52 protein-coding genes and 1 tRNA gene are annotated in these 51391 nt (G+C 37.5%); 8 read left to right on the plus strand and 45 right to left on the minus strand.

The window, feature by feature from the left end:
* Positions 1-401: 401 nt before the first annotated feature.
* The 9 genes from HMPREF2767_RS06870 to glp all read right to left on the minus strand — a co-directional run bounded on the left by HMPREF2767_RS06870 (position 402) and on the right by glp (position 8945).
* The gene (locus HMPREF2767_RS06870) at positions 402-1739 is read right to left on the minus strand and encodes a hemolysin family protein (protein ID WP_070623378.1); all 1338 of its coding nucleotides are present in this window, start codon (positions 1737-1739) and stop codon (positions 402-404) included.
* Between the two features lie 130 nt (positions 1740-1869).
* A complete protein-coding gene (locus tag HMPREF2767_RS06875) occupies positions 1870-3402 on the minus strand; it encodes an ATP-binding cassette domain-containing protein (RefSeq protein ID WP_070623381.1) in 1533 nt (510 codons plus the stop codon).
* Positions 3399-4934: an ATP-binding cassette domain-containing protein gene (locus HMPREF2767_RS06880; protein WP_068129757.1), complete on the minus strand. Its 1536-nt coding sequence runs from the start codon at positions 4932-4934 to the stop codon at positions 3399-3401. Before HMPREF2767_RS06880 ends, HMPREF2767_RS06875 begins: the two co-directional genes overlap by 4 nt.
* A gap of 48 nt (positions 4935-4982) precedes the next feature.
* Entirely contained in the window at positions 4983-6002 is a 1020-nt protein-coding gene (gene moaA, locus HMPREF2767_RS06885; protein WP_070623384.1) for a GTP 3',8-cyclase MoaA, read from the minus strand.
* 10 nt (positions 6003-6012) lie between these two features.
* Positions 6013-6579, minus strand: a complete 567-nt coding sequence (locus HMPREF2767_RS06890) for a molybdenum cofactor guanylyltransferase (protein ID WP_070623387.1) — start codon at positions 6577-6579, stop codon at positions 6013-6015.
* The gene (locus tag HMPREF2767_RS06895) at positions 6580-6813 is read right to left on the minus strand and encodes a MoaD/ThiS family protein (protein WP_070458122.1); all 234 of its coding nucleotides are present in this window, start codon (positions 6811-6813) and stop codon (positions 6580-6582) included.
* A complete protein-coding gene (locus HMPREF2767_RS06900; protein ID WP_068129743.1) occupies positions 6803-7258 on the minus strand; it encodes a molybdenum cofactor biosynthesis protein MoaE in 456 nt (151 codons plus the stop codon). Before HMPREF2767_RS06900 ends, HMPREF2767_RS06895 begins: the two co-directional genes overlap by 11 nt.
* Complete coding sequence (mobB, locus tag HMPREF2767_RS06905; protein ID WP_068129741.1) at positions 7255-7701, minus strand: molybdopterin-guanine dinucleotide biosynthesis protein B; 447 nt, start codon at positions 7699-7701, stop codon at positions 7255-7257. Before mobB ends, HMPREF2767_RS06900 begins: the two co-directional genes overlap by 4 nt.
* Positions 7698-8945 carry a molybdopterin molybdotransferase MoeA gene (gene glp, locus HMPREF2767_RS06910; protein ID WP_070623391.1) on the minus strand — a complete coding sequence of 416 codons (1248 nt, stop codon included), beginning with the start codon at positions 8943-8945 and terminating at the stop codon, positions 7698-7700. Before glp ends, mobB begins: the two co-directional genes overlap by 4 nt.
* A gap of 68 nt (positions 8946-9013) precedes the next feature.
* Here glp and moaC point away from each other — a divergent pair, with 68 nt between their 5' ends.
* A complete protein-coding gene (gene moaC / locus HMPREF2767_RS06915; protein ID WP_070623396.1) occupies positions 9014-9490 on the plus strand; it encodes a cyclic pyranopterin monophosphate synthase MoaC in 477 nt (158 codons plus the stop codon).
* A 472-nt stretch (positions 9491-9962) separates the two neighbouring features.
* Here the strand turns inward: moaC and HMPREF2767_RS06920 are convergent, their stop codons facing one another.
* A complete protein-coding gene (locus HMPREF2767_RS06920) occupies positions 9963-10469 on the minus strand; it encodes a MogA/MoaB family molybdenum cofactor biosynthesis protein (RefSeq protein WP_070623399.1) in 507 nt (168 codons plus the stop codon).
* A gap of 10 nt (positions 10470-10479) precedes the next feature.
* Positions 10480-11481 carry a ThiF family adenylyltransferase gene (locus HMPREF2767_RS06925; protein ID WP_070623402.1) on the minus strand — a complete coding sequence of 334 codons (1002 nt, stop codon included), beginning with the start codon at positions 11479-11481 and terminating at the stop codon, positions 10480-10482.
* Between the two features lie 157 nt (positions 11482-11638).
* On the opposite strand from HMPREF2767_RS06925, the gene HMPREF2767_RS06930 reads away from it, so the two are divergent.
* Both HMPREF2767_RS06930 and pnpS read left to right on the plus strand, forming a co-directional pair.
* On the plus strand, positions 11639-12340 hold the full coding sequence (locus HMPREF2767_RS06930) for a response regulator transcription factor (protein ID WP_068129724.1): 702 nt from the start codon (positions 11639-11641) through the stop codon (positions 12338-12340).
* Positions 12333-14090 carry a two-component system histidine kinase PnpS gene (gene pnpS, locus HMPREF2767_RS06935; RefSeq protein WP_070623405.1) on the plus strand — a complete coding sequence of 586 codons (1758 nt, stop codon included), beginning with the start codon at positions 12333-12335 and terminating at the stop codon, positions 14088-14090. Before HMPREF2767_RS06930 ends, pnpS begins: the two co-directional genes overlap by 8 nt.
* A gap of 31 nt (positions 14091-14121) precedes the next feature.
* On the opposite strand, the gene HMPREF2767_RS06940 is transcribed toward pnpS, so the two are convergent.
* Entirely contained in the window at positions 14122-14748 is a 627-nt protein-coding gene (locus HMPREF2767_RS06940; RefSeq protein WP_070458106.1) for a hypothetical protein, read from the minus strand.
* A 125-nt stretch (positions 14749-14873) separates the two neighbouring features.
* On the opposite strand from HMPREF2767_RS06940, the gene HMPREF2767_RS06945 reads away from it, so the two are divergent.
* A complete protein-coding gene (locus HMPREF2767_RS06945) occupies positions 14874-15626 on the plus strand; it encodes a hypothetical protein (protein ID WP_070623408.1) in 753 nt (250 codons plus the stop codon).
* A complete protein-coding gene (locus tag HMPREF2767_RS06950; protein ID WP_068129714.1) occupies positions 15602-16222 on the plus strand; it encodes an LOG family protein in 621 nt (206 codons plus the stop codon). The genes HMPREF2767_RS06945 and HMPREF2767_RS06950 overlap by 25 nt, the downstream gene beginning before the upstream one ends.
* A gap of 17 nt (positions 16223-16239) precedes the next feature.
* Here HMPREF2767_RS06950 and HMPREF2767_RS06955 read toward each other — a convergent pair whose 3' ends face one another.
* From HMPREF2767_RS06955 to HMPREF2767_RS06965, 3 genes are read right to left on the minus strand one after another with little or no spacing between them, the layout of a single operon-like run.
* On the minus strand, positions 16240-16791 hold the full coding sequence (locus HMPREF2767_RS06955) for a GNAT family N-acetyltransferase (RefSeq protein ID WP_070623412.1): 552 nt from the start codon (positions 16789-16791) through the stop codon (positions 16240-16242).
* Positions 16788-17099 (minus strand): hypothetical protein, encoded by a 312-nt coding sequence (locus HMPREF2767_RS06960; protein WP_068129709.1) that lies wholly within the window; start codon positions 17097-17099, stop codon positions 16788-16790. Before HMPREF2767_RS06960 ends, HMPREF2767_RS06955 begins: the two co-directional genes overlap by 4 nt.
* 5 nt (positions 17100-17104) lie before the next feature.
* Positions 17105-17314: a hypothetical protein gene (locus HMPREF2767_RS06965; RefSeq protein WP_148128611.1), complete on the minus strand. Its 210-nt coding sequence runs from the start codon at positions 17312-17314 to the stop codon at positions 17105-17107.
* 140 nt (positions 17315-17454) lie between these two features.
* Between HMPREF2767_RS06965 and HMPREF2767_RS06970 the strand changes: the two genes are divergently transcribed.
* Positions 17455-17706: a hypothetical protein gene (locus HMPREF2767_RS06970; protein WP_070623415.1), complete on the plus strand. Its 252-nt coding sequence runs from the start codon at positions 17455-17457 to the stop codon at positions 17704-17706.
* 28 nt (positions 17707-17734) lie between these two features.
* Here HMPREF2767_RS06970 and HMPREF2767_RS06975 read toward each other — a convergent pair whose 3' ends face one another.
* From HMPREF2767_RS06975 to HMPREF2767_RS07035, 13 genes are all read right to left on the minus strand, one after another.
* Positions 17735-18217 carry a DUF456 domain-containing protein gene (locus HMPREF2767_RS06975; protein ID WP_068129706.1) on the minus strand — a complete coding sequence of 161 codons (483 nt, stop codon included), beginning with the start codon at positions 18215-18217 and terminating at the stop codon, positions 17735-17737.
* A complete protein-coding gene (locus HMPREF2767_RS06980) occupies positions 18218-19423 on the minus strand; it encodes a sugar efflux transporter (RefSeq protein WP_070623418.1) in 1206 nt (401 codons plus the stop codon).
* A gap of 8 nt (positions 19424-19431) precedes the next feature.
* Complete coding sequence (locus HMPREF2767_RS06985) at positions 19432-20280, minus strand: LysR family transcriptional regulator (RefSeq protein WP_070458096.1); 849 nt, start codon at positions 20278-20280, stop codon at positions 19432-19434.
* The gene (locus tag HMPREF2767_RS06990; RefSeq protein WP_070623422.1) at positions 20270-20812 is read right to left on the minus strand and encodes a ribonuclease FAU-1 family protein; all 543 of its coding nucleotides are present in this window, start codon (positions 20810-20812) and stop codon (positions 20270-20272) included. The genes HMPREF2767_RS06985 and HMPREF2767_RS06990 overlap by 11 nt, the downstream gene beginning before the upstream one ends.
* A 233-nt stretch (positions 20813-21045) precedes the next feature.
* Positions 21046-23031, minus strand: coding sequence for a hypothetical protein (locus HMPREF2767_RS06995; RefSeq protein ID WP_070623425.1), 1986 nt, complete (start codon positions 23029-23031; stop codon positions 21046-21048).
* Positions 23003-23908 carry an ABC transporter ATP-binding protein gene (locus HMPREF2767_RS07000; RefSeq protein WP_040929524.1) on the minus strand — a complete coding sequence of 302 codons (906 nt, stop codon included), beginning with the start codon at positions 23906-23908 and terminating at the stop codon, positions 23003-23005. Before HMPREF2767_RS07000 ends, HMPREF2767_RS06995 begins: the two co-directional genes overlap by 29 nt.
* An 18-nt stretch (positions 23909-23926) precedes the next feature.
* A complete protein-coding gene (locus tag HMPREF2767_RS07005) occupies positions 23927-24292 on the minus strand; it encodes a GntR family transcriptional regulator (protein WP_040929525.1) in 366 nt (121 codons plus the stop codon).
* Between the two features lie 124 nt (positions 24293-24416).
* Positions 24417-25316, minus strand: coding sequence for a hypothetical protein (locus tag HMPREF2767_RS07010; RefSeq protein ID WP_070623428.1), 900 nt, complete (start codon positions 25314-25316; stop codon positions 24417-24419).
* Between the two features lie 3 nt (positions 25317-25319).
* Positions 25320-26465, minus strand: coding sequence for an MFS transporter (locus tag HMPREF2767_RS07015; protein WP_070623431.1), 1146 nt, complete (start codon positions 26463-26465; stop codon positions 25320-25322).
* 88 nt (positions 26466-26553) lie between these two features.
* A complete protein-coding gene (locus tag HMPREF2767_RS07020) occupies positions 26554-27390 on the minus strand; it encodes a nucleotidyl transferase AbiEii/AbiGii toxin family protein (RefSeq protein ID WP_070623434.1) in 837 nt (278 codons plus the stop codon).
* On the minus strand, positions 27387-27986 hold the full coding sequence (locus HMPREF2767_RS07025) for a type IV toxin-antitoxin system AbiEi family antitoxin domain-containing protein (RefSeq protein WP_070623437.1): 600 nt from the start codon (positions 27984-27986) through the stop codon (positions 27387-27389). The genes HMPREF2767_RS07020 and HMPREF2767_RS07025 overlap by 4 nt, the downstream gene beginning before the upstream one ends.
* A gap of 110 nt (positions 27987-28096) precedes the next feature.
* Entirely contained in the window at positions 28097-29284 is a 1188-nt protein-coding gene (locus tag HMPREF2767_RS07030; RefSeq protein ID WP_070623440.1) for a dicarboxylate/amino acid:cation symporter, read from the minus strand.
* A 28-nt stretch (positions 29285-29312) separates the two neighbouring features.
* On the minus strand, positions 29313-29816 hold the full coding sequence (locus tag HMPREF2767_RS07035) for a GNAT family N-acetyltransferase (protein ID WP_070623444.1): 504 nt from the start codon (positions 29814-29816) through the stop codon (positions 29313-29315).
* Positions 29817-29923: 107 nt separating this feature from the next.
* Here HMPREF2767_RS07035 and HMPREF2767_RS07040 point away from each other — a divergent pair, with 107 nt between their 5' ends.
* Positions 29924-30202, plus strand: coding sequence for a hypothetical protein (locus tag HMPREF2767_RS07040; protein ID WP_070623447.1), 279 nt, complete (start codon positions 29924-29926; stop codon positions 30200-30202).
* A 56-nt stretch (positions 30203-30258) separates the two neighbouring features.
* On the opposite strand, the gene purD is transcribed toward HMPREF2767_RS07040, so the two are convergent.
* From purD to HMPREF2767_RS07085, 9 genes are all read right to left on the minus strand, one after another.
* Positions 30259-31500 carry a phosphoribosylamine--glycine ligase gene (gene purD, locus HMPREF2767_RS07045; RefSeq protein WP_070623450.1) on the minus strand — a complete coding sequence of 414 codons (1242 nt, stop codon included), beginning with the start codon at positions 31498-31500 and terminating at the stop codon, positions 30259-30261.
* A 13-nt stretch (positions 31501-31513) separates the two neighbouring features.
* A complete protein-coding gene (gene purH, locus HMPREF2767_RS07050) occupies positions 31514-32992 on the minus strand; it encodes a bifunctional phosphoribosylaminoimidazolecarboxamide formyltransferase/IMP cyclohydrolase (protein ID WP_070623453.1) in 1479 nt (492 codons plus the stop codon).
* Positions 32989-33567 carry a phosphoribosylglycinamide formyltransferase gene (gene purN / locus HMPREF2767_RS07055; protein ID WP_246828776.1) on the minus strand — a complete coding sequence of 193 codons (579 nt, stop codon included), beginning with the start codon at positions 33565-33567 and terminating at the stop codon, positions 32989-32991. Before purN ends, purH begins: the two co-directional genes overlap by 4 nt.
* Positions 33539-34558: a phosphoribosylformylglycinamidine cyclo-ligase gene (gene purM, locus HMPREF2767_RS07060; protein WP_070623459.1), complete on the minus strand. Its 1020-nt coding sequence runs from the start codon at positions 34556-34558 to the stop codon at positions 33539-33541. Before purM ends, purN begins: the two co-directional genes overlap by 29 nt.
* 2 nt (positions 34559-34560) lie before the next feature.
* Entirely contained in the window at positions 34561-35943 is a 1383-nt protein-coding gene (purF, locus tag HMPREF2767_RS07065) for an amidophosphoribosyltransferase (RefSeq protein WP_371440541.1), read from the minus strand.
* 24 nt (positions 35944-35967) lie between these two features.
* A complete protein-coding gene (purL, locus tag HMPREF2767_RS07070; RefSeq protein ID WP_068129646.1) occupies positions 35968-38130 on the minus strand; it encodes a phosphoribosylformylglycinamidine synthase subunit PurL in 2163 nt (720 codons plus the stop codon).
* A 30-nt stretch (positions 38131-38160) separates the two neighbouring features.
* A complete protein-coding gene (purK, locus tag HMPREF2767_RS07075; protein ID WP_070623463.1) occupies positions 38161-39267 on the minus strand; it encodes a 5-(carboxyamino)imidazole ribonucleotide synthase in 1107 nt (368 codons plus the stop codon).
* Positions 39254-39736, minus strand: a complete 483-nt coding sequence (gene purE / locus HMPREF2767_RS07080; RefSeq protein ID WP_070623466.1) for a 5-(carboxyamino)imidazole ribonucleotide mutase — start codon at positions 39734-39736, stop codon at positions 39254-39256. The genes purK and purE overlap by 14 nt, the downstream gene beginning before the upstream one ends.
* A gap of 144 nt (positions 39737-39880) precedes the next feature.
* The gene (locus HMPREF2767_RS07085) at positions 39881-40531 is read right to left on the minus strand and encodes a DsbA family oxidoreductase (RefSeq protein ID WP_070623469.1); all 651 of its coding nucleotides are present in this window, start codon (positions 40529-40531) and stop codon (positions 39881-39883) included.
* 161 nt (positions 40532-40692) lie between these two features.
* Here HMPREF2767_RS07085 and HMPREF2767_RS07090 point away from each other — a divergent pair, with 161 nt between their 5' ends.
* A complete protein-coding gene (locus tag HMPREF2767_RS07090; RefSeq protein WP_068129634.1) occupies positions 40693-41676 on the plus strand; it encodes an oxygen-dependent tRNA uridine(34) hydroxylase TrhO in 984 nt (327 codons plus the stop codon).
* Positions 41677-41706: 30 nt separating this feature from the next.
* Here the strand turns inward: HMPREF2767_RS07090 and HMPREF2767_RS07095 are convergent, their stop codons facing one another.
* The 8 genes from HMPREF2767_RS07095 to HMPREF2767_RS07130 form a co-directional block, all read right to left on the minus strand.
* The gene (locus HMPREF2767_RS07095) at positions 41707-42222 is read right to left on the minus strand and encodes a C40 family peptidase (protein WP_070458049.1); all 516 of its coding nucleotides are present in this window, start codon (positions 42220-42222) and stop codon (positions 41707-41709) included.
* A 50-nt stretch (positions 42223-42272) separates the two neighbouring features.
* Positions 42273-45953, minus strand: coding sequence for a S8 family serine peptidase (locus HMPREF2767_RS07100; RefSeq protein ID WP_070623472.1), 3681 nt, complete (start codon positions 45951-45953; stop codon positions 42273-42275).
* A 165-nt stretch (positions 45954-46118) separates the two neighbouring features.
* Entirely contained in the window at positions 46119-47465 is a 1347-nt protein-coding gene (glmM, locus tag HMPREF2767_RS07105; RefSeq protein ID WP_070623475.1) for a phosphoglucosamine mutase, read from the minus strand.
* Positions 47466-47474: 9 nt separating this feature from the next.
* Positions 47475-48413 carry a CdaR family protein gene (locus HMPREF2767_RS07110; protein ID WP_070623477.1) on the minus strand — a complete coding sequence of 313 codons (939 nt, stop codon included), beginning with the start codon at positions 48411-48413 and terminating at the stop codon, positions 47475-47477.
* Positions 48400-49221 (minus strand): diadenylate cyclase CdaA, encoded by an 822-nt coding sequence (gene cdaA, locus HMPREF2767_RS07115; RefSeq protein WP_070623480.1) that lies wholly within the window; start codon positions 49219-49221, stop codon positions 48400-48402. The genes HMPREF2767_RS07110 and cdaA overlap by 14 nt, the downstream gene beginning before the upstream one ends.
* Before the next feature lie 17 nt (positions 49222-49238).
* On the minus strand, positions 49239-50177 hold the full coding sequence (locus HMPREF2767_RS07120; RefSeq protein ID WP_068129601.1) for a helix-turn-helix transcriptional regulator: 939 nt from the start codon (positions 50175-50177) through the stop codon (positions 49239-49241).
* 101 nt (positions 50178-50278) lie between these two features.
* Positions 50279-51187, minus strand: a complete 909-nt coding sequence (rocF, locus tag HMPREF2767_RS07125; RefSeq protein WP_070623483.1) for an arginase — start codon at positions 51185-51187, stop codon at positions 50279-50281.
* 131 nt (positions 51188-51318) lie between these two features.
* Positions 51319-51391 (minus strand) — tRNA-Lys (locus HMPREF2767_RS07130).

Genomic DNA, 51391 nt, shown 5'->3' on the forward strand with positions numbered 1-51391 from the left:
TTTGTTAATTATATCTTTTTATCTAACAAAAAAGAGGCCGGAGCCCGAGTTTTTGTTAATTATCCTGATATATCTAACAGATTCAGGTATTTTTTGTAAATAACCGATGAGAGTTAGTTGCTTTTTATCTTAAAAGATGAAAAACACTCTTCCGCCGAGTTTTATTTAACAAAAATTTTGCGATTTTGTTAGATATCCGGATTTATTTAACATATTTCGGGTCGGCGCCACTGTTTTTGTTAAATATATTTTTTTATCTAACAAAAAAGAGGCCGGATCCTGAGTTTTTGTTAAATATCCTGATATATCTAACAAATTTCAATCTCCAAGCCTCATTTTTGTAAATTAGCAATGAGTGATAGTTCACTTTTTATCCTACAAGATAAAAAACCGCCCAGCTGTTAATCTTTTACTTCTTCGTCTTCGTAGTTATATAAACTTCGATAAAAAGCGATTGTCTTGATTGTGTGGTTGTCTGTTTCTAAGACGACCCACTTGTCTTCTTTCGTATCGACAACATCACCTTCTGAGATGTCAGGGGTAATGTTTTGCAGCCAGCCTCCGATCGTATCAATGTCTTCGCTGTCTTCAAATTCGATACCGAACATTTCTTCTAAGTCTGAAAGTAGCATTCTTCCGTTAATATGATACAGGTTGTCTTCTTGTTCGACTTTAACGATTTCTGGTTCTTCATCTTCGTCGAATTCGTCACGGATCTCACCGACGATTTCTTCGAGAATGTCTTCCATCGTCATCATACCTGCTGTTCCACCATACTCATCGATGACGAGTGCGATGTGGACACGTTCTTTTTGCATTTTAATTAGCGCATCAGAAATGTGAGATACTTCAGTGATAACAGGGAGTTCGTGTATAAAGTCTTCGATGTTATCTGTTTTACCCGATAGATACTCTGTGAAATATTCTCTGACGTTTATAAATCCGATAATTTGGTCTTTATCTCCAGTTTCGTCTGTCACTGGATAACGTGTAAAGCTATATTCGTTTACAGTTTCTAAGACACTTTCTAGCGTAATCGGTTGTTGCAGTGTGATCATTTGAGTTCGTGGAACCATAATATCTTTTGCGGCTCTTTCATCAAATGAGAATATATTTTTCATATAAGCGAGCTCTGTTAAGTTGATTTCTCCGCTTTTATAACTTTGTGTCATAATAATTTTTAACTCTTCTTCAGAGTGTGCATGTTCTGTCGCGACATCTTTTATACCAATGAGTCTCACTAAAAATCGCGCAGTTCCGTTCATTGACCATATTAATGGCTTCATGATAACTCCAAATATATAGAGTGGTCTCGCAAATACCATACTCACTTTTTCAGCATACTGAATTGCAACTGTTTTTGGTGCAAGTTCACCGACAACGACGTGTATGAACGTCACGATTGTAAACGCGACAATAAAGCTAACGATCGTCATATACTCGTTTGGTATATTAATTAAGTCAAATAAGGGATTTAATAAAATTGCGAATGTCGATTCTCCAATCCAACCTAATCCTAGCGCTGTGATTGTAATCCCTAACTGACAGGCAGATAAATAATAGTCGAGATGAAGAATCATATGCTTCACTAATTCGGCTTTTTTATTGCCCTCTTCAATCAGTTGATCGATTTTTGATAATCTCGCTTTAACAAATGCAAACTCAGACCCGACGAACATCATCGTCAGTAAAATGAGTAGAATAAATATAAATAAATTTAAGATTGTGGTCGTATCCAATACGTTCCCGAACTCGGGGTCACCTCCATTGATTAGCTATATATAGATAAGAATGCTTACGATACGTTTCTTTTTCCAATATAGTATTGATATTTTACCACATTCGCTTAATTTTGAATATATTTCTACATCATTCAAATGTAAAACGTTCAGTGATTTTTTTAATTTCTGAACTCTCTTCTTTTAACGCGTGACTCGTAATCGTTTCAACGATTTCTCCATCTTTTAAATAATGAATAAAATCAAACTCGCCCAAATGACTTAAATCATGTGTCACGACGATTAATGTCTCTTGCTTTAATATAAGGTCCCACATTTTTTCTCGTAAAATATTGTTTAGTCGGGCTGTCGGCTCGTCCATAATCCACGTATTTTTACGTTCTAAAATCATACGAATCGCATGCAGTCTTTTCATTTCACCCGCTGACATGTGACGAGTGGCGTACATATAATCATCCAGTTCCAGTTCTTTTAAATTAAAATCATCCAAATACTCTTTTAACTCGTCCGCTTCAACTTCATTTTTACCGAACATCGTTAAATTATCTCTTAATGTCCCGTTGTAAAAATCTAAAAACTGAGGCATCACACTCGCATCTTCCGTAATTAAATGATGAAGTAACGTCGACTTCCCAGATCCACTCGGCCCAATAATGACATGCTTTTCACCTCGTTTAACTTTTAACGTCACGTGTTTTAACACGTCGCGCTTTGAATTTTCATACCGAAACGTTAAGTCTTTAACTGACAACTCTTCGTTAAACGGACGCTCGTTCTCAGAATGACCTTCGATTCTTTTGATTGTCTCTTTCACACGACTGAACTCGCTCACCGGCTGCATAACTGGGACAAGCAATTCCACAACGTTTATAAATATCAAGAGAATCATCGGTAACAGTAGTACATCATCCACCGCGTAAATAATGAGTGACAATCCGATAATTTGTAGTACCTGTGCAGTCATTCGCATGATATGTGTTATGTTTGCGCGCATAAATTTCTTGTCGTTATATCGCTCAATTAACATCTCGATGTCATGCTGCTTTTCATCGATTTCTTTGTTGATGAAAAAATCCGTATACCCGTATATGAGACTATATACTTTTAAATAGAGCGTGGACTCTACGTCACTTTCTTCGTCATAAATACGTTCAAATACACGCTTAAAAATTAGTGGTACGACGAGTAAAACGAACAATGAAAACACACTAAATATAATGACAAGTTTCGTACTAACGAGCGCCGATAAAATAATGACAATAAGCACAGTCGAAACAGCTGTAACAATCGGGTAAACAATTCGTATATAATACCCTTCAATATCATCAAAATGTTTATTTAAACGTTCGATTAACCGGACGTCACGTGTCTTAATATGATTTGCCAATGTCTGATTTAAAAAATCAATACGCAAACGGTTGATCAGTTGAAACGTTGCTTCATGAGAAAATATGCGTTCAAAATATTTAAACGCACCTTTTGATAAGCCGAACAGTTTAATAATTACGATAATAAAAATTATTGTAATAAGTGGCGGATTAAAATAACTCAAGCTAATCATATACCCACTTAACCCGAATATCGAGACACCAACAAGGCCACTTAAAAAGCCGAGGATGATGCTTAAGTATACTTTTATTTGTTCATTTTTTAAAAAGTTCATACACTCACCTCTAGCGTTTCATTTTGCATAACGATATGTGTGTCCGCGATATCTAATAATGCACGTCGATGAACGACCGCGATAATTAACGTATGTTCTTTTAGATCTTTTAAATGCTCTAATACGATCTCTTCAGTTGCGTCATCTAAAAACTCTGTCGGTTCGTCCATCAATACGATATGTGGACGTAAAAGTAATACACGTGCGAGTTTCAGTCGAACAATTTCTCCGCCACTTAACGGTACATTATTGTTGATAATTAACGTGTCGAGCCCCGCTTCAAGATTCATAATACTGTCGTAAAGTTGAAGTTCTTGTAAGACGTTGAGTATTTTATCTTCTTCGAGATCGTTAAAATACTGTCTAAACGTCGTGTCAGATAAGTAAATATCGTCAGATATATATAACACGTCGTCGCTCTGAATCGTTACTTGTCCAGTTGTCGGCGGGTGTAGTCCGGCGATCGTATTTAATAACGTCGTTTTCCCGACACCAGATTTTCCGGTAATCGCTATGAGACCAGATTTATTAAACTGAATAGACGTATTTTTAAGTAAGTCGCGGTCTGTCGTAATCGTAACGTCGTGGAGCTGTAACGACTCACCTTTTTCACGGTACTCTTTACGTGGTGCTACTAGTGACTCGTTCACTTTTTGTAAGTGACCGTCTGCGATTTTTCCGTTATGGAATTCTGTCCCCATCACTTTTAATGATGAATAAAATTCCGGTGCCATGAGCAGTACAAAGAAACTTTGGTAAAACGTAATATTTTCAAAGATGATAATACGTAATCCGACCTCGAGCGCCGTTAGACCAATACCGAGTATCGTTATAAACTCGAGCATTAACGTCGATTGGAAAGCATATTTTAATATATGCATCGTCGTCGATAAAAACTTGTCGTTACTCTTTTGTAACGCACGACTTGCCTCACGTTCAGCGTTCGTATAGGTGACCGTGTCTTTTCCGCGTACTAAATTTAAAAATAGCGTGCCCATCTCGTCGAACTCTGTCGCTTGCTCGAGTGCTTCATCTTCAGTTTTAAGGCCGACTAATATATAAAATAACGGTATAAAAGGCGCCGTTGTAAGAAGTATAATTGCTGCAACTGGCTCTATAAAAAAGAGTGCAACGATAATTATAACGACCTTTGTCACAGTTAAAACGACCGTCGGTATAAAACTTTCTTGATACGGACGATACTTTTCTAAATGGACAAATATTGCGTTTAAAATCGATTCGCTATCTCTCTTTGAATCGACGTGAATACTGCGTGCAAGAGCTTTTGCTTTTTCTGTTAAGTTTTGACTTGCGACTTTACTCGTGTAGAAGTTATACATATATGTCACTAAGAAAAACAAGATAAAGTACACGATGAGCATTATAAATTCAGTTTTTACTGTCGTTTTGTTTATGATTAAGTTTTCAAGTAGTTTTGATAGTTCGTGACCGAATAATAAATAACTCACTGCAACTACGGTTGAAATGAGCGTATAGATCACGATGTACTTTCTATCCAAATCAAACTTCATGTTTACACCTCTATTAAAAAAACGTGAGAGTTCATCCTCCCACGCTTCCTATCCTCCAATATAGCTCATATCTATTTTACGACGCGCTTTGCGCTCTTCTTCTGTAATTTTATGACGAATTGCTGAATATTGGTCGTCACGCTTATTCCACTCACCCATTAAGATGTCTTCGAGTGTTTCATCTGAAATACCTTCACGCATGAGCGTTTTTATATCAAATCCTTCAGTTGCGAATAGACAACCATAAAACTTGCCGTCTGCAGATAGTCTTGCGCGTGTACATGTTGAACAGAAATTTTCAGACACACTCGTAATAAACCCTAAATGTGCATCTGTGTCCGTATGCTTATACACTTTCGCAACTTCCCCGTAGTACGCTCGGTCTACTGGCTCAAGTGTAAATTCTTCACGCAACATATCTAATATATCTTCTTTAGATACGACTTTTTCGAAGTTCCATCCGTTATCGTTACCGACATCCATAAACTCGATAAAACGTAACGTAATTGGCGTGTTTTTAAAATGACGCGCCATGGGTAAAATCTCATGGTCGTTTAATCCTTTTTGTACGACCATATTGACTTTAATTTTAAACCCGAGAGAAATCGCATAATCTATATTTTCTAATATTCTCGATGTACCGATGCCACGGTCATTAATTTGACCAAATAGTTCGTCGTCCATCGCATCGAGTGAAATGTTTAAACGACGAAGGCCCGCATCGTAAAGCTTTTGGCCATGTTTTTTTAACAGTAACGCATTCGTCGTCATACCGATATCTTCTATACCTGGAATTTTATTTAATCGTGCGATAAGCTCGTGTAAGTCTTTACGCATTAACGGTTCACCACCTGTTATACGTAATTTTTTGACACCGAGATCTGCGTATATACGCGCGAGTCTTTCAATTTCATCAAATGAAAGTAAATGCTCTTGCGGTAAAAACGCATAGTCATCGCCGAATATTTCTTTTGGCATGCAGTAGCTACATCTGAACTGACATTTATCCGTTACGGAAATGCGAAGATCTCGTAACGGTCGTCCGAACTTATCAGTTACTTGTTTCATCGTATCCCTCCTAGAGAATATCCGTTTTACGATTAATGTTTACAAACATCGATTCATTTAGACCGTAGTCTTCAATGTTTAACGTTATATAGTCTTGGTGCTCTAAAAATTGTCGGATACTCAGTTTTTTTGATTCGAGTTGTCTTTTTAAATCTTCGACGATCGTTTCACCGTGATATACACCGATTAACGGATGTAGTTGCTCGCCTTCAGTAACGACGATTTTGTTCGTTTCAATCGCCTTTTCGACTAACACTTTTAACCACGCACTCGGTACGTACGGTGTGTCTGTCGACACGATGATGACGTAGTCGTCTGGATATTCTTTCATCAGTGCGTAAATTCCACCGAGTGGTCCGTGATCTATAAAACTTTCGTCATCTATCACCGTTTTATACGGATGAAACGCATCCTTTAATCGCACGTTTGTATTGACGACGATTTCGTCGACGACTCCACTTTTCTTTAAACGATTCACGACGTGCATATACATCGGTGTATCGTTTAACGCATATAATGATTTGTCTGAACCAAATCGCGTCGAATTTCCACCTGCTAATACTGCTCCGATTACCATTTAACCACCACTCACTGGCGGGATAAGTGCTACGACGTCATCAGGTGCAATTACTGACTCGTCTCTTTCAAACGATTCGTTCACTGCAACTTGAAACACTTCTCCGTCTAATTCTGGATAATCGATATATAAACGCTCTTTTAATTCTTTCACTGTTATTGCGTCATGAATCGGTAGTTCAATATGATCGTCACCGATTTTTTCTTTTATACTTGCAAATATTTTAATTTTCATCACGATCCACCTCCACACTCGAGTGATAATGTCTAGAGTCACCAATCCACTCTTCTCCGTCTTCCCAAATCTCTTTTTTCCATATCGGAACGATTTCTTTTAATCGGTCGACTGCGTACATATTTGCACGATACGCGTTATGTCGGTGAGGTGAAGACGTTAAAATAACGACCGCGATCTCAGTCGCATCGAGTTTACCGATTCGGTGCGCGATGCTCGTTTTGACACCAGGCCACTTTTCGCTTATCTCATCTGCGATTTGTGCGAGCATTTTTTCTGCCATCGGAATATATGCTTCGTACTCTAAATATACTGTACGTGTCCCTTGTGTCCACTCACGCACGTGACCCGTGAACGTCACAAGACCACCTTGATGTTTGTCTAGAACATATTGTTGATATTTTACGATATCAATCGGTTCAGTTACTATTTCGAACTGCTTCATCTATTTTTACTCCAACCTTTAAACCATTGTAATATCGCATCTTGATCTGATGCTACGTTATAGTAGTTTACCACATTTGACAGCTCTAATTCTCTTATGTCGCCTTTTTCACCCGTGAACGAATGCGTGAGGACAATCTTGTCATAATCTTCGTTTTTATAACCTTCGATTAAAATGACGTCTACTTTACCGTTTAAAGCTTCGATTTGCTCTTTTAAACCCGGCACTTTGTTGTCGTGGTAAATCGTATAATTCGGTGTGTTTAATATCGTATAGTCGCTCAGTCGACTGAACTTTCCAGTGTCTGTCGAATCATCGATATCAATGTGATGATGTTTTATTACTGCTGCTTTTAAGTTCGAAGCTTTCAATATTTTTAGAAACTCAACGATTAGCGTTGTTTTGCCGGTATCTTTATATCCGACGACTTGTAAGATTTTCATTGTCGAATCGAAAAGTGTGACACACCGCTCGTCACATCTGTCAGCATTACTTGTACTTCATCTCCCGCTTCAAAGCCACGTGTACCACCTGGTAATACGATAACACCGTTGCTTCTCGCAATAGACGTTACGGCGTTTGATTTATTAAATCCAGACGGTTTTGAGATGACTTTACCGTTGACAAAGTCAATCTCAGCACGGACAAATCGCGTAAACGGATTTGGCTTTTTAAAGTCTTCTCCAAGCGTCGCGTTCACGAATGGCGCGAATGCTCGTGCAGAACCTTGCATAAGTAATATCGCAGGACGAGCGAATAACTCAAATCCTGAATAGCACGCAGATGGATTCCCGCTTAAACCGAATAAAAACTTGCCTTTTGCCCTTGCGACTGTCGTAACACTACCTGGTCGCATTGCCACTTTGTTAAACAGAACTTCCGCGCCAAGTTTTTCATATACTTTCGGAAGTAAGTCGTAATCTCCAACAGACACACCACCTGTTGTGATAACTGCGTCGACTTCGTTAAACATTTTTTCGATTTTTTCTAGAAGTGTGTCTAGATTATCTTCTTCGAGATCATATCGCTTAGCGTGCACGCCAATTCTCTCTAACTGTGCCATAATCATCGGTGTGTTTGAGTTTCTAATTTTACCGCGCTCTAATTCGTCAGATACTTCAAGTAATTCACTTCCTGTCGATAAAACACCAACAACTGGAACGCGGTAGACATTCACTTCAACGTATCCAAATGTCGCAAGCGTTGCGACTGTGCCTGGGTTAATTTGACTTCCTTTATGGACGATAATGTCGCCTTTTTTACACTCTTCCCCTTGCATCGCAACGTTATCGAATGCATCAAATGTTTTACGTATCGTGAACGTATCACCGTCAATATTTGCCTGCTCAAACATCACGACCGTGTCTGCAGATTTCGGTAACTCTGCACCTGTCATAATACGGAATGCTTCATTTTCTTTTAATTCGTAGTCACTCGTACTGCCAGCGGGTACTTCATCTACAACAGTAAACGCTGCACCTTTACCTGAATCAGCACTACGGATCGCAAACCCATCCATCGCTGAACGCGTAAATAACGGCACGTCATGAGTTGCTGTTAAATCCTCTGAAAGATAACGATTATAACTATCTTCGAGTTTCACTGTTTCAGTATCTATATGTGTTACATTTTCTACTACTTTAGTTACGGCATCAAAAACTGGGATTGGTTGTCTATTTAAAGTCACTAAAATCTCTCCTTTTGATATAATTAACGTAATACTTATGAACTATTATACTAAAAAGAGGGATTTTAATGTCTAAGTTTACTCACTTTAACGAAGAAGGACGCGCGAAAATGGTCGACGTCTCAGAAAAAAATGTCACGTCACGCGTTGCAACTGCAGAAAGCATAATTGAAGTCAGTCAAGAAATATATGAAGGCATCGTAAACGAAAAGATGAAAAAAGGTGACGTCTTAGCAGTAGCTCAAATCGCAGGAATTATGGCAGCGAAAAACACGCATCAAATCATCCCGATGTGCCATCCATTACAACTTTCTGGAATCGACATCTCATTTAATTGGGATACGGATGACGGATACAAGCTACACATCAAAGCGACAGTAAAAGTTAAAGGGCAAACAGGTGTGGAGATGGAAGCCTTAACAGCCGCAAGCGCTACAGCACTCACAGTGTACGACATGTGTAAAGCGCTCGATAAAGGTATGATCATCAGAGAAACTAAACTATTAAGTAAATCAGGCGGGAAATCCGGAGATTATTCTATTTAGGTGATGGATGTGGATTGACCGGAGTGCTTTTGAATTGGTGTTTTTATTCTTTTGCCGATTTTATTTAACAAAAATATCGCGGTTTTGTGAGATATCTGGATTTATTTAACAAATTTCCGTCCGGTTGCTCGGTTTTTGTTAATTATATTTTTTTATCTAACAAAAACGAGGTCGGAACCCGAATTTTTGTTAATTATCTTGATATATCTAACAACTTCAGACAATTTTTGTAAATAACCGAAGAGTGATAGTGTTTTTTATCCCAAAAAGATGAAAAACTCACATTCTCCCGATTTTATTTAACAAAAATATTGCGATTTTGTGAGATATCCGGATATATCTAACAACTTCAGGCAATTTTTGTAAATAAGCGCGCCACACACAGCAAAGCACTCTTACTTCTCTATCCAAAAGAACAAAAACCTCCTCCGACCGCACGTCTTTACAACTACTACAATAGTTCGTGCCCCGACTAGTTCTCTTTGTTTAACTCAAATACTAAATGGTTTAACTCTGGGACGATAAGTTTGTCCATGCCGAGTTTGACTGCGCCTGTTGAGCCTGGGAGGCTGATGATGAGTTGGTTATCGTGCGTGCCCATTGCTGCGCGTGATAATAGACTTCTAGATCCGATGTCTTCTGTGTAAGATAACATTCTAAACAGTTCTCCGAAACCTTCGACTTCTTTGTCAAAGAGCTCGCTCACCGCTTCTATTGTAACGTCTCGCTTAGCGATTCCTGTACCGCCTGTCGTGATGACGACGTCTAGACCTTTTTCGAGTAATCCAACAACCGCTTCACGGATTTTTTCTTTATCGTCTGTCACGATTAAGTGATTATCATCTTCGACAACTGCGTTAATGTCATTTAACTTTTCGATGACGAGTTTTCCGCCTTTGTCTGTTTCTTTTGTACGCGTATCACTTACTGTAATTACGCCGACATTAATGTCTCTATCGATTCTTTCAACAATACTCATAGTATCTCTCCTATCCAAATAGTTGTGCGACGATTGTGCGTGCTTTTTCAATTCTTTTTAGACCGTGTATTAACATTCGACCGTTTTTAAATACGATAATTCGATAATCATCATAATAAAATTCGATGAAGTACGGTGTCTCCTTATAGTCACCGAGTCGCTTCGCGGTGTTTAACGAAAGTTCATAAGTAATAGTGTCATCATATATTTGAACGGTGTCTCTTCCACATAAGCTTAACGCTTGATGTGATTCATTATATGAGGGATAAAGTTCCAACTCACACGTGTCGCACTCTTTATTTTTAATGTTATCAAACGCGATGCGACTATGCTCTCCTGACCATAAATCTCCAAATGTCATATAGTGTCTGTCAAACGTTTCACCGATGAGTAATTTGATTGCCGTCGTAACTTGTATTGACACGGCCGTATGAATGGCTGGAGATATCACACCTGCTGTGTCACACGTTAACGTGTTTGACGGAAGTACTGGCATCACACATCTATAACACGGTGAATCCTGTGTAAATGGTGCCACTACGTATGACGCTTCGACGACAGCTGCGTGGACCCACGGAATCCCGACTTTATACGCAACGTCGTTAATTACGAGTCTCGTTTCAAAGTTATCTGTTCCGTCTAAAATTAAATCGACATCATGAGTTTTTACGAGCGATTCTAAAAAGAGTGCGTCTACGTGATTCACATGAACTTCAATATCGAGATCACTACGAATTTCTTTTAAATGTTCGAGTGCCGCGATTGCTTTTGGTTTTTGTTCATCTGCGTCACGTTCAGTATATAACGTCTGACGTTGTAAGTTCGATAGCTCAACGTAGTCTCGATCGACTAAAATGAGTTTTCCGATACCTAAACGCGCAAGCATCTCACTTGAAACTGAACCGAGTGCACCGACTCCGACAATTAAAACTGTACTTTCAAGCAGTTTTCGTTGACCGTCTTCACCTATATTTTTATATAAAATTTGTCGACTATAACGTTCGATATCCATAGTTTCACCTTAAAAAGTATAATCTCAATTACAATACTATATTCTACACTATTCCATGAGTATTCTACATTGTAAAGATTGTGTAAAATATAAGTGAATAATTGTAAACATGATAAAATGATTAACATATAACAAATTCGATATGCAGGAGGTTACTATGCATAAAATTCTCGTTGTTGATGATGAAACATCAATTGTAACGTTACTTAAATTTAACTTAGAACAAAATGGCTTTGAAGTTGTTACAGCAAACGACGGTTTAGAAGCAATTGAACAAGTGAAAAAGGAATCACCGGACGTAATGGTTTTAGATTTAATGCTTCCAAAAATGGATGGTATGGACGTCGTGAAAACTTTACGACTCGATAAAATTCATGTGCCTGTTTTAATGCTCACTGCAAAAGATGATGAGTTCGATAAAATACTCGGTCTTGAAATGGGGGCGGATGACTATATGACAAAACCGTTTAGCCCGCGAGAAGTCGTAGCGAGAGTTCGCGCTATATTAAGACGCATTGACTTCGAAGCAAATCAAGAGACTACAGAAGACAACACTGTAATAATCGGTGAACTAACAATCGATTATGACAACTATGCTATTTATAAAAACGATAAAAAAATCGACCTCACTAAAAAAGAATACGAGCTTCTCGTTTACTTAAGTAAAAATAATGGACGTGTGCTATCTCGCGACCAACTGTTAAACGGAATTTGGCAGTTTGATTTTGACGGTGATACACGAATTGTCGATGTCCATATCGGTAAACTAAGAGAAAAAATTGAAGACAATCCGAAGTCGCCGAAATACATTCATACCGTTCGTGGATTCGGTTATAAGATGGAATATATCGATGAATAAACTATGGGTGCGCATCACACTTTCGTTTTTCATCGTGTTAATTGTCGGATTATGTATGATGTTTTTCTTTGTAGATAACGTGAACCGTACGACATATAACGCGATGACGAGTAAGCAACTTACTGAAGAAAGTGAACTGCTCGAAAGTATGATTACAAAAGATTTGCTAACCATTCGTAATACGAAGGAAATGTTTTCAAGTCTTAAGTTGCCTGAAGACTTACGCTTTACGATTGTCGACGAGGACGGGAGAGTCATTTTCGACACGGATTCAAACATTTGGACGATGAGTAACCACATCGATCGCCCAGAGATTAAAGAAGCGAAACGAAAGAAAACGACGAGTGAATCTTACATTCGACAAAGTGACACTGAAGAAATACAGATGATGTACGTCGCTGTACCGATAACTGAAGATGGTGAAGTCATTGGGTATGTCCGTAGCTCTACACCACTTGAGACAATCGAAGCAGCTGCACAACAAAAATGGGTGTCAATCGTCATCGTATTTACACTCATTTTAGTCGCAACGATCATTTCAGCAGCACTACTCGCATATAAAATTACGAATCCAATTCAAAAAATTATAGAAGTAACAGAGCGTCTGAAGAAAAATGATTATAGCGCACGTATTAACGACACTTTTCCTGGAGAACTGTACACGCTTAGTGAGTCCGTCAATTCTCTAGCAATTAGTCTAAATGCCCACGTCACAGAGATTAAAGACCAGTCTAAACAGCTTGAGAGTATTTTATCGAATTTAAACACGGGTGTTATTTTGATTAACCCAGAAGGTGAAATTGACGTGATTAACGACGCAGCGTTAAAAATGATCAACCAAACGCGAGATAAAATTCTCAATAATGACTATCAGGAAAGTCTTGTTAAATTAAATGTACTAAGAGACATTCGTCACGTTTATAAATACGATGAAGTAAAAACGAGTGAAGTACATTTATACAATCCTGAAGAAATGATTTTAAACTTTTATGCTGCACCGTATTACGGTGAACGTTGGGAAAAGCGTGGTGTAATCGTTGCGCTTCACGATATTACGGATATTAAGCGCCTTGAAAATATACGAAGAGATTTCGTGGCAAACGTGTCTCATGAGTTAAAAACGCCGATCACATCTATTCAAGGGTTCTCTGAAACGTTATTAGAATCCGGTGATTTACCTCGAGAAGTTGAGAGAGAGTTTTTAGAAATTATATATAACGAAAGTGTTCGGTTAAATAAGCTGATCATCGATATTTTAAATTTATCGAAAATAGAAAAACACCAAATTCGACTGAACGAAACGAATTTTGATTTAACTGAACTCGTTCATACGACAGTACGTCCAATGAAACGTTTATTTAAAGATAGAAACTTACAACTCCATTTACCAGAAAATGAGGAGCACATGCTTTATGCGGATAAAGAACGCGTCGCGCAAATACTCGTAAACTTACTTTCAAACGCTGCAAATTACACGCATGAAGGCGACACCGTTGAAGTAAAAATAGAAGAGACGAACGATTCTATAGAGTTAAGTGTTCATGACACAGGGGCTGGAATTCCAGAAGAAAGCCTCAGTCGACTGTTCGAACGATTCTACCGCGTCGATTCTGCACGTAGTACAGCAGATGGTGGTACTGGCCTAGGATTATCGATTGTCAAACACCTCGTCGAACTTCATAATGCGTCTATAACTGTAGACAGTGTTGAAGGAGAATATACAACATTTACGGTAACATTTAAAAAGTAAAATGACGCCACTTTTAAAAGTGGCGTCATTATTATTTTCGGCGAATTAATTGTTCAAGTGCAATCATTTCTACAGCGACCTGCTCTAAACGTTCTAATCTATCATAGACAAATTCTACATCAGCATCGAGTGGCTCACTATTATAATCATTCGAGACATCTCGTAATTTCTCAAATCCTTTAACGATTTCCTTTTCTTTACTTTCAACTTCTACGTTATACACTTCCGCATGTTTATCTGAAACGACAAGCGGGTGTACCGTATCTTCGAGAAGTTCACTATAATCATTTAAAACTTGTTTGACTTTATCGTATGCGTGATGCACGTTTTCGTCTTTTAATTTTTTCTTCGACACTTTTTTAACATATTCATGTAAAACGGGCAATTCATCTTTTAAATCTTCGATATAACGGTCGTGTACTGTTTTTGTAAGATCTTGCTTCGTATGATTGACGTAATTTGTGACATGCTCGTCTTCTACAAAGTCTTTTAAATCGTTCACGACAGCTTCTACATCTAAATTATTTTTAACCGCGACATCTTCGACTGTTACCGTATCGTCGACAGCAAATTTAAGTGATAAAGGACGGATGACCTCTCCGATATTTGGATAATCTATAAATAAATGTTGTACGCGTGTAGTTTTATCTAACGCCATAATTAACGCCTCCTCGTTTACTTACATATTGCCGATTATTTATTTTTATAAACACAGTCGTTTCGTGTAAATGATTAACGGGTACGTTATAATAATAAGTAATTCGTTAACCGGAGGTTATTTTTATGAAAGAGAAGCTAAGAATGGCTGCGACAATTTTACCTGTTTTACTCGTACCATTACTCAAAAACAGAAATGAAATTAAAGACCATCCAGACGTGCAAAAACTCGCAAAAAACAGTAATATTTTATATAGTAAAGCTAAAGATAAAACACAAACTGTCACTGAAGCGGGTGTTAAAGGATTTAACGAAACGCGTGACTTCGTTTCAGAAAAATACCACGCTTCAAAAGATAAGCGCGAGTATAATAAACAGATGAAAGCACACGACAAATCGTTAAGTAAACTTAACAAACTAGAGGCACAGTTTGAAGCTGACAAAGAAAAACATCGTAAAAAACGTATGGAAAGTCTCTTATCAACAGAGACTCTAAATCACGATGAAAAAGAATCACGTATGAACGTATCGAAAGGACATCAGAAATTGACTACTGAAAGACCAGACACAACAAACGTAAAAGAACTCAATGAACAATTCGTTGAACAAACGGAGTATGAAGATGATTATTCTCCAGGTGCATTACATTTAAAACATAAAGATTTACTCGACCCAAGAAGTGCACACCTTCGTGAAGAAGCTAAAGAACGTAAAGTTGAAAGAGCCGAAAAGAGAGACGACTCACTATTTGGTAAACATCGCCGTCAAAATGAGCGCCACATCGAAAATCACGGAAGAAAAACAGGATACGGTGAGAAATATCAAAAATCTGATTCTCTAAAACAATTTATCGAATGGAAAGACAAACACAACGACTAATGGAAATTAGTAAGGTTTCTGTTTTTTGTGGTGCACGTTTAGGTAATAGCGATAAATTTAGAGAAGATGCATACACGCTCGGCGAAACGCTCGCAAACGAAAATGTCGAACTCATTTATGGTGGGGGCGGCCTCGGTTTAATGGGGGCTGTTGCGAACGGTGCGTTAGACGCTGGAGGCGACGTGACTGGCATTATCCCGACAGTATTAGTCGATAAAGAAATGGCACACCCTCGCGTTAAAAACATGAAAATCGTCGACACGATGAGCATACGTAAAGATATGTTAATCGACGAAGCGGATGCGATCATCATTTTACCTGGTGGCGCAGGCACGATGGAAGAGTTTTTCCAAGTATTTGTCGGTGGACAAATTGGACACGCTCAAAAGCCAATTGCACTCGTCAATACAGATGGTTATTATGATTCACTTTTTGATTTATTTGAATCATTTATTGAAAACGACTTTTTAGAGCGCAGATTTTTAGATTTAATTATTAAACTCGATTCAATCGAAAACGTACTCGACGAATTAAAACAATTCCGTCCAGTTGCTGGACGTAGTCGAGAAGATATAGAAAACGGACATCATGATTAATTTCAAGATGTCCGTTTTTATGTGTGTATTTTAAAAATTAAACTATCCGCTTTACGATGCCCTTCTACATAATACGGGTTCGTATATTCAAATATAGGATCCATGCCAATTTTGTCGATTACATTTAACCACGGAAGATTGAGCTTGGAAGTGAATGCATATACTTCTTGAATGTCTGTTTTTTTACGTACAAACTTCATCACCGCTTCAGCCGCTTCAGTTGCGAGCCCTTGATTCCAGTATCGTTTGTCAAGTAATAAATATAACTCAACACACGGAAATAAATGTTCGATTTCATCTAAATTTAGATGTTCGTCGTACTGTTTAATACGAATGCCCGCGATTCCTATCATTTCATTATTACTTTTTCTTTCTACCGCAAACACTCCAAATCCTCTGTCGCGAATACTTCCTGACATTTCTCTCACAAGCGTTTCTATTTCAACGTCAGATAACGGACTTGGAAAGTACTGCACGACATCTCTATCACGCATCATGTTTCTAATACGTTCGATATCAGACGACGTATAATCTCTTAATAATAAACGCTTTGTTTTGATATGTGTCATTGTCGGTCACGTTTATTATAGTTAATTAACTTTACAGTAAGTCCTTTTTCATTTAAATCATAATCGACTAAATGCTTTTCTTTACTTACATCAGCTACGACGCTAACAAAATCATTAGAACCTTCAACATCAAAATGAATGTAGAACGTGTCGTAACGATCTTCAGGTTTTGGTTGTTGTGAGACGCTACGCTTCGTTTGTTCAGCGTTATATACGCACTTATTTTGAATGATGTTGCTGAGTTCTTGACGTAATGCTTCTAAAGACATCGTTTCGTTTTCCATTAAGACAAAATCACTTTCGTACATACTCTTTACTCCTCTTCTTCATCTTCTTTATCTTTTTCATTATCTTCTTGTTCGATTTGACTGAGTTCATCTTGTTTCGTTTTTAACTTCTGTTTTAAATCATCGTTATCTCTTTTTAATTCGTTAATTTGGCGTTCTAAGTTTGTAATGCTTTCTTCGAGTGCTTGGATGTCTTTTTCTTTTTGAGATTGTCCACTACACGCACTGAGAAACACCGTGCATATTAACAATATTAAAACACGTTTCATATCATCACCTACATATATAATAATAGTATAGCACTTCACATATACGTTGAAAATTCTCTTGTAGATTCTATCATTTTAAGCGATACTAAACTTAAGAGGTGGAACGAATGTTTGAATGGATTAAACTCGGAGTTACTGTTGTTTTCATCATTTTAATGCTCGTCGTATTTTTTAAAAATAAAAACGTTACTCTTTCATTGATCATACTACTTATCGCACATTCTATTATTATATTTTCACTTCGCTTTTTTGTCGGTAACGAACCGTTAGTCGATTCTATATTAGGCGCAGTGTATTTAATTGTAATTGCTGTGTTTTCAGTATTAATATTTAGAGCGTTAAAACAACAAGACAATTGATAAAACGTCCCAATTTTGGGACGTTTTTTTAAAATACAAATACGTCTAATACGAACCATAAAATAATTAATGTGTAAACGACTGCTTTAAAAACAATCGTCGTTACAAATGCAGCTAAACTACCAAGTGCTGCCTTTAATGCTTTCGATGCATCTTTATAAATGACAAATTCTGTAAAGAATACTAAAAATAGGGGCACAAAAATAACACCGAGAGGTGGATATATAAACATCCCTAATACGACACCGATAAGCGCCGCCCATTCCCCTTGTTTAGTACCTCCGAGTTTGCCGACGTAATATTTTGTGATCGCCATGTCAGAGACAAACGTAAGTGCTGTAAATACTCCGAGTATTAACCAGAACATAATTCCTAAATTATCACCGATGAAGAACGCGTAAATCGCAGCACCGAGCCAATACATAAATATCGACGGAATGACTGGATATACGAGTCCAACATATCCAATGACAAACGATAAAACAACTAAAAGCCAAAGTAAAGCTTCCACTTAAATCTCACCTTCTCTAAACTGTGTTTTCGTGAACATAAACAATACGACAGATGTAAACATTAAACCACTGCTTACTAAAAATGCAGTATTCACACTAAACATATCTGATACAAATCCTCCAATTAAGTTTCCGAGCAACTGACCAACGACCATTGCATTCGCAAATAATGTCGATGCGTATCCTGGAAAGTCAGGGAGTAAATCTTGGAAATAACTAATTCCTAATCCAAGTAAAATTGCTAAGAAAAATGCAAGGACCACTTGTCCAATAAGTATTACCGTAAAACTCTGGAATAGACCGATCGATAGGAAGAATAACCCTCCGACGACGCCAGCAAACATGAGTAAATGTTTCGTTTCAAAACGAGACGCGATCCAACCAATCCCAATCATAAACGGTACTTCTAATCCTGCACAAAGCGATGCAAGTACTCCGACTTTTCCTCTATCTTCACCGAGTACTTCCGTCACGTATAGAGGCATATTTAGTAAATACCCCCACTGACCGACGTGTAACATTATAAACGCAATAAACGGCACGATTAGAACGGGCGCGCTAAATAATGACGGCGCTCTTTTCTCATCGATTTCTTGAATAGACAGTTCTCGCTCTGTTTTTACTGGTTTAATAAAAAGTGTCGTAATAAAGACAACACCAAATAAAATCATCGTTCCAACAAACAGCCCAGTAAAATCGTATCTCGCAATTAAAATCGACCCGATTAATGGACCAAATAAAAATCCGAAACTAAACATCGAACGTAAAACAGTATTTGCAAATATTTTTAACCTTGCGTCATTTCCGTTATCTTTATTTACAGATTCACGTGCTGATGCATATAACTGCGGAATCCCAGGTGCACCGAGTGAGAAGAATATTACGTATCCAACAACTAAAATTATCGTATCTTTGACGATTAAAAATAGACTAAACGTAATAATCTCCATAACGATAGCAACGAGTAATAAATACTTTCTATCAAATGATAGCTTATCACTAAATCGCCCAACAATTGTATTAACGATAAACGACCCAATCGCTCCAGCAGCCATAAATATACCGTGCTGCGTAATTGTTAAACCGTGCTCTCCTGTCATAAAAAGTACAAGGAATGGCGCCGTAATTGCGATTGCCATTCCGAATAAAATCATATTTACTAAAAATAATTTATAGTTCTCAATTGAAAATAACTTTTTAAACATACGAATTCCTACTTATATTCTTCATCTAATAATTTTAAAAACTTTTCCACTTGCGGGAGTTCTGCCATTTGATGATCGTACGCGACATACGTCGAACGCGTCAATGGTACGTGGTCAATTTCTACTTTTTCAGTATGGAATTTCGATAGATCCATCGTCTTCGTAATAATCGTTGGCAGTACTGTCATCCCGACCCCTTTAAGTAATAATTCTCGGCACGTCGTCACTTGGTCAACATAGAGTTGAGGTTTATACGGTTTATTAAAACTCTTTTCAAAAAATTGTTTTAACTGGTTAATATACCAAGGATCTGCTTGAAACTCGATGAGCGGTTCGTTTTCAAGCGACTTATTTTTTGATGCAACTAAATAGTGCTCATCTGTAAATAATAAACGATTTTCCAAATTTAATATTTTATTGCCACGTATAATCGCTAAATGATATCGATCGACGTTATCAATAATTTTTGAAGACGATCCAATCTCAAGCTGTATATCAACGTTCGGATATCGTTTTAAAAACTTCTCGAGTAACGTCGGCATAATCATATACCCAAGTAACGACGCCACTCCGATTTTTAATTTACCTTCAACTTTGTGTTTATTAATATGAATGTTTTCTTTTAGTAAGAGTTCTGTTTCAACAATTTGTTTCGCGTGCTCGATAATCTTCTCACCAGCACTCGTCTTAATGAGTTCTTTTTTTGTGCGGATAAAAATCTGTACACCCCAGTAATTCTCGATCGTCTTTAAACGTTGACTCACAGCAGGTTGCGATATATATAACGCTTCAGCTGCTTGACGTAACGTCTTTTCTTTATCGAGTGTAACGAGTAATTCATAATCATCAAATCTCATTTTCTCTCTCCATCATTTCATACATAAACTGCCCGCTTTTAACGACCTCGTCAAACTGATAGTCTATTAAACGCTCGACGTCTGATGCAATTTTATAGGCAAAATCTCTCTCTTCTGGTGTGACTTTACCGTATTTTAACGCACGAATGATATCATCTTCATCGACGAGTTCGCTTCGGCCATCTGGTAGAGCTAGAACATCTAAATATAGATCTTCTCTTCTTGCTCGCCCGAGTTCTAACGTGTTTGACTTATTTATATCAAAATAATATTGAACAGGTTCATCATTCTCATCGAACATTACTGTAAGACTATAATGATCGCCTTCCCCCATCATTGTAATCCACTTATAATTATCGTCTGCAACTTTAATCTTTTCACCAACAATCGTCACAGTCAGTGGATGATACACTGAATGAATGTAATAGCATCCGATGAGAACCTTTTTACCTTCATATGTTGTTAATACTTCTTTATAGTCGGAATGTCTAATTCGGCGCCAGTCTTTTTTATTTAAATACTTTGTCTTCATCGCCTCATCTCCTTCTATAAGTATACAAAATTTATATCGTTAAAGTATAACTTAATACATTAAAAAGGAGAACCTTTCTGCTCTATAGCTATGTTTTTTACGAATATTTTAGTTGAAACAATGGTGTGCTGCAATTTGGGTAAAACTAACACACGAAACAACCTATCCCATCCCGAAATTTTACGTATGAAAAACTAAAAAAGACTGTAGACAATGTCTACAGTCTTAAACTTTTACTTTACAACTACTGATAATTCAACATACATTAGTGAATCTCCGTCGTTGTAGTGATCTCCGATAATGTAGAGTGTATCTCCTGACATATCAAAGTTCATCTCGTTTAGTTTATTAAATTCTTCTTCTTTGTCTGCTTCAGCCACTTCGACGAAATCGTACTTTTTAGATACTTCACTGTACGGCTTCGTTTTAATATCATTAAATAGTTGCTTCACATCATCGACTTTATTTAAATCGACTTTATATAACATATTTCCACTGTAACCATTAAACTCATAATCGTGTTCTTTCATAAATGACTGAAGTGCTTTGTTGTATAGTGATGTCAGACCGGAATACGCACTAAATACATTGTAATTCGTGTTCACTTCTATATTAATAGTTCCTGTTTCAGTATATATGTTAGATTCTGTGTCGATGTTGTTCATCTCATTTTGATAACCTTTAGCTAATACATTGAAATCTTTTAATGATATCTCTTCTGGATCAAACATCATACTACCAATTGTCATTGTAGAGATTGATTCAAACTTCTCACTTTTTACTTGATATAAAAAGTCTTTGTCTTTACTAAACGATGGTATATCTGAATTGATAATACGCTGCCCGACGTCGCTTGATGCACTGATTTCTCCAAATTGTCGCGACACTACTTTACCATTTTTTAGTAAGTACGAAATTGTAACAGTTGGTGCGATTTCTTCATTATTTCTACCTGAATCCGTGCGTACAATTTCACTATGCAGATCACGCACTTCTTTAATTTTATCTGCTTCGATATCGAACGTATAGTTTTCGTTAAACTTGTCTGAGTCTTCAACGTTGACATTGTGAATGCCATTTCCATCGTTATAGTTTACACCTTTAATGTCTGATTCATTCGGTATATAACTCGTATAACGATCCCAGTAAACAAAGAATCCAACTAAGAATAATGCGACACTGATTAGTGTAATCATCGCTTCTTTTAATCTGAATTTGATGCGCACTGTGTCTTGAGTAAACATAAGTACAAATACGTATGTGACGACTGCACTAAACGTAATGATTAAGATCGATAACGTTCTGTAATCTGGTAAAAGTAATGATAATACACCACTTAATAGTAACATTCCGAGAATCGATAGTAATACGACGAGTACGTAGTACATAAATTGATAGTTAAACGGTTGGTTGACGCGCTCGTTACGTCTAATTTTATATAGATAAGCACTACCGACGAGTAATCCGATAATTACGATTAACCAAACGATGAACGAACTTCCACCAAATCCGCCTTCGCCAAATGCTTTAAATAAGTATATGACTATACTTGTGTTTTCCATCGGTTCAAGTAGCGTTCTAAATCCACCAGCAGTGTATAGCATAATACCGTCAAAGAATGTCGCTGCATTAAATACAATCGCAAACCATAATACATAAGGTACAAACATCATGATGAGTATCATTTCGATATGAAGTGTGATTGAGTTTACGAACATTCCAGCAAACACACTGATAATAAATACCATTACTTGAGCAATTAGTATAAATAATAGCCAAACAGCGATATGCTTCATTGAAATTGATATACTGATAAATGATTTTTCAATCATGATGACGAATGCTGTAAGTAGTGTCGGCACTAAAATTGCACATACACCAACAAAAATTCCGCTATTAAAAATCGCGAGTCGCTTAATTGGAAGACTGTGGATAAAATCATTCGTGTCCGCATTGTTTTTATAGTTATAAATTACGATCGCTAAAGTCGCACTGAAAATAATAGAAATAATTAAATGAGCATGACCATACAAGAATAATACATTATCATTCCCAAAAGTCGTTCCATAATCTGCAGCACCCATATTCAGTGATGATATATATATTGGTAACGGTAATGATAGTAATGATAATAAGAAATATCCGACCGTTAACCACATCACTGAACTCGTAAAGTTTTTAACGAGTACTTTATTCAACAATGATGTTTTCGATTGCATATCCTGTCTCCCCCATTTCATAAGCGAACATCTCATCTAACGTAATTGGTAAAATATCGTACATGAGTGGTTCGTATTTTGAAATATTAACTTCGACATTTTTAATGTCACCTTTAATAATTGCTGTAATCACACGCCCTTGAATAGAGTGTTGAACGACGTTTAACTTTTTGTAGAACGATTCGTCTGGTAACTCTTTAAACGCGATTTGTAGTTTACAATGCGTATCTTTCATATCGTGAATACTGTTTGTGTACAGTACTTTTCCATCATGCATAATAGATATCGCATCACATATGTTTTCCATTTCGAGTAAGTTATGGCTCGATAAGAATACTGTTAAGCCGTAACTTTCAACGTCTTGTAAAATGATGTTTTTAATTTGTCTTCGAACGATTGGATCTAACCCGTCAAACGGTTCGTCGAGTAATAGTACGTCTGGTTTAGATGAAAACGCAAGTATAAATGACGCTTGACGTCTCATCCCTTTAGACATTTCATTTAATGGTTTTTTCGGATTTAACTTAAAGTAACTATACAGCTTTTCAAAACGTTCGTCGCTCCAGTTACTGTAAAGTGTTTTATAATGATTTGCCATTTGCATTAACGAAAATCCACTAAAGAAAAATGGCATATCTCCTATAAAAATTACGCGGTTTTTCACGTCTAGGTTTTCAAAAACAGGTGCGTCATCGAATAGCGCTTCACCTTCATCTGACTTATAAATACCTGCTAATATTTTTAAAAGCGTCGTTTTACCTGCTCCGTTAGAACCGATAAGCCCGTGTATCGTTCCACTTTTGACGTTTAAGTCAACTTTATTTACTGCAAGTTCATCGATAAAACTTTTGCTGAGCTTGTGTGTATTTATGTTCATTTACTTAACCTCCTATATTTATACTTCGCAACGGTCGACAGCACGTTTGATATCTTCTTTAGTTTCATTCATATGTAATAGCTCGAGTACCACACGATTGAAACTTCCATACAGTTCTTTAATGTATTGGTTATTTTGAGTGTCATCGGCCATTTCTTGTACGTAACTTCCTTTTCCTGGAATCGAGTAAATGTATCCTTGTTGCTCAAGTTCACCATAAGCTTTTTGAATCGTATTCGGACTGATTGTCAGTTGACCCGCAAGCGCCCTTACTGATGGCATCTTTTCATCTGGTAATAATACTTGTTTAATAATCATTTCTTTTATATGATCAATCAACTGTTCATATATTGGGGTATCTTTTGAAAATCTTAAATCGAACATATTGCACCTCCATCTAACTGTCTCAATTAATATGATACAGTTAGTTTTAAAAAATTACAACTGTATTACTCAAATTAATACAGATATTTTTAAAATAAAAAATAGAAGTGGTAATCCACTTCTATTATTCTGGATTATTTTTAATATTTTCTTCAATAATCGTATCGTTGATAATCATTTCCATTTGATATATACGGCTCACTAAACCGTGAAGCGGTGCTTGAGTGATTGCATATATTGGCCATGGTAATGCAGGATCAAAATCATGTAATGCCATAATGAATGATTTTTCGTGTTTTAACTCTCTAAATTCTAACCAACTGTCACTTCTTTTAGCTAAACGTCCTCCGACGACGTCAAAAACGATTTGCCTTTCAGGTGTGTTTTTTCTACGCCTTAATGTGAGTAATGGTGTTCGAGATGTTTCTATCGTCATGTGGATTTCATCGTCAACAGACTCAATTTTAAACATACCGAAAATAATTTCGTCGAGCCATTTAAAGTAATATTTCATAACTCCTTCAAGCGTCCAACCTCTCGGTATTTCAGCGCGCTGTGCACTGCGCATCGTTTTGTTATGAGAGTTATTATATTTTAAACTTTTACCGAGGCGCTTCACTCTCGTATCAGTCGTTATCACGTTAACGTCATACGATGTCAACGTACGCTTCACGTCTTCATGTAATATTTCTTCTGATATATAGATAATGTCTTTCACACCATTATATTCGGCTGCACGGCCGACGTTATCTGCAATGAGTTCAAAGAATGTATCGAAACGCCCTTGTGTGATTTTACTGAACCGCATTATTGGATCTTCAAAAAATATAATTAAATCCATCCCTCTAATCGCTTCAACCATATGTTCTAGTTTATATGGATTTAAATAGACCGGGTGAATTTTATCTAACGTTTCCGTATCTTCTTTGCTCATAAACGAATACAGTTCATTTGTATCTTTTAAAGTGTCATACAGATTTCTACCAATTTCTCCGTAAACACCAATGAGTAATATCTTTTTCATGCGTTACACCTCTTTAAAGTTTATACCTCTATCGAGTACTGCAAATACTACTAAAAACACGATTAATACGATTGCCATGCTGAAAAATGGAATCGTAAACTGTTCTGTAAAGTACCCAGCAAGTGTAGAACCAACAACTGATCCAACTGAGAAGAACGCATAAAATATACCGTTCGCTTTCCCACGTTCACTCATCGTCGTAAATTGGCCGATTAATTTATTCATCGATGGGAATACGAGCGCATATCCTATTCCGTATATACCGAGTGCTGCGTACAACATGCTCATACCTTGTCCAAAGTGAATGAGAATCATCGCAAGCGAAATAATGACGAGACCGATTTTTATTAATCTGTTTACAGCGACTCGGTTAAACATATTATTTAACGGAGATCCAAATACGATTACAGCTGTAATTCCAAACACACTTAAAAGCATCCCTGTCACTCGATCATCTAATCCGAGCGACATCGTTTTAATCGGTAACGCAAAAGATAAAGCACCCATTGACGTCATTAACGCTAAAGACGAAATGTATGCAATGACTAACGGACGTCTCGTAATTAACGTCGTCCATTTCGTCTCATTATATTCCCTTCTCGACTGTACAGTTGTACTTTCTTTAACCGCAACAATCGTAAGTAAAAGCCCAACTACATACACAAGTGCTAGTACTAAGTACGTGTTTGCGTATCCATACATACTTGAAAGAATACCTCCTGCTGCAGGACCGAAAATCGCAGCGAGTCCAATCGAAACACCAGTTAGCGCCATCGCTTTACCGATCGCTTCACGTCTAGAAATATCTTGAACTAAACTAAACGCAGCCGGCGTAATCATACCGCTCGTAAATCCGTGCACGACGCGAATACCAATTAACACACCAATCGTTGGCGTCGATATATATGAGCTAATAATTAGTACTTGTAGAATCATTCCAAGAAGAAGTGTTCTCTTCCTACCAAATCTATCCGAAAAATATCCACCGAGAACGTTACCGAGAACATTCGTTACAGAATACGCTGCAACGACGACACTCGCCATAAACTCACTTGCACCAAGTTCAAGCGCGTACGGCGTAACGATCGGGAATTGAACAAACAAATCTAAAAAACATATGATAATAATGACATATATTAACTTTCTCAAACTAAACCTTCCCTACATTTATATAATAGTTCTATTATATTAAAATAGATGTATAAAGTCATGGTGTGGGGTTGATAACGGTGCACTTCTAAGATATCTTCTGCAAAACTTCTTCTAGTATTTCTATTACTTCAAAGAACTCAATGTCTCCTACATATGAGTTATCATTGATGTAATTCACCCAATTTCTCTTTAATTGTGAGTCTATTTTAATATCATCTGTAATCTCTTTAGATTCTTGTATAAGCATCACAGAGTCTCTTTGCGAAGAGGTATTTTGAATCGCAATTTTAAGAAGATCAAAATTAATTGTCTGCTGGTACAGCTTATACAATACATATACATCGTAAAAGTCTCTCATTCTTGTTGTTGCGATATTCCTGCGTATAATTGTTTCAATCTTTTCTGCTAAAATCGTTTCTATTGGATATGCCATTATATTAATATAGCCGCTATCAAACATTAATGGATATTCATATAATTGTTCTTTAGGAGTAATAAAATCTCCGGTAGTAATATCTAGCTTCATTGGATTATTGATTTTTCCAAGGTGTGCCATGATACTGATACGATAATGTTCATAGTCATCATTTTCTCTGATTTCTGATATATCTTTTAAAGAAAAAGTTATTCCATCATCAGTATCCTTTTTTAAAATTTCCTTCATCATACTTGTTATGCTATCTTTATTTACGGCCATTCCTTTGATTGTAACGTCCATATCCATAGTTGTTCGACTCTCTATTCCAATTAACGAGGCAATTAGCAATCCACCTTTTATAATAAAAATATCACGATACCTTGATTTCTCTATTCTTTTTAAAACTCTTTCAAAAAAGTACATCTGAAATACTTCTTGTGGTTTTAAATTCTGTTGTTTTGCGATAGTATTTACAATACTCTTAACCTGAGCACTCGTCTTCATTGGAGCACCTCTAAGTATTGACGTATTTCGTTTTCTACATTTAATATATCTGCATATTTTATTAGTTCTCTTACATTAATTTGCTTATTCGAAAAGTATTGTTTTATTGCATGAGTGAATGTTTGAGAATCAATTTTATCTTTATTCTTTACAACATCACATATTGTGCGCTCGATATTATAAAGAATTATTTCTCCTCCAAAAGGGCTTCTTCCTTTCACTTTTCCAAGATTAAGCACATCTTTTTTCACATAATGTACTTTGAGGTTTTCATGTCGTTTTTTTAATCTAGAAGCATTATACCCTTGAGGTACAGTAATATGGATGTGTGAAGGAACTCTATCCGATAAATCGTGAAAATATAAAGCCGTATGATAAGAATAAACAACCCGGTCACTTGTCTTTTGTAGAAGTACATACTCATCTATAAATTCATCTTTTAGAGCATATATACCATGTGCGATTCTATCAATTTTATTTTCATTTGCTAAATATGATAATTTAAATCGATCAATACCATGTTGTTCTGCTTCTTTAACGTATATGAAGCCATCGTCTTTTGATAGTTGTTCTAATATGTATCTATTTTTGTTCATGATATCCCTCATTTCACTTTCGTGCTTTAATTATATAATTTTAAAGTACATTTGTAAATTGATTTATCTCATCAAAAAAACGCTCCTGACTTTATCAGGAGCGTCGAACGTTATTTTTTACTTAAACTTTGGTCATATGCATCGATGATACCTGCAATAGCACCATCACCTGTGATGTTTGCTGCAGTTCCAAAGCTATCTTGTGCAATATATAATGCAATCATTAACGCGACTGCCGCTTCGTTGAAGCCTAAATGTGATACGAGTATTCCACTTGCTGCCATTACTGCGCCTCCTGGTACACCAGGTGCTGCTACCATCACGACACCAATGAGTAATACGAATCCGAGCATTTTTAACAGACCAGGTGTATCGTATTCTGGTAATACACTCATTACAGCAATAGAACATGATGTAATTGTAATTGCTGAACCTGATAAGTGAATGTTCGCTCCGAGTGGGATAACGAAGTCTGCGATTTTGTCACGCACACCCATCTCTTTTGCTTTTGGTAGTGTGACTGAGATTGTCGCTGCACTACTCATCGTACCGAGTGCTGTTACGTATGCTGGAAGCATTGTTTTAATCATCTTAAATGGATTTTTACCAAGTAATGATCCTGCGATTGTGTACTGAACTGTAATCCATGTCCAGTGGAGTAAAATCGCAATGAGTAACACAACTCCAAATACTGAAAGTGTTCTAAACACCGTTCCTGTAGATGCCATTCCTGCAAATACCCCAGCAATGTAGAACGGTAAAATTGTGATAACTACTTTTTCGATTAAAAATTCAACGACTTGTTTACCGTCGTGTATCCATTGTTTCATCGTCTCAGCTTTGATGATATTAATGACAATACCAACTGAAAACGCAAGTACTAGTGCCGTTAAAATATCAAGCGGTGCCGGGATGTCGAACTCTAACAGTGGTCCGAGCTCTGTTCCTTCCTCTTGAAGTTGTCCACCTTTAGTGACGATTGGCATTAAGAATTTAGCAACGATAAACGCTAAAATCCCTGCACCAATTGTAGAGATGTATGCAACTCCTAACGTTGCACCTACAACTTTTCCAGCACCTCGTCCAATAGATGAAACTCCGTCAGCAATAAAGAAAAATATAATTAACGGAATTAAAAAGAATATAAACGATCCGAGAATGCTTTGCATCGTGATGAATAATCGTGTCACGATTTCCATAATGCTGTGGAACGTTGTACCATCTGCCGAGAAGTAATAAATTGAACCAACGATAATTCCGGCGATGATTCCTGAAAATAACTTAATAAGTAATTTCATTTTTATCCTCCTACTCTTTTTTTAATTTCTAAAACACCTTTTCGTATGCAACGTACCATTCATTTAAATTGTTATGAAGGTTTAGTTTGCCTCTGTACTCGTATCCGCGCTTTTCGAATAGACTTTGCATTGGAAGGTTATTTAGATTGGTGTCCGTATGGACACCGAGATACCCTTCATTTTTAAAGTGCGTTTCAACTTCGTCAAATAGTTTCGATGCGATACCTTGCCCTTGTGCTCTTGGGTCGACTGCTGCTCTATGAAAAGCAATACTATCTAATCTCGCCAGTTCCCATGGGATATCGTCGTACTCATACGCATGATGATTATCTGCAACTATAAATCCGAGTACTTCCCCATCTTCTTCATAAATATATAAGTTTTCGTTCTCTATGTCATTTAAAAGCGTGTCACGTGCTGGATAACTTTCGCTCCACTGGTTGTTTCCGCTTTCTTTCATCAGTATAACAACGGCATTTTTTATTGACATTATGTCGTCAATATCAGAATTTTTACCTTTTCTTATCCCCATTTTCATCTTCCTTATTAAAATCAGTGCTTTAAAATATTTCTTATACATGATATTATACAGATATATATATCAAGTTTGAAGACAATTTTAAAAAAGGCGGTGCCTAAATGTTTAAGTACGATAAAGACACAAAACCGTACCACATTAAGAATTTTATTTTTTACATTTTTGCTTTTATTGTTTTGGGAGCGATTTACTACTTCGCATTCCTACCACCATTACTTGACGCGACAAGCGGAGAATTCTTTAACGAATTTGGATTTAGACAGTTTGTTGGAAGTCTTTTCTTCCTTATCTTATTCGTCTTACCGTTCGCTTTAATTTACGGCGCGTTTTATCATTTTAAAGGCTTTACTGATAAAAATGTAAGAGCACATCAGAAGTAATTATTATTGATTACATAGTAATATCCTCTTAAGTAATAAACTTAAGAGGATATTTTTTATGCTTTATATGCGATATCTTTTCTATAAAAGAAATCTGATGATTCGTATTTCACTTTAGATAGTGTATCATATGCATTTTCTTTAGCTTCTTCGATTGTTTCTCCGCGTCCAATCGCAAGTAATACACGGCCTCCATTTGACTCATATGTGTCACCGTCTAAATGCTTTAGCGCACTGACGTAAATATCAGACATCGTATCTTTTTCGATTATGATCTCTTTTGCTTTCTCATAATCACCTGGATATCCTTCTGAAGCGAGTATGACACCAACCGCATATTCATCTCTAAACATGAGTTCTAAATCATTCTTTTTGTACATAGCTTCTAACATATCTACAAAATCTGTTTCTAATAAGTCGAGAAGAATCTGTGCTTCTGGGTCACCGAATCTTGCGTTATACTCGATTGTTTTAACCCCGTCTTTTGTAATGATGGCACCGAGATAAAGAATCCCGAAATAATTTAATCCTTCATTAACCATTGCATTTACCGTCGGACGTACAATTTTCTCTACTGCTTCATCGATTGTACTTTGCGAAATGTAATCTACAGGCGCATATGCACCCATTCCACCAGTATTTGGTCCTTCATCGTTATCAAATGCACGTTTATGGTCTTGTGCGATAATGTTAAATGGCGTGAACGTATCACCATTTACTAGGACCATTAAACTAAATTCGTCCCCGTCTAAAAATTCCTCAATGACGACTTCGCCGTCCGTTTCCATAAGTTCATCGAGCGCCTTCTGTGCTTCGCTTAAATCTTGAGCGATGATGACACCTTTACCTGCTGCAAGTCCATCTTTTTTAATGACGATTGGAAAATCACCATTTTCTAAGTACGTTGTTGCTTTCGCCTTATCTGTGAACACTTCGTAGCTTGCTGTTGGGACGCTGTATTTTTTCATTAAGTGTTTTGTAAATGATTTCGACGACTCCATTTGTGCTTCATTTTTTCTAGGACCAAATACTTTTAAGTTAAATTTGTCCTCGAGTCTATCTACAATGCCTTCAGATAATGGATCTTCTGGACCAACCACAACCCATTCAACATTATTCTCTTTACAAAACTCACCAATTTGGTCGAACTCAGAAACTGGGATCCCTTCGACAAGAGTCGCTTCCGTCATGCCGTCATTCCCAGGTAACGCAAATACTTCATTTACTCTATCTGAGCGATTCAATGCACGCACAATCGCATGCTCTCGCCCACCGCTTCCAATAACTAAAGTATTCATAAATTATTCTCTCCTAATGTTTAAAGTGTCTCATACCAGTTGTGACCATCGTCATATCATGTGCGTCACAGTAATCAATCGAATCTTGGTCACGCTTAGATCCACCTGGTTGAATAATTGCGTTGATGCCTGCTTCGTGTGCGACTTGTACAGAGTCTGGCATTGGGAAGAACCCATCACTTGCCATAACGACCGTACCATCTAACTCTTTTGTTGCACGTTCAATCGCAATTTTTAACGCACCGACACGATTCATTTGACCTGCACCGATACCGACTGTACGATGTTCATCAGCAAGTACAATCGCGTTTGATTTTACGTGTTTAACAACTTCTAACGCGAGAGCAAGTGCACGGTATTCACTGTCTGCCGGTTCTTTTTTCGTTACGACTGTTACGTCATCCATATTTAACGGAGCGTTATCTCTATCTTGGATTAAATACCCACCTGATACGCTAACGATTTCTTCATCGCCTGTTTGTTCAGTGAAATCAATTTCTAATACACGTAAGTTCTTTTTCTCTTGAAGTTTTTCTAATGCCGCTGCAGTGTACTTAGGTGCAATTATCACTTCTAAAAAGATTTTGCTTAATGCTTCTGCTGTTTCTAAATCGACTTCTTTGTTTAACGCAACGATTCCACCGAATATTGACTGTGGATCTGCGTCATAAGCATTTTGAAACGCGTCGTAAATCGTATCGCCAACGCCAACACCACACGGGTTCATATGTTTAACAGCAACTGCTACAGGACCGTTAAATTTACGCGCGAGTAAATACGCACTATCTGCGTCACGGAAGTTGTTGTATGATAGCTCTTTTCCGTTTAAAATCTTTGCATTTAAAATCGTGTTCGGTGCACTTGTCGTACGAATATAACGTGCTTTTTGGTGCGGGTTCTCACCGTAACGAAGTGTTTTTTCAGCTTGACTAAAGAAGTTCGTGATTGCTTGGTCATAATTTGTCGTATGTTTAAATACTTTAACCATTAGCTCTCTTCTAAAATCTTCTGTTAAGTCATCGGTTTGAATTCGGCTAATCACTGCCTCGTAATCAGCTGGGTTTACTACTGCGAGTACGTGTTTATAGTTTTTAGCCGCTGCACGTAACATCGTCGGTCCACCGATATCGATGTTTTCAATCGCATCTTCAATCGTTACGTTTTCATCACTTACTGTCTCTTCAAACGGATAAAGGTTAACGACTACCATGTCGATTAAATCAATATCTTGCTCTTTTAATTCATCTAAATGAGACTGTTTACTACGATCTGCAAGTAAACCACCATGTACTGCTGGATGTAATGTCTTCACTCGACCATCCATAATTTCAGGGAAGTGCGTGAGTTCTGATACACTCTTTACAGGGACGTTCGCGTCTTCTAACGCTTTAAGCGTACCTCCTGTACTAAATAATTCGTAGCCGTTATCTACGAGTTTCTGTCCAAATTCAGTAATTCCTGTCTTATCTGAAACACTGAGTAACGCTCTCATTCTTTTACCTCCAACACTTTTTTAAGTGCGCGAATATATAACTTATATTCGGCTTTGTGAATATTTTCTTCAAAAATTTCTAACGTATCGTCATCTCTTAAAACTACTGGTTCTTGATCAATAATTTCACCAGTATCGATACCACTGTCGACGTAATGAACCGTAACTCCACTGACTTTTACACCGTAATTATAAGCATCTAATATGCCGTTTTTACCTTTAAAGCTCGGTAATAACGACGGGTGGATGTTAATAATCTTACGGTCGTATCTATCGATAAATTCTGCGGATAAAATTTTCATAAATCCTGCGAGTAATATGTACTCGATATTTTTGTCTTTTAAAATATTTAATATTTCTGCTTCAAACTCTTCTTTAGTTTTACCGCTTCTTTCGACAATTTCATACGGTACATTTAAACGTTTTGCGCGTTCAATTGCTTTTGCGTCTTTATTGTCGACAATTAATACTTTTATAGACAGTGGTAAGTCGCTCGTCGCGATATTTTCAAAGTTACTTCCGCTTCCTGAAGCGAAAACTGCAACATTAACCATGGATTGTAAGTCCTTCTTCATTCACTACTTTACCTAAAACGACTGGACTTTCACCTGACGCTTTTAAGTTTTCAAGTGCTTTGTCTTTATCGTTTTCATCGACGACAATCATAAAACCTACGCCCATGTTAAAGACGTTATACGCTTCGTCACGGTTAATGTTTCCTTGGTCGATTAACCACTCTAAAATCTCAGGTACTTTAACGTCTGTCACGTCAACTTCAGCACCGAGCCCTTCTGGTAACGCACGTGGAATGTTTTCATAGAAACCTCCACCTGTAATATGGCTCATCGCTTTAATTTTAACGTCTTCTTGGAGTTTAAGTATTTGTTTGACGTAGATTCGAGTTGGCTCGAGTAGTAAGTCAATTAACGGCGTACCGTTTAACGTATCGTTTACGTCAACGTTGTTATCTTTAATGATTTTACGTACGAGTGAATATCCGTTTGAATGAATACCACTTGAGGGTAACCCGATAATGACGTCTCCAGCATTGACGCTATTAAAATCAACATATTCTGATTTCTCAACTGCACCGACTGCAAATCCTGCGATATCATACGCACCTTCGTCGTACATATCACCCATTTCAGCAGTTTCTCCACCGATTAACGCACATCCTGCTTGTTTACAACCTTCACTGACACCTTTAACGAGATCAGCAACTTGTTCAGGCACAACTTTATTTACAGCTATGTAGTCTAAAAAGTACAGTGGCTCTGCACCTGTCGTTAAAATATCGTTCACGCACATCGCAACTGCGTCAATTCCAATCGTATCGTGGCGATTTGAGTCGATCGCAAGTTGTAACTTCGTACCAACACCATCCGTACCCGATACGAGTACTGGCTCTTTTAAATTTAACTGCGATAAATCAAACGCTGCACCGAAGCCTCCAAGACCTCCGAGTACTTCTTTACGCATAGTTTGTTGTACGTGCACTTTCATTTGTTTAACCGCTTCATACCCTGCTTCAATATCTACGCCAGCTTGTTTATATTGCTCAGACATAATTAAACTCCTTTAGATTTTTGTTCTTTTTCTTGTGGTAATAAATCGTCCACAACTTCAATCGGATAATCTCCTGTAAAGCATGCGTCACACTCACCTCTAGAACCGAATTGTCTATAGACGTCATGCATACTTTCGACAGATAAATACGTGAGAGAATCTGCATCAATTTCTTCACAAATTTCTTCAACAGACTTTCTTGAAGCGATAATCTCTGCATGAGTTGAGACGTCGATACCGTAATAGCACGGATCTTTTAACGGCGGCGACGAGACACCCATGTGCACTTCTGTTGCGCCTGCTTTTCTCAGTGCACGAACGATATACTTACTCGTCGTCCCTCTCACTATTGAATCATCGATGACGATGACTCGTTTCCCTTCAACGATATCTCTCACCGGAGATAACTTCATACGTACTGCACGTTCTCTAGCTTCTTGACCTGGTGTAATAAACGTACGTCCGACATATCGATTTTTAAGTAGTCCAGCCTCTTGTTTAATACCAGATTCTGATGAAAAACCTCTCGCTGCAGCGAGACTTGAATCGGGCACCCCGATAACGAGATCTGCTTCATGTTTAAACTCTTTCGCAAGTGCAGCTCCGAGCGCTTTACGAATACGGTATGTGGACTGATGACGAAACTCTGAGTCTGCGCGCGCAAAATAAATATATTCCATCGAACATAAATTTGGACGCTCGACATAAGAGTACTTATCAAAGTCGATACCGTCGTCAGTAATCGTTATAAATTCACCTGGTTCAATATCACGGACATACTCCGCACCGATTGCAGTAAATGCACACGTTTCACTCGCGACACACCACGCATCGTCAATTCGTCCGAGCATTAACGGACGAACACCGTGGTTATCCATTGCAATCGTTAAACTATTTTCTTGTAGTAGTAAAAATACAAAAGCACCTTTGACTTGTCTAAGTGCACTTTTAATTCTATCTTTATTAGTTCTTGCTTTAGATCGTTTTAAAAGATGCGCCATCACTTCGACGTCTGTCGTCGTTTGAAAGATTGACCCTTCAGATTCTAAAGCTTTTCGTAATTGTATCGCGTTCGTTAAGTTACCGTTATGACATATACCTAAGTCACCAGAATAACTTTTTAGTAATATCGGTTGGACGTTTGCGAGTTCAGACGAAGTTTTTGTCGCATAACGGACGTGTCCAATCGCATTTTTAAACGGCTTTAATGACTCGAGCTGTTCTTTAGATATCGCGTCATTTAAAAGGCCCATACCGCGCGCACCAAATAAGTAGTCCTCATTTGATGCGACGATACCTGCACCGTTTTGTCCTCGATGTTGTAAACTATGGAGCGCGATATATGTGAGTTCTGATGCATTTTCATGACCCCATATACCAAACACGCTAAATTCCTCCTCCAGTTATTCTTAATTTAAGCGACTTGTAATTGCTGTTTCATATAGTTCTTTTACTTCTGACATCGGTAAGTCTAATTCTAAGCCTTCTGCTTTCACTTTAAAGTTTTCACCTGTCACTGTACCGATTTCTACAGCGTCTTTAATATTTAATCCTTTTTTACCAACTACGATATACGTACCTGCTGTTTCACTGAATAATAGATCACCACGAACGTCTAATTGAACGTCTGCCCCTAAGTCATAGTGCGATAGGAGTTGTGCAAGTTTGATAATGAAACCACCACGACCGATCGGTGCGATTTTTTCTAAATCACCATCTAATAATAGTTGTCTTAACTCCATACCACGTGCGTATTCTTTATCTAAATCAACCGTACGTTCTGTATGACGCACTGTGTTGTCGACGAGTTTTTCGATTTGGCTTCCACTAAATTCAGGTGTTAACTCTCCAACGACGTAAATGCTGTCGCCTTCTTTTACAAATCGCTCAGTTAAATACGTCACGTCTTCAATTAAACCGACCATACCGATAATTGGTGTCGGTAATACTGGGCCGTCTTTTGTCTCGTTATATAACGAAACGTTTCCTGAAATTACTGGTGTATTTACAGCAACTGATGCTTCAGCCATACCTTTAGTTGACTGTTTAATAATTTCATACATTTCTTTATTTTCAGGGTTACCGTAGTTCAGACCGTCCGTCATCGCAATTGGTAACGCACCTGTTGCAAGTGTCGTTCTAAACGCGTGTAATACTGTCTCTTTCCCACCGTTATATGGATCTGCTTCAACGTAACGTCCTTTACCGTCAATCGCTACAGCAATCGCTTTATTGCTGTCTCCAATACGGACAATTCCTGCACCAAATCCAGAGCCTTGTAGCGTGTCTTCTTTACGATCGAATTTGTTGTAAATGTATGACTTATCTCCAAGTGTTGGATGGTGAATGAGTTGTTTAAAGACATCGACTAAATCTTCGTTACTATAGTCTACTCTTGCTTCATCTAATTCTCTTTCTTTACCTTCTAAGATAACTTCTGGTGCGTTTTCTAAATGTTCAGTTGGAAGGTCTGCGTACTTTTCACCTTCGTAATATAAAACGAGTGATTCACCTTCAGTAACTTCACCGATTACAGCGGCTGGTAAATCATGTTTTTCGAAAATTTTAAGAAATTCTTCTTCTGAACCGTCTTCTACGACGAGAAGCATTCTCTCTTGTGTTTCAGATAACATCATTTCAAATGGTGAAATTGTATCGTCAGATACAGGTACTTTATCTAAATGCATTTCAATACCGTATCCACCTTTAGCTGCCATTTCTGCTGAAGATGAAGTAAGACCCGCTGCACCCATATCTTGAATACCGACGAGCTTATCATGTTTGATTGCTTCTAGTGTTGCGTGCATTAAACGTTTACCGATTTCAGGATATCCTTCTTGAGTATCTGGAATTTCTACTTTACGGTCCTCACCTAACTCTTCACTTGAGAATGATGCACCTAAAATGCCGTCTTTACCTGTTTCAAGACCTGCATAAACGACTTTGTTCCCGACACCTTGTGCGAGTCCTTTTTGAATATCATCATGATTAATTAAACCGACCGCCATCGCGTTAACGAGTGGACGTCCTTGGAAACGTTCATCGAATTCTACCTCTCCAGTTACAGCGCTAATTTCCATCGTATTACCATAGAATTGTAAACCGTCTGTTGCTTCTTTTAATAACCACTTACTGTTATCGTTATCTAGTTCACCAAATCTAAGAGAGTTTACGAGCGCAATTGGCGTTGAACCGATCGATACGATGTCACGTAAAATTCCTCCAATGCCAGTCGCAGCGCCATGGAACGGCGCAACCGCTGACGGAGAGTTATGAGATTCCACTTTAAATACGACCGCTTCATTGTCGCCAATATCCACAACTCCTGCACCTTCACCAGGTCCCATTAATACGCGTTCACCTTTTGAGTTGAATTGGCGTAAAAATGTTTTAGATGTTTTGTAACTACAATGTTCACTCCACATAGACGCAAAAATCCCAGTTTCTGTGTAGTTTGGTTGTCTTCCTAATAACTCAACGACTTTGTCGTACTCATCTTCACGTAAGCCCATTTGTGTATATAGTTTCTCATCGGCAATTTGTTGTGCAGTAGGTTCATTAAATTTAGTCATTATTTTCCTCCAACGTTTTAATTTCTTATTTTAGAAATGTTGTTTAATATCGTTTAATGTCGTTTCGATTTCATCTGTGAGTATTGTGACGTGGCCCATTTTACGTTCAGGTTTACGGTCTGATTTTCCATATAAGTGAACGTTCCAGTCTGAGTGTTTATATAATTCATCTTCTAAGCGATCTAAATCTTGTCCGAGTAAGTTCATCATAATCGCTGGTTGATGCTGATAAACTTCTGGTAATGGTAAATCACATACCGCTAATATATGTGCGTCAAACTGACTGATGTTACACGCTTCAATCGTATAATGTGCTGAGTTGTGAGGTCTTGGTGCGATTTCATTGACGTAGACGTTGTTGTCTTTGTCGACGAAAAATTCTACTGTGAAGACTCCGACGAATAGTAATTCTTCCATGATGAGTTCGACTTGTCGTTTCGCTTCTTCAAATACGTCAATTCTTGACGGTGCAATCGTACGATACAGAATTTGATTGCGATGTAAGTTTTCTTGAAGTGGGAAGACGACTGTTTCACTACTTGCGCTTCTTGCTACTGTTAACGACACTTCTCGTTCTAGGTCGATATATTTTTCTGTAACGAGTTCAACGTCTCCAAATGGCACGTCTTTAATATCTTTTTCTGACTCAATTAAATATTGCCCTTTACCATCATAACCACCTGTTGCAGTTTTTACGATCACAGGGTAATCATGTTTTTCGATAAACTGCTGCAATTCTTCTTTTGTATTCGTCGTTTGATACGGTACGACTGTCGCTCCTGATTTTTGAATTGCTGCTTTTTCAGTTTCTCTGTCTTGAAGCGTCAGTACTGTCTCTGCACCTTGAGGAACATAGTGATGTTCGACTAAATCTCTCAGTAAATGTGCATCGATGTTTTCAAATTCATACGTTAGAACATCTGACATTTCTGCAAGTTGTTTAAGCGCACTTTCATCACTAAAGTCCGAATGAATAAATTCGTGACACGTCGCACGAGCAGGGGCATCTTCAGATGGATCTAAAATCGCAACTTTATAACCCATTCGAAGGGCACTTTGTGCGAGCATTTTACCGAGCTGTCCACCACCGATAATCCCGATTGTTTTCATTGGTAATATCGTCTTACTTGAGGTCATTTTGCATATCCTCCACTTTTTGTTCTAATGATTTTGTGTATCTTTCTAATTTGTCATAGACTGATTCGTCTTCTATCGCGATCATTTTCGCCGCATAAATTCCAGCATTCGTCGCTCCAGCTTCACCAATTGCCATCGTAGCCACTGGTACACCACCTGGCATTTGAACGATAGAATATAACGAATCGACACCGCTTAACGCTTTCGTTTGAATCGGTACGCCAACGACTGGTACGTTCGTCATCGAAGCGATCATCCCTGGCAAGTGTGCTGCTCCGCCAGCTCCTGCGATGATTACTTTCGTCCCTTTTTCTTTTGCATTTTCAGCAAATTCATACATATTTTTAGGCGTACGATGCGCACTTACGACTTCGACATCTGTTTCAATTTCGAAATAGTCGAGCATGTCTTTTGCTTTTTTCATCGTTGGCCAATCAGAAGAACTACCCATTACGATACTAACTACCAAAATACTCACTCCGTTTTTTAAGAATTCATTAATAATATACCACATAAAACATCGACAAAAAACCGAAAATACGAACGTTTTTTATTTTTTAAAAGCGAATGTTTGTGTTTTAACGAAAACAAACATAAAAAAGGGCGATTTAAATTATAAATCGCCCTTTTTTATATCATCTAATGTTTTTTCAATTGCATAAATATATAAATCTACTTCAGCTGCTCCGTTCATTTTAAAGCGCTCGTTAAAAATAAAGTGTGGCACACTTTGAACGCCGAGAATTTTCCCGTAATTAAAGTCTTCGAGTACAAGTTCCGCGAATTCTGATTCATCTTCAATCACTTCTTTTGCGCGTGCTGTATCGAGTTCTACCGCTTCAGCAACTGATAAAAGCACATCTTTATCAGCAACGTTTTCGTTCAACTTAAAGTTACGATAGTATAATTCATCTAACGTTTCACTACCTTTTCCTTCTTGAATAGCAAACTTTAATAAACGATGCGCATCACGTGTATTTGATGGCACAACGTTTTCTAGATTCAATTCAATACCTTCTGCTTTTGCAGACTCGATTAAAATACGGTATTGTCTGCGAATTTCTTCTTCAGACACACCGGTTCTTTCTGATAATGACGTAATCAACGTTTCCTCTGGATATTTTGGTGCTTCATAGTTTAGTTCAAAGCTTTTATATTCAATGTCAAAGTCGACTTCGTCAAATTCCTTTAACGCTTCTTCAAATTTCTTTTTAGCGATATAGCAATACGGACATGCAATATCTAAATATATTTTAATATTCATACAGCTCATCCTAATTTCAAATAGTCGTACTTTTATTTTACCAAATATTATACTTTTTTGAACAGTATCATGCGAAAACAGGCCGTTTCTGCTATAATATTTAATGCATGATTATCTATCGGGTATAACTTGCAATTATATGTATGATAGGAGAAAACAAAATGAAATATCGAGTATTACTGTATTACCACTACGTTACGATTGAAGATCCAGTAGAATTTGCTGATGAGCATCTTCAGTTTTGTAAAGACCTCGGTCTTAAAGGCCGTATTTTAGTTGCGAACGAAGGGATTAACGGTACAGTGTCTGGTGATTACGAACAGACTGAAAAGTACATCGAGTACATGAACAATCACCCACTCTTTAAAGGAATGCCGTTTAAAATTGACGAAGCTGATACACACGCATTTAAGAAAATGCATTGCCGTCCACGTCCTGAACTCGTGAACTTAAGTTTAGAAGATGACATTAACCCACACGAAATTACAGGTGACTATTTATCACCTGAAGAGTGGATGGAAGCCATTCAAGATGAAAACACTGTAGTATTAGATGTAAGAAATGACTACGAATATGACGTTGGACACTTCCGCGGTGCAATTAAACCTGAAGTTTCAACATTTAGAGATACACCGGAATGGGTGAGACAAAACAAAGACCTATTTGAAGGTAAACGTGTCTTAACATATTGTACAGGTGGAATTCGTTGTGAGAAATTCTCTGGCTGGTTAAAACGTGAAGGTATTGGAGAAAACGTCGGACAACTTCACGGCGGTATCGCAACATACGCTAAAGACGAAAATACAAAAGGTCAACTATGGGACGGTCAAATGTACGTATTTGATGAACGCCTAACAGTACCGATTAACCAAGTCGACCCAACAGTTATCGGTGTAGATCATTATGACGGCACACCATGTGAACGCTACGTCAACTGTGCGAACCCAGAGTGTAACGCACAAATTTTATGTAGCGAAGAAAACCAACACAATCATTTAGGCGCTTGCTCAATGAAATGTGCAGAGCACCCTAGAAACAGATATATTACGGTTCATAACATTCCACAAGAAGAAGTCGAAGAACGCCTTGAAGCAATGCGTAATAGTGACTTTGCTAAAACTGAAATGATCGGACCACGCGCATAATAAAAACACGTCACAATTGTGACGTGTTTTTTAGTATCTATAATACCCGTCCACTTTACCATGGACATATGATACTGCACGTAGTCCGACACCTTCGTCTGGATTTAATGCGTCGACCATCATTCCATCTCCAACATATACACCAACGTGTGCAAAGTCGTTAAAGAACACTAAGTCTCCTGGTTCAGGGTTTTCTACTCGTGTACCTTCTCTCACTTGATCATATGTTGTTCTAGAGATGTTAATCCCTTTAAATTCTCTTAAAAACTGCTGTGTAAACGCAGAACAATCAACTTCTGTATTAGAGTTCCCACCCCATACATATCGTTTCCCTACAGCTAGTTGTAACGCAAAATCCGCAGCGTCAGTATCAGGTTGTACAAAATGTTCATCTACAAACTTTCCATATGTATACGTTATAGAATCATTTTCCTCTTCTTCTTCAGAGAATGGTTGACTCGGCTGTAACATTAACGCATGCGCTTCGTTTGATAATACAAAGCACGCACATGCTGATAAAACAAAAGAAAGTATTAGCTTCTTCATATAATCCTCCTCTTCTAAAGAATAGAAGAACGAGCTTTCGCTCGTTCTTACTATTGTTCTACAACTACATATGCGCTAAACTCTTTAGTTTTCAACTCAAGTTGTCCAGATTTTTTATTAAATAATCCATTACCTTTGAATTGTTCACCAGAGTTAACATTTAACACATTAACTTTTTGTTTTGGCGACTCTAGAAGTACAACAAAGTTTGAATTTAACTGAGATACTTCTTCTGCGGCACCATTTGATTCACCGATAAGTTTTACTTTAAGTTGATCTGATAATCCATCTGATTCAAATCTTTCAAGAACAACATATACGTTGTCATAGCCTTTTAATTCGTTGAAGTTATCTACGTTAAACTTAACGCCATAACTACCTAAATCAAATGTTAATGATTTGTTCTTTTTAAGTTTTGAAAGTGTATTTAGTGCATTGCTATCTAACTCAACAGCTACACTGTTGTATTCAGAAAGATCAGCGACAACATCACTTCTACCATTTACGAATAATCCGTCATAGTTGTTTGGATCGAATGAAACAACTTCTCCTTCAAACTCTCCTTCGTCATCACCTGGTTCTGGCTCTGGCTCTGGTGCTGGTTCGTTTGGTAATTCGTGATGTCCTTCTTTTACATCATTTTCAGCAGGGTTTACAGTGTACTCATATGTCTTACTGTTACCAGCTGCGTCCGCAAAGTCGATTGTTAAGTGGTAAGCAGTATCGAACTTCTGATCGAAGTTGAACTTACCTTCTTTAGTGAATTGTCCGTTACCAGTTAACTCTTCTTCACCGTTGCTTAATTTCACTTTACCTTTAACAAATAAGTTCGGATCGTAGTCTAATCCATAAAGCTCTTTAAGTTTTGGTAATGCGTTGATGTAAAGATCGTCTACAGTGAGATCTAAGTTCCCATCGACAACTTTAGCTTCTGTAATTTCAGTCGCTTTACGTTTAACGAATAATGGACCATCGAATTCAGAATTTAATTGAGATTGTCCATCAATTGATAGAACATCTACTGTGTATACACCGTCATCAATTTTACCAGGTACACGTTTTTCATCTACGATATTGTACATATCACCTGTAATCGGTAATTGATTTTTTAATTCTGGTAAGAATAAGAAATCAATCGTACCTTCATACCCATCGTTATCTGGACCAGATTTAGGGTCGAGTAAGTTAAAGTATGAAACAAGCGCATAACTTTGTGGTTGACCAAACTCAAGGTCGAGTACAGTTTCATCTTGTACACCGTCATCGTTTGGTGAAATGTGTAAGTCTTGTAATTCAACTTTCTTAATGCTTTCGCCACCTGCATCGTCACCGATTAGAGCTGCAAATGGAACGCTGTAATCACCGTGGTCACTCTTCACGTGAATGTAACCTTGGACTTCTGTTCCGTCTGGTGTGTCTTCAGGAGCATCAATCGTAAATTCTACAGACGCATTGTCTGCTGTTGATACTGAAGTTTCGCTCGCTTTAAGGTTAATTCCAACATCTGATAACATTTCAATTTCGATGTTGTAGTTTACAGATGAACCACTATTATTCTCGATGAATAATTCTTTAGTTTTTGATTCTCCACTTTGCATTTTTCCAAATGACATAGTACCGCGTGTATGTTCATGAACTGTTCCGTCCATTTCTGTTTCATGATTCACTTTAAGTAGTGAGTCAGTTGTTGAAGCTGCATACGGTTGTACAAGTCCAGCACCTTGATCGAATACATCAAATGTAGATGTGTCGAGTAATTTCGCTGTGTTTGAAAGTGCAGATTTCACATCAAATGGCGTGTAATCAGGATTTAACTCTAAGATTAACGCTGCAATACCTGCAACATGTGGAGTTGCCATTGAAGTACCTGTGTACTCTGCGAATGCATATGTGTAATCCATATTTTCGTCGAATGCTTTAAACACTGGTACTGTAGATAAGATGTTTGTACCCGGTGCTGAAACATCCGGCTTAATGTCAAAGTTTGGTTTCGACGGACCTCTAGAAGATGAATCGTTCATTTCGTCTCCACCTGATACTTCATCTTTAAATGAGTTAAACGTCACTTTACCTTCTTTGTTTTTGTCGATAGCTTCTTTGAACTCTTTACCGTCAGTGTAACCAACATCTAACGTCGGTACGTAGTGGAATGATTTACCTAAGAATAATCCTGTTGGACCAGGTGCGCCGCTTCCACTTTCAGAGTTATAAATAATAACCCCTTTTGCACCTTGTTCTTTAGCGTTTTGAACTTTTTCAACAAATGGAATATCTCCACGTTGAATAAGTGCAACTTTATCTTTTACATCCAGTCCTTTAAAGTCTTCTACTTTACCAACATTTGGTACTGCAACTACTTCTTCAGTATCACTTAGTTGGTCTGCTGGATTTTCATTCATTGTGTATGTCATAAAGAGTACGTCTTTTAACTCTTTTTTATAGTCTCCAGATTCTAACGTAACATTTGCGTAGTATTTTAACTCTGGTAGTGTCGTGTTACCTACACCAATACCAATCGCTCCTGAAGCTGGACCACCAACTGTAGAACGGTTAGGTCCTGAGTTACCTGTCGCTGATACAGCAACTGTACCAAGTAACATAGCGTTGTTAACTGCAAATGAGTTTGCTTGCGCTTCTTCTGGTGAGCCGTTACCGAGTGATAAGTTAATAACGTCCATGCCGTCTTTAACTGCGTCTTCAATACCACTTACAATCCAGTTCGTATATCCGCTACCATATGCTCCAAGCACGCGGTATGCATATAATTGAACGTTCGGCGCAACACCAACAACACCGTATTCGTTGTTACCTTGTGCTGCAATTGTCCCCGCTACGTGTGTACCGTGAGTTGTCCAGTACTCACTTCCGTTTCTTTCTTCTGGAACATTGTCTGGACGCTCTGCCGGATTAGTTTCATACGGATCATCTGCTGCACGTGGTGATTTGTATTCATTACCTTCTACGTAGTTACGTCCACCTTTATAAACATCTTTTAAGTCTGGGTGGTTGTAGTCAATTCCAGTGTCGAGTACTCCGACTTTAACGCCGTTACCTTTTTCACCAATTTCCCAAACCTTTTCGATTTCAAGGTGTTTTAAAGCAGGTATTAGGTTAGATGAAACATCATCCTCACCTTTTGCTACCTCAGCTGATTCTGGAGTATGTATTTTCGTAATTTCAGGATCTAAAGTTACAACAGTATCTTTTTCAACAAATGCAACATCTTTAAGCTCAATCAGCTTGTCTAAGTCTTTTGCATCAACTGTTAATGCCTCAGCATTTAAGACTACGTCGTATTTCTTCTTCTCCTTAACTTTTATCTTCTTAAACTTTCTTTCTTTTTGAACACGTAATCGTTCTTTTGCGATTTCGTTTTTAACCTTCTTTTCGTCTGCTGCTGTAAAGTTTTTGCCTTTCGCATTAGCGATACCTTTTGCTAACCCTACAGACGGCGTACGATAGTGGACAATTACATCTACTTGCCCTGTCTCTCCTTCTAAGTTTTCAGAGATTGTTGCTGGACCATTGATAAGTTCTAATTGTTCAGCAATTGCTCGCTGTTGTTCAAGTTGTTCTTTTGTCAGTTTAACATCGTGCTTTAAACCTTCTACTCTAAGCGTGCTTTCTAAATCAAAATCATTTTCAGCCGCATTAGCGAGTGGCGAGAACGAAGTTAAAACCATTAGAACGATCGAGAACAGTAAAAACAAACGTCTAAGTTGCTCTACCATATACAAACCTCCTAAAAATTTCAATATCAAATTCTGAAAATTTGATATTTACAGTTATGTTAACGCTTTAGTTAAATAAATGCAATATGATTTATAAAAACTATTTTAAAATCCGAAATAAAAAACGCACATCGAGTTGATGTGCGTTCCATATGAATGAAATTTTTATAATCCCATTTCTTCTTCTACTACTTGTGCAATTTTTTCTGCATAAGATTTCGCTTGTTCTTCTGTCTCAGCTTCTACCATTACACGTACGAGTGGCTCTGTTCCGGATGCACGAACTAAAATTCGTCCATTGCCTGCCATTTCTTCTTCGACAGATTGTATAACTGATTTTACTTTTTCGTTATCAGTGACATGATATTTGTCCTCAACTTTTACGTTCACAAGTTCTTGAGGGAATTTCACCATTTCACCATGTAATTCACTTAGTGTCTTACCACTTTTCTTAATGATGTGTGCGAGTTGTACACCTGTTAATAACCCGTCACCTGTCGTATTATGGTCGAGCATAATAATGTGACCAGATTGCTCTCCACCTAAGTTATATTTGTGAGTTTTCATTTCTTCAACGACGTAACGATCTCCAACTTTTGTTTTATCGCTTTTAATATCTAGCTTTTCAAGTGCTTGATAAAACCCTAAGTTACTCATTACTGTACTTACGACCATGTCGTCATTTAAAAGACCATTTTCTTTTAAGTCTTTTGCTAAGATGTACATAATTTTATCTCCGTCGACGAGCTGTCCTTTCTCGTCAACCGCAATGATACGGTCTCCATCTCCATCGAACGCAAGACCAAAGTCAGCACCGAGTTCGACTACTTTTTCTTGTAACTTCTCTGGATGTGTAGAACCGAATCCAGCGTTAATGTTTGTACCATCTGGATTACATCCAATCGTATCTACGTCCGCTTCTAAGTCACCGAATAAGTACGGAGCAAGTGAATACGTCGCACCGTGCGCACCGTCAAGGACGATATGTTGATCGAGTAAATCTCCGTCAATCGTTGATTTTAAATGACTTAAATACTTTTGCCCACCTTCGAAAAAGTCTGTTATAAATCCAACGTCAACTCCTGTCGGACGTGGCAATTCAGCATCTTCATCTAACATACTTTCAATTTTTGCTTCTGTCTCGTCGTCAAGTTTAAATCCGTCGTTTTGGAAGAACTTAATACCGTTATCTTCTACAGGGTTGTGAGATGCAGAAATCATCACACCGAGGTCCGCTTCCATATCTTTAGTTAAATATGCGACACCCGGTGTTGAAATAACCCCAAGACGAATTACTTCTGCTCCGATTGATAATAATCCAGCAATGAGTGCAGATTCTAACATCTCACCAGAAATACGTGTATCTCTTCCAATCAGAACGCGCGGTCTTTCTTCTTTACTATTTTCAAGTAAAACACTGCCTCCAACACGTCCAAGTTTAAATGCAAGTTCTGGTGTTAAAAGCGCGTTTGCTACTCCTCTAACACCGTCTGTTCCAAAATATTTACCCATAATTAACTCCTATTTCTTACTTATTTTGACTTCAGCTTTTACATTCGCTGGTTCAGTTTTTTGTATATTACTTGGTAGTGATAGTGATACATTAAAACTACCAGATTTGTCGATATCTTCTAAATTAATTTCCGCTTCGACCCCGACGATTTCATCGAGCATATCTTGTGGGCCATAAATTGTTATCGTCTCATTTTCTAAAGAGATACCATCGAGTTGGTATCCACTTTTTAAACTACCGACGACATTTAAATAGACCGGCACTTCTTTACTATTTTCTTTCACTTTAATATCTACTGCAACTTTCTGCGGCTCGATTACGACATCTAATTTGTTATAAACGCCGTCAAAGACACTCACTTCCGCACTTTCTCTAATCGCGTCAGTAATCTTCTCAGTGCCAGAAATCATTGCACGAACATACTGTATACGTGCCATATCATCTTCTCCACCTCTAACAGTGACGACTTCTGGGTCTGTCGTAATAGACTCGATTGTATAGTTAGATGATAAACGACTTTCATTTACTTCCGCCTGAACTTCAAATGTTTGTTCGACTAAGTTTTGAATCGATACCATAGTCTTTTTCGGTAAAACTGTTGCTGTGACGTCTTCAGGTATTCCTTCTACTTCATACGTCACTTCAAACTCACCAAGCTCATAATTTCGTAAATCTAATATGACGTTAAAGTTATCTGTCGCTTGAATTTGCTTTAACTTTGATGGTGTTCCTGAGAAGTTCACTTGGACTGTTTTTTGTGCCCCTGTCACGTAGTACTCTTCTTCATCGTACTTTAATTCAACAGGTACATTTTCAATCGTAATCGTATTATTACCACCACTTTGTCCAAACAGATTAAGATCTTCAAATATCTTATTGGCACTCGCAAACATGAATAACGCGAGTATCAGTGATACGAAAAGTATACCCGGTTTACTTTCTAGCAAATAGACCACCTCCGTCTTTCTTTACGGATGTCATTATCCAGTACTTCTTTAATTCTTCATCGAGTTCTTCTATCGAAATATTTTTTCTTAAACGGCTGTCAATAGTCGTAGAAACGTCACCAGTCTCTTCAGAAATGACGATTGTAAATGCATCTGTAACTTCTGAAATACCGACAGCTGCTCGGTGTCTAGTCCCAAGTTCTTTGCCGATTTTATTACTCTCTGATAGCGGTAGATAACTCCCTGCTGTAATGATTTTATCGTCTCGTACAATCATCGCACCGTCGTGAAGTGGCGTATTCGGTACGAAAACGTTAATTAGTAAGCCAGCAGTTAAATCTGCATTCATCGGCGTTCCTGTTTCGATATAGTCTTTTAATCCAGTTTCACGTTCAAACACAATTAAAGCCCCGATTCTACGTTTGGCCATATATTTCACAGCAGTAATCATTTCTTCACGATACTTCTCTAATTCGTCTTCACGATTTGTCGTCGACTTTTTAAAGATCTTTCCTCGTCCGAGTTGTTCTAACGCTCGTCTTAACTCAGGCTGGAATATTACAATTACTGCTAAGAATCCCCATTGAAGTACAAGGTCAAATATTTGTATCGTCGTCGTCAGTTCAAGGAAGTTACTCACTGCTCGACCGATGATTATGAAAAATATACCTTTGATTAACTGGATTGCTTTTGTCCCTTTAATCACATTAATTAGTTGATAAAATACAAACCATACAATTAATAAGTCGACAATACTTGTAATTAAATGGAGTGTTGGTGTTTCTTCAAATAGTTTTCCTATAAGCATGTCGTTTCTTTTCCTCTCTAGATAATAGATTTGAATCGCTCGTCGAGTTCGTCTATTATCTCATTCAATGCATTGAATTCACGCGTGAATTCAATCGTTCCATATATATCAAGCGCAGACTTAACGTCCCCTTTCGCAAGAAGTGAATATGAATACAATACTTTATCGTACACATTAGTTTTGTGTGCTGTAATTAGTTCTAGTGTATCAAATTTTTTCTCATGATACAGGCAAATACCCTTCATATAACGTACGTCGTCCTCTTTATAAGTGATATTCACTTGACGAGATAGATATTCCATTCTATTGATAATTCTAAGTACTGTATAGTACTGCTTTTTATCGAAATAAATATTCGCCATTAAAAATAAGTTTTGAATCGATTCTAGTTGAAACTGATTCGTATATGACATTTCAACGAGTGCACGTTCTAAAACGTCGAGTGCTTCATCATAATCATTATTTTTAACATAGTAGCGACTGATCACATTCGTATAACGAATAAAATAATCGTTCACAGGCATTTTTAACAGTATATCTGCTGCATCGTCTAGATATCGTTTACATAACTTGTATTGAGATCGATTTAAATAATATTCTCCATATATTAAATAGATTCTCGCTAGATCTAACTTTTTAATATCTTCTTTTTCTTCATAGTGGTTGTCGATAAATTGTTCAATGACGTCAAATTCTTCATTTTGAATTTTATTTTCATAAAAAATTATCTCACGACTCATATCGATATCGCTGTATTGATAGTTCTTACTTTCAACCATCAAGTCATTCACATTTACACCAAGTCGTTCACTTAACTTAACAAGCACGTTATTCGATGGCTGAACCGATCCTTTTTCAATTAAACTTAAATACGTTCTCGATACGATGCCTTCAGACAATTCTTCCTGAGTCAGTTTTTGATTGTTCCTTAATTCTTTAATTCTATTACCAATCATATGTACACCTCACGTTTCACTCTTTTAGAGTATGAACGTTTTTATAACAAAATGCAACAATGTTTAATAAACGTTAAAAAAGCTAGTGCAATTGCACTAGCTTACTTTGTACGTTTACCGAATAAATATTCTGTTACGTGTACAGCTGTTTCTGCTGTTTTATTTTCCTCATCGAGTAAAGGATTCACTTCTACTAAATCCATTGAAGTGAGTTTGTTTGTTTTACTTAATTCTTCCATAAACATGATGACTTCAGAAGTAAAGAGTCCTCCTGGTACTTTAGTACCTGTACCTTTTACTTCCATCGGGTCAATTGAGTCTACGTCAAATGATAAATGTAAACCATCTGTATGCTCTAAATGCTTTAAAGTACGGTTTAAAATCTCATTTAAACCAAGTATTCTTACGTCACTCATAGAGAACGTTAAAATATTCTTTTCTTTAATTAGTTCTTTTTCTCCATCGTCTAAATCTCTAACTCCGATTAAGACGACGTTTTCAAATTTAAGTTTTGCATTAAAGCCGTTCACCGACGTTAACTTATCATTACCTACACCTAATAATTCTGCTAAAATCATACCGTGAATATTACCACTCGGAGATGTTTCTGCTGTATTTAAATCACCATGTGCATCAAACCAAATGACGCCTAAGTTGTCATAGTGAGGTGCAATTCCAGATAAACTACCAAGCGCAAGCGAGTGATCCCCACCGATAGTTAAAGGGAATTTATTGTTTTCTACACTTGATGATGTTGCTTTAGCGAGCGCTTCAGAGTAGTCTCTTACTTCATCTAAATTTTTAAGATCATCTGTTACTTTAATATTTTGTTTAGTAAAATTATGAGGATAGTTACCGATAATATTTCCAACATCAGTAACAGTATGTCCATTTTGTTCAAGCATTTCTACAATGCCCGCCATTCTTAAAGCATCTGGTCCAAAAGTCACTCCAGGTTTACCTTGCCCAAATGCTGTTGTTGCTCCAATTAAGTCAATCTCAAATGACATATTAAAACCCACCTTTATGTATTATATATATAGTTTATATGAGGTGAGATGGATAAACAATATGTAAATTAAAACGTTTTCATGTATATATTATGCATAAAAAAAGCACTAGCTATTGCTAGTGCTATTAGTGAGCCGTACAGGAATCGAACCTGTGACCCTCTGATTAAAAGTCAGATGCTCTACCGACTGAGCTAACGGCTC

This window comes from Nosocomiicoccus sp. HMSC067E10 (genome assembly GCF_001810835.1).
Taxonomy (GTDB): domain Bacteria; phylum Bacillota; class Bacilli; order Staphylococcales; family Salinicoccaceae; genus Nosocomiicoccus; species Nosocomiicoccus ampullae_A.

Bases quoted from the DNA above. Each gene is read 5' to 3' on its own strand.
- moaA (WP_070623384.1), bottom strand. From the start codon at position 6,002: ATGAAACAAGTAACTGATAAGTTCGGACGACCGTTACGAGATCTTCGC.
- HMPREF2767_RS07120 (WP_068129601.1), bottom strand. From the start codon at position 50,177: ATGATTGGTAATAGAATTAAAGAATTAAGGAACAATCAAAAACTGACT.
- purM (WP_070623459.1), bottom strand. From the start codon at position 34,558: ATGTCTGAGCAATATAAACAAGCTGGCGTAGATATTGAAGCAGGGTAT.
- HMPREF2767_RS07020 (WP_070623434.1), bottom strand. From the start codon at position 27,390: ATGAAGACGAGTGCTCAGGTTAAGAGTATTGTAAATACTATCGCAAAA.
- HMPREF2767_RS06880 (WP_068129757.1), bottom strand. From the start codon at position 4,934: ATGAAGTTTGATTTGGATAGAAAGTACATCGTGATCTATACGCTCATT.
- purN (WP_246828776.1), bottom strand. From the start codon at position 33,567: ATGAAGAAGGACTTACAATCCATGGTTAATGTTGCAGTTTTCGCTTCA.
- HMPREF2767_RS07040 (WP_070623447.1), top strand. From the start codon at position 29,924: ATGTTTAAGTACGATAAAGACACAAAACCGTACCACATTAAGAATTTT.
- HMPREF2767_RS07010 (WP_070623428.1), bottom strand. From the start codon at position 25,316: ATGAAAAAGATATTACTCATTGGTGTTTACGGAGAAATTGGTAGAAAT.
- HMPREF2767_RS06920 (WP_070623399.1), bottom strand. From the start codon at position 10,469: ATGAGTATTGTTGAAAGAATCGATAGAGACATTAATGTCGGCGTAATT.
- HMPREF2767_RS06990 (WP_070623422.1), bottom strand. From the start codon at position 20,812: ATGAAGACAAAGTATTTAAATAAAAAAGACTGGCGCCGAATTAGACAT.
- HMPREF2767_RS06890 (WP_070623387.1), bottom strand. From the start codon at position 6,579: ATGGTAATCGGAGCAGTATTAGCAGGTGGAAATTCGACGCGATTTGGT.
- purD (WP_070623450.1), bottom strand. From the start codon at position 31,500: ATGAATACTTTAGTTATTGGAAGCGGTGGGCGAGAGCATGCGATTGTG.
- HMPREF2767_RS06925 (WP_070623402.1), bottom strand. From the start codon at position 11,481: ATGGATATCGAACGTTATAGTCGACAAATTTTATATAAAAATATAGGT.
- HMPREF2767_RS06995 (WP_070623425.1), bottom strand. From the start codon at position 23,031: ATGCAATCGAAAACATCATTGTTGAATAAAGTACTCGTTAAAAACTTT.
- HMPREF2767_RS07030 (WP_070623440.1), bottom strand. From the start codon at position 29,284: ATGAAATTACTTATTAAGTTATTTTCAGGAATCATCGCCGGAATTATC.
- purL (WP_068129646.1), bottom strand. From the start codon at position 38,130: ATGACTAAATTTAATGAACCTACTGCACAACAAATTGCCGATGAGAAA.
- HMPREF2767_RS07035 (WP_070623444.1), bottom strand. From the start codon at position 29,816: ATGGGGATAAGAAAAGGTAAAAATTCTGATATTGACGACATAATGTCA.
- moaC (WP_070623396.1), top strand. From the start codon at position 9,014: ATGTCTAAGTTTACTCACTTTAACGAAGAAGGACGCGCGAAAATGGTC.
- HMPREF2767_RS07005 (WP_040929525.1), bottom strand. From the start codon at position 24,292: ATGTTCGATTTAAGATTTTCAAAAGATACCCCAATATATGAACAGTTG.
- HMPREF2767_RS06895 (WP_070458122.1), bottom strand. From the start codon at position 6,813: ATGAAAATTAAAATATTTGCAAGTATAAAAGAAAAAATCGGTGACGAT.
- purH (WP_070623453.1), bottom strand. From the start codon at position 32,992: ATGAGAGCGTTACTCAGTGTTTCAGATAAGACAGGAATTACTGAATTT.
- HMPREF2767_RS07095 (WP_070458049.1), bottom strand. From the start codon at position 42,222: ATGAAGAAGCTAATACTTTCTTTTGTTTTATCAGCATGTGCGTGCTTT.
- HMPREF2767_RS06960 (WP_068129709.1), bottom strand. From the start codon at position 17,099: ATGTACGAAAGTGATTTTGTCTTAATGGAAAACGAAACGATGTCTTTA.
- HMPREF2767_RS07085 (WP_070623469.1), bottom strand. From the start codon at position 40,531: ATGAATATTAAAATATATTTAGATATTGCATGTCCGTATTGCTATATC.
- HMPREF2767_RS06930 (WP_068129724.1), top strand. From the start codon at position 11,639: ATGCATAAAATTCTCGTTGTTGATGATGAAACATCAATTGTAACGTTA.
- rocF (WP_070623483.1), bottom strand. From the start codon at position 51,187: ATGTCATTTGAGATTGACTTAATTGGAGCAACAACAGCATTTGGGCAA.
- HMPREF2767_RS07090 (WP_068129634.1), top strand. From the start codon at position 40,693: ATGAAATATCGAGTATTACTGTATTACCACTACGTTACGATTGAAGAT.
- HMPREF2767_RS06945 (WP_070623408.1), top strand. From the start codon at position 14,874: ATGAAAGAGAAGCTAAGAATGGCTGCGACAATTTTACCTGTTTTACTC.
- HMPREF2767_RS06940 (WP_070458106.1), bottom strand. From the start codon at position 14,748: ATGGCGTTAGATAAAACTACACGCGTACAACATTTATTTATAGATTAT.
- HMPREF2767_RS06980 (WP_070623418.1), bottom strand. From the start codon at position 19,423: ATGTTTAAAAAGTTATTTTCAATTGAGAACTATAAATTATTTTTAGTA.
- pnpS (WP_070623405.1), top strand. From the start codon at position 12,333: ATGAATAAACTATGGGTGCGCATCACACTTTCGTTTTTCATCGTGTTA.
- HMPREF2767_RS07025 (WP_070623437.1), bottom strand. From the start codon at position 27,986: ATGAACAAAAATAGATACATATTAGAACAACTATCAAAAGACGATGGC.
- HMPREF2767_RS06875 (WP_070623381.1), bottom strand. From the start codon at position 3,402: ATGAACTTTTTAAAAAATGAACAAATAAAAGTATACTTAAGCATCATC.
- HMPREF2767_RS06985 (WP_070458096.1), bottom strand. From the start codon at position 20,280: ATGAGATTTGATGATTATGAATTACTCGTTACACTCGATAAAGAAAAG.
- HMPREF2767_RS06970 (WP_070623415.1), top strand. From the start codon at position 17,455: ATGTTTGAATGGATTAAACTCGGAGTTACTGTTGTTTTCATCATTTTA.
- HMPREF2767_RS07000 (WP_040929524.1), bottom strand. From the start codon at position 23,908: ATGAACATAAATACACACAAGCTCAGCAAAAGTTTTATCGATGAACTT.
- purK (WP_070623463.1), bottom strand. From the start codon at position 39,267: ATGACCTCAAGTAAGACGATATTACCAATGAAAACAATCGGGATTATC.
- HMPREF2767_RS06955 (WP_070623412.1), bottom strand. From the start codon at position 16,791: ATGACACATATCAAAACAAAGCGTTTATTATTAAGAGATTATACGTCG.
- HMPREF2767_RS06900 (WP_068129743.1), bottom strand. From the start codon at position 7,258: ATGAAGCAGTTCGAAATAGTAACTGAACCGATTGATATCGTAAAATAT.
- cdaA (WP_070623480.1), bottom strand. From the start codon at position 49,221: ATGCTTATAGGAAAACTATTTGAAGAAACACCAACACTCCATTTAATT.
- HMPREF2767_RS06950 (WP_068129714.1), top strand. From the start codon at position 15,602: ATGGAAAGACAAACACAACGACTAATGGAAATTAGTAAGGTTTCTGTT.
- mobB (WP_068129741.1), bottom strand. From the start codon at position 7,701: ATGAAAATCTTACAAGTCGTCGGATATAAAGATACCGGCAAAACAACG.
- HMPREF2767_RS07100 (WP_070623472.1), bottom strand. From the start codon at position 45,953: ATGGTAGAGCAACTTAGACGTTTGTTTTTACTGTTCTCGATCGTTCTA.
- glmM (WP_070623475.1), bottom strand. From the start codon at position 47,465: ATGGGTAAATATTTTGGAACAGACGGTGTTAGAGGAGTAGCAAACGCG.